Genomic DNA, 56271 nt, shown 5'->3' on the forward strand with positions numbered 1-56271 from the left:
TACATCGCGCGCCACTCCTCGGGGTCCGCGGTCGCGACCGGGTCCACGCCGAGGGTCCAATCGCCGCTGGTCCGAACGCACCATCATCGGGCTGGTCAGCGTTGACCGCCCCGGCACCACGCGGTGGGGACGGGGTTTGCGGAGCCGGGCGGGCACAAGGACCCGGTGCTGTCACGTGGGCCTGTGGCCCCCTGGCCGACGTCATGTGGTGTGTATTGACCGCTTGTTCCCGCGCCCAGGCGGGCGAAGTAGGCGATCAGTTCAGGGTTGTCGACCGCCGCGGGATTCAGGGCCTGCTTGGCGGGGGCGCCCCGAAGCAGGCGCTTGGACGGGAAGCTCAAGTTTCTTGTCGGTTCTCGCGTGCGGGAGGGCCCGTACGGCGAGGAGCTCGTCGGGGACGTGGCGGGATGAGGCGCCGGTGCGGATCGCGTCGCTGATCCGGTCGCGCAGGCGTGCCGACCCCTTCGGCGAGGAGCGGCCCTGCTAACGGGGGTGTGGGACATGGGGTCCTCCAAGCAGCACTGCACTGATGAAATCATCAACTCTGCTGTATCAATCGTCAATAGTGAGTTGGTAAATAATTGATGACCTCATCAGTAATGGCAGACTCATCGCAACGGTTGTTACACTCGCCGTATGCCGACGTCAGCCCCGTCCAACAGCCGCTTCGAGCGGCGCCGCGCCGAGACTCGTCAGGCGCTCGTCCGTGCGGCCCGGCAGATCCTCGCGGAGACCGGGGACACCAGCGCCAGCATCCAGGTGATCGCCGAGCGCGCCGACGTGGGTTTCGGCTCCTTCTACAACCACTTCGCGTCGAAGACGGAGCTGTTCGACGCCGCGGTGACGGATGCCCTGGAGGAGTTCGGCCAGGTCATCGACGAGCGCGTACAAGGGATCGAGGACCCGGCCGAGCTCGTCGCGGCGGGCTTCCGGCTCACCGCCCGAATGGCCGACTCCCACCCGGAACTCCTGCGGATCCTGCGCGATCGCGGTCTGGCCCACATTCACTCCGAACGCGGCCTGTCCCCACGAGCCCTGCGCGACCTGGAGATCGGCATCGCCTCGGGCCGCTTCACCTGCGCCGACCCGACCATGGGCCTGTCCGCTCTGGGCGGGACCCTGTTGTCCCTGGTGGCGCTGAGACTGGCCCGCCCCGACCTCGACGGCGACAAGGCCGCCTCGAACCTGGTCGAGATGGTCCTGCGCATGCTCGGGGTCCCCCCGGACGACGCCTACGAGGTCACCCGGCGCCCCCTGCCAGGCGCCATCTGATCCGGAGTTCGGCGCGCGCAGGCCAGTGGAAAGCGTGGACATGCCGGCAACTCGGCCTCAGCGAACGCACCCTGCGCCGCCGGATCACCGAGCTGACCGCCCGCCTCGGGGCAACCAGCCGATTCCAGCCGCGGAAGCGGTCCGCCGCGGCTGGCTCTGAATCGAGCGAGCAGGCCACCGAACGGAGCCCGGCTGTAAGCCCGACGATGGCGCGTTCGATGCTGCAGCGGCGCCGGGCCGAGCCGCTGCCTGAAGTCCGTGCCCATGGGGCGCGAATCACCCCGCGGGGAACAAGGAAGACAGACGTGCCTCTGACCGAGGCCGGGATCTATGCCGCCGCCTTGGGCTCATCGACGCAGACGCCGTCGAGGCACTCACCATGCGCAAACTCGCGACCGTGTTGGATGCGAACCCGATGTCGCTGGTGGCCTGGGGCAGGCCCGTGGTCGGCAAGCTCGTGCGGCGGTGCATAGAGAGGCACCAGTCGCTGCCGTCGGCACCCAGACACTGCCAGCGCCAAACCGCCCATCGACGACGCCGGCTCCCTCTTCCGCCAGGCCTCACTCCAGGCGGACCAGGCGAGCGCCCTGGACCGCGGCGGTCTGGACGGCGAGTTGGGGGCTGAACTAAGCCTGATTACCCGGGCGCCGGAGGAAGTCGACGAGATAGCGGGCAACGGTGAGCGGCGCGGTGTCCCTGCCGTGGTCCTCCTCGACCAGGGCGAGCGCGAGATCGATGCCTGCGGTGACTCCGGCGGAGGCGGCGATGCTCGTGATCACGATGCCCGCCTCCAATGCGGGCAGGCACTCCGGAAGTCCCCGGACCTGCACGAACCGGTCAGTGCTCAAGAACTACCGCTGCCTGAGAGGGGTTTTCCGTGACAGCGGATTTGCTGTCGTCGGGAGAGTAGAACGTCGGAGCGAACCTTGCTGCCGACCCGTCGGATGTGTACTGCGAGCTACAGACCGTGACGCTCACCGGCAGTAAGCGTCACCGCGAAGGTACCGCCGTGGCGAAGAAGATCGAACATACGGGTGCTCAGCCGGTGGCGTCGGCCGAGGCGACGTCGGGTGGGCTGTCCATCTGGGTCACCTGACGGAAGGCGACCGTCGGATAGCTGCATGACCGCGTCGGTGGTCGATGGTCGCTGTGGGGCGGGCGGCAGATCGGAAGGAGTCTGCCCATGCGGATCGCCGTGAACCTGAATCGATGCCAGGGGTACGCACAATTCGTGTATTTGGCGCACGAGGTCTTCAGATTGACTGGCCAGGAGGCGCTCACCTACGAGCCGAACCCCGATGACGAGCGGCGCCTGCAGGTCTAGCGAGCCGCTGCGGCGTGTCCGGTGCAGGCGATCGTGATCGACCGCTTGGACGGCGCGAAGGGGAGCGCGACGTCATGACCGTGCGGGCAACGGTCGCAGAGCTTGTGCGGGAGTTCAGAGCCGACGGCCGGATCGTCATCGTCGGTGCGTCCCTGGCCGGACTGCGGGCCGCCGAAGCCCTGCGTGAGGAGGGCTTCGCCGAATCGACTCCAGGGTGGCCCGGAAGCAGATCAGCCCCAGCAGGATGGAGAGCGCACCCGTGATGAAATGCAGCACCCGAAGATGCCGGGGGACGTGTGTGCCAAAGGCAGCGGCCAGCTGCAAGACGCCGGTAACCAGCAGGTAGATACCGAAGAGTACGCCGACGACCCGCAGCGTCTCGCCCGGCCAGGCAAGGACCACAACACCCAGGGCGATCGTCACCAGGCCCGTGGTGAGCAGAATCTGCCAGCCCATGTTCGACAAGGCTCCCAGGCCTTCTGTCAGGGGGGCGTCTTGCGGCTCAGTGCCGCGCGAAGGGCCGGTGCCTGAGGAATCAGCGGGATATGTCATGACCTCTGTCTCCTCCTGGGACAGTACGGTCCGGCCAGTACACCGTCACTCACCGGGCCCTGATTCACCCGGCGGAGGCCTTCGCAAGCCTGATCGGGACCGACCGTGGCGGCGCAGCAGCCCCCGCAGGCGCGCAGGTGGCGAAGGACCGTCCCTGCGCGGGTAACGCTGGCCGCCCTCCGCCCGCAGATCGTCCGCCACGTCGTACCGCTTCCCATATGCACCGAGGAATGCCTGCAACGTGGCCACCACGGGAATGGCGATGAGGGTGCCGGCCGCACCGAGCAGCGCGGTGCCCGCGACCACGGAACCGAAGGCCACCGCCGGATGGATGTCCACGGTCTTGGACGTGAGCTTCGGCTGGAGCAGGTAGTTCTCGAACTGCTGATAGACCACGATGAACACCAGCACCCACACCGCGTACCAGGGATTGACGATGAACGCGACCAGCATGGGCACGGCACCGGCCAGATAGGTGCCGATGACCGGGATGAACTGCGACACCACGCCCACCCATAGGGCGAGCACGGGGGCGTACGGCACGCCCAGCACCGCCAGCATGATGTAGTGGGCGACCGCGGAGATCAGGGCCATCAGCCCCCGGGAGTAGAGGTAGCCGGCCGTCTTGTCGACCGCGATCTCGAAGGCCCTGAGCACCTTCGTCTGTTTGGCCGGTGGCAGCAGCGAGCACAGCGCGCGGCGCAGCCGGGGGCCGTCCGCAGCGAAGTAGAACATGAACAGGAAGATCATCAGCAGCCGGAACAAACCGCCCAGCACGGAAGCCGAGAAATCGAACACCCCGCCCGCATGCTTTTGTACGTACGTCCGGAGCCAGTCGGAGCGCAACAGTCGGCCCGGGACGTCGACCCGCGACAGATGCGTGTGGAACGTTCTGTTGATCCAGCCGATGACGGAGTCGAAGTACCCCGGGAAGTTCTTGACGATGCCGCTGATCTGGCCCGCCAGCATCGAACCGAACAGCACGAAGAACCCCGCCGCCCCCAGGATCACGGCGAGACACACCAGAAAGGCGGCCAGGCCCCGGCGCATCCTTCGGGCCGTCATCCGGTCGACGCCCGGCTCGATCCCCAGCGCCAGGAAGAACGCGATCAGAATGCTGACCAGCAGACCGGTGAGCCTCTGGAACGCCCAGCTGCCAAGCTGGAAGACGGCCACCATGGCGAGCGCGAGCGCCATGGCACGCGGCAGCCACCTGGGCATCCGGGCGGCACCCCCCGCTCCAGCGGCCTCCGCTTCGCGAGGCGGCGGGGATTCGGGCTGCTGTGGCTCCTGGCCAGGGTCCGGCAGCGTCATCGGCGGTCGTAGCGGATGCCAAGCGCCGCGTACATGGCCCGCCGGACATCCTTGATCGTACCGAGCATAGGGGATACCGCCTGAACCAACTGCTTGACCAGCTCGTACACATGCTCGCGGGAGAACGCAACGACTACCTGCCTGCCGTCGTGCCCCGGCTCACGAGCGCGCATGGATGACGCCTCCGGCCCAAGCGCGCGAGGATCCGACCGGTCACGGATCACCGTTCCACACAGATCAAACAGTTCCGGCGGAATCCCGATATCGTCCGGTCTGTCAACCATCACGCTTCTTATCTACCCTCTGTCACGCCCCTCCGCATGTCCGCGGCGTCACCGACCAGGTCCGGCAGCGCGCAACGGCCTGCGAGGGCGTTCCAGGAGCCAGTGCGGGAAGTTGCTGCCAAGGCCGAGCGTGATGTGAAGCGCGCCGAACGGAACGCGGAGGATGCGGAGTTCTACGCGGTGGATGCGATCGACTCCGCCGCTGCCGCGATCCAGGAGGCGGAGTCCGCCTCCTGGTTGCGTTGCCGGCCCGCGCGGAGCCCCGAACTCCTGTGCGCAAGATCCATCCCGTGGTAGAACGCCGGAACCATGATCAATCTCAGCGCCGACCACCGTTCCCTTGATCCCCGGGGCCTGCCTCCGGCCCGCACAGGGCGCGAGTCAAGCGGCTGGGCGCTGGAGCCGCTGCTTGAGCGCCTTGCCGCGCGCCTCCATCGTGGCGTCCAGCCGGGCCTTCCTCTGCTCCCGGCGCGCCTTGGCGGCCGCCCGCTCCGCCGCCTCCTGCGCCTCACGGACCGCCTTGACCTCGGCGCGCACCCGCTCGGCCGGCCTGCGCTCCAGTACCGCGTCGAACCGCATGGCGAACAGGTCGACCGCCGCCGTGTCGCGCTCGGCGACCTCGGCGACCAGCACCGTGCTACCCGCACTGACCTCGTCGGCCACCAGGGCCACCAGGCCGGACCCCTCCGTCGCCCGCCGCCAGTCGGCGCCGCTGCCCACCAGGGCGCCGGCGCCCCAGCCCAGCACCACACCGAGCGGTCCGCCCAGAAGGCCCACCACGGAACCGACCAGCCCGCCGACCAGCGTGCCCTCTCCCGCCCTGGCGTCGACGCCCTCGGGAACCCGCACTGTCCCTTCCGGTCGGCGCTCGACGAGCATCGCGCCCGTGACCTCCACGGTCGGGCCGCCGAGCTGCTTCAGCTCACTGAGCGCCTGGTATGCGGAAACCTGCTCGGTGAAACGGAAGACGACGATGTTCTCGGTCCTGTCCATGGTCACTCCTACTGTTCATAGGGCCTTGTGCTCGGTGGAGACCCTCCACCTGTGAGACAGTTTGTATCGAAGTACTTCTGTAAGTCAAGTTGTCTCATAAACTGGCGAGCGAAGCCGCCGACGGTCCCGCGCCGGCGCGGAGAAGCCGGGAAGCAGGCATCGGATGAGCTCATCAAAGACGGATCCTCGTGCGCAGCGGAGTCGCGTGGCAGCCCTGGCAGCCGCGGCAGAGCTCCTGGAGGAGGGCGGGCCCGGGGCGATCACCCATGCCGCGGTCGCCGAACGCTCCGGTGTCGGCCGGGCCACGGTCTACCGTCACTGGCCGCAGCAGCAGCACCTGCTGCTGGACACTTTGGACGGCTTGACCGAACCGCTGCTCAGCGTGGGTGAAGGCGCCGTGCGCGACGAGCTGATGCGGCAGCTGACAGGGCGTTTGGACTGGTTCAACCAGCCTGTCTCGGCCTCGGCCACCGCTGCACTGATCGACCAGGCCGAGCGGGATCCGCACATGCGGGAGTTGCGGCAACGCCTCTACGGGGCTGCCGTCGAAGACCTCCGCGCGGCCTTGCGGACCGCGGTGGAGCGCGGCGAACTGCGCGCCGGCGCCGACGACCACGCGGCCATCCTTCTCACCCGGATCATGGGGCCGTTGTTCTTCCGGCGCTATCTGCTCGGCCAGACATTGGACGAGGAGTTCCTGGTGCGGAGCGTGGACAACGCGCTCGCCCCGTGGATGCCGTACACCTAGGAAAGCATCCGAGACAGAGTGTCTCACACGCTATGGAGTGGGCGTTGGCACAGCCAGGGGTCAGGGCCGGATTCCGCTCACGAGGAGGCGCGGAGCGTCACAGTTCACCGCCCATCCCGGCTTCCGGATGCCGGAAGGTGCCGGATCCTCTAGCGACTCGTGCCGGTGTCACCGTCGTCCGTGGAAGAGTCCCGCTGCTCGCCCGGAGCGGAAGCGTCCCCTTGCTCGTTCAACAGCTCCAGGAGCGCAGCGTCTGCCCTTTTCCGATCTTCCTTGGTCAGTTCGACTGGTGCGTTGTTGTAGACGGTGTAGCGATCGGGAGCGACGATGTTGGCGGCCCTCAAGGTGAACGTCAGCAGGGGGCGCCACCCCTTGCGGTGGCCAACCCTCACGTGTATCTGGGCCTTGTAATCACGGGCGTCCGGGGGGAATCCCGAGAACGGTGCCTCGAACTCGATGAAGAGTTGTTGCGCCTCCCTGCCGGCCACAACGAATCCGGCCGGCAGCTTCGCTTCCTCGTCCGGTCCCGGCTGGAGACGAGACGGTGAGGAAACCCACAGAAGCGGCAGATGGTAGGCGGGCTCATCAGGGAAGGTCAGTATGAGGTCCTGCACGACTATCGGCTTGGCACCGGTGTTGTGAAGGACGAGCGGAAGCCGCAGGCGTGGCGTGAAACAGTGGACGATCGCTGCAAACGAATGAGGCTCCCACGCCTTCAGGCGCCCCTGTCTGGCGTTGAGCCACCAGAATGACGCGACGGTGAAGACCAATGCGCAGGTGGAAACAACACTGGCGCCTGTAAGTGATGAGAACGCATTCTGATCGGCCGCGAACATCAGCGGAACCACAGATTCAGTGTGCCAGTCCCAGCATGGGCTCGCTAACAGGACTCAGTGACGTCGCTGTGCCCGCACCCGTCGGCGGCGCGAGGAGGATGCGCAAGCCACAGCGGTCAAGCGACGTCCGCGCGCTCGGCGATGGCCTGAATGCTGACGCTGGCGTACCCGGTCTCCGCGAGTCCGGCCTCACCTGAGCCGCGGAGTCGGCGTGTGCCCGATCAGCGGATGTTGGAAGGCCGTGGGCGCCGGTGCTCCCTCACGCACCGGCGCCCACTCACCCCTGCCCAGGGTGGCTTGTCGTCCTGCTGACGGGCGTCAGGGGACGAGGATGAGGCGGATCGGGTCGCCGATCTTGTTCTCCAGTCGGTGGACGGCGTCGGCGGCCTCGATGAGCGGGATGTGGTCGGTGATGGAGGGGGCCAGGTCGAGGCGGCCGGCCGCGGTCAGCTGCACCAGCTCGGAGACGGACTCGGGGAAGCCGCCGTAGTGGCCGCGCACCTGCTTCTGCAGGTAGTTGAAGGTCAGGCCCTCCGTGATGGTGAGCGGCCTGGGCGTGATGCCCACCAGGATGAGGGAGCCGCCCAGGCCGAGCACGGAGGCGGCCTGGTCGCGGACGGCGGGGACGCCGGCGCAGTCGAAGGCGAAGTCGAGGCCGCGTCCGCCGGTGGCTGCGCGGACCTGGTCGGCGAAGTCGGGGGCTGCCGGGTCGAGCGCGAGGTCCGCGCCGAAGGCCAGGGCGCGCTCGCGGGCGCTGGGCAGCGGGTCGACGGCGATGATCGGTGCGGCGCCGACCAGGCGGGCGAGGCGTACGTTGTGCGCGCCGACTCCGCCCACGCCCCAGACGCCGACGGACTGGGCGGCACGGACGCCCGCGGTGGCGACGACGGCGGCGTAGGGGGTGGAGACCGCGTCTGGGATGATCGCGGCCTGGTCGAAGGGGAGGCTGTCGGGGATGGGGATGAGGGTGTCCTCGCGGGCGATGACGTACTGGGCCCAGCCGCCGTCGTAGTCGATGCCGGCGGTGAGCATCTGGGTGCAGGGGCGGTGGCGCACGCATCCGGCGCACGTGCCGCAGGTCTTGCCGGCCTCCAGGGTGACGCGGGTGCCGACGGGCAGGCTGCGCTTGAGGTCGGGGCCGTGCGTGTGGATGACGCCCGAGACCTCGTGGCCGACGGTGATGGTGTCGGAGGTGGCGAAGAGGGGGACGAGGGAGCCGTCGAGGAGGTGGACGTCGGAGAGGCAGACGCCGGCGGCCTTGACCTCGATGAGGACCTCGCCCGGGCCCGGCACGGGGATCGGGACCTCTTCCACGGCGAACTTCTTGCTGTCCAGGTGGAAGCGTCCGGCGAGCATGGTGTCCATGGTGATCTGCTTTCTGTGAGCGGCACGACCCGGTGGTTCGGGCCATGGGTGCCATGGGGTGTCTGAGTGGCTGGTGGGGCCGGCAGGCGTGCGGGGTAGGCAGGACGTCCGCACGCCTCCCGGCGGCTGGGGGTCGGCGCGCCTGACGGCGTGCAACGGTCAGGCGAAGACGTCCTGCTGGTAGCGCTCGTCCGCTTCGAGCTGGGCGAGCCACTGCTGGGCGGTCTCGTCGTCGCTGCCGGTCTTCTGGCGGTGGATGGCGGCGAGTGCCTCGCGGACGGCGGGGGCCATGCGGCGGCCGTCACCGCAGACGTAGACGTACGCGCCGTCCTGGATGGCCTGCCACACGGTGTCGGCGGCATGGGCGATGGCGTTCTGCACGAACCGGGCCGGGTGGCCGGTCACCGCAGAGAAGGCGGTGTGGATCTGGGCGATCCCGGACAGCTCCCACATCTCCATCTCGCCCCGGTAGAAGTAGTCGTGCTCCGGGTGGCGGCAGCCGACGAAGACCTGGGACAGGCCCACCTTGGTGCCGCTGGCGTGCTGTGTCGCCCGCTCCTCCAGGAAGCCGCGCAGCGGTGCGATGCCGGTGCCGGGGCCGATGAGGATCAGCGGGGTAGCGGGGTCGGCGGGCGGTGCGAACGTCGGGGAGGGCACGCGGACGTAGCCGTAGATAACATCCCCGGGTTCCAGGCTCGCGATGTAGGAGGAGCAGGTGCCGCGGTACTGGCCGTCGCCGGACAGGGCCGGGCCTTCCAGCAGGCCGACGGTCAGGCGCACGTGGCGCGGGTTGGCCGACGGGGCGGAGGAGATGGAGTAGAAGCGGGGACGGATGGGGCCCATCATCTCCAGGAAGACCGCCAGCGGCAGCTCCACCGCCTCAAAGCGCTCCAGCAGGGCCAGCACCGAGATGCGCTTGCCGAGGATCTCCTTGCTGTAGCGCTCCTCGGCCTCCTCCGTTTCGGCGGTGTACGCCTGGAGCTGCGGCCGGGTCCACGGGCACTCGGTGTACTCGGCGAGCGTCTGGATCTGGGACCGGGTGGCCACGTCCTGCAGCTCCAGGAACTCGGTGAGCAGGATGCCGGCGGTGACCGGGGTGCCGACCGGCAGATGCGTGCGGCCACCGGCCGGCTGGTCGAGCCGGAGCACCTGGTCGTAGTCGACGCCGAGCCGCCTCAGCGCGCGCTCCACCAGGGCGGGTTCGTTCTTGGCGAAGACGGCCAGGTGGTTGCCGGTGTCGTAGGTGACGCCCTCGGGCAGCTCGAAGGTGATGGACTTCGCGGACGGGCGCGGCGGCTCGATGGCGAAGTCCCACAGGCCGGTCGCGTCGGCCACGAGTTCGTCGTTGGTCACCACGGTGAGCGGGTACGCCTGCTCGGAGACGATGGCGGGGCGCACGTCGGACTCGGTGAGCAGCTGGACCTGGTAGCGGGGGCCGCTGGCCTGGGAGGTGTCGGCGGCGTACTCCTCGGCCAGGGTGGCCCACAGGGTGTTCATCCAGCGGGTGGCCATGCCGTCGAAGTCACCGGCGGCGTCCGCGATGCCGCGCTCGACGATGGGGGTGGCGCCGGCGGCCAGCAGACCTTCCTCGATCCGCTTGGGGAAGGCCTGGTAGGTGGCCACCCACTGGGTGTTGCCGGCGCCCAGCAGCGCGTACCGCACGTTCGCCAGTGAGCCCTCGGGCAGTCCGGCGGCGAGCAGGTCGTCGAAGCGCTGGGCGTTGTCGGGGGCCTTGCCGTTGTAGCTGGCGGCGACGACGGCGAGCAGGCCCTCGGTGGGCAGGTTGTCGCCCAGCTCGTCCAGGCTGACCAGGGTGGTGCCGAAGCCGGAGCGCTCGCCGCGGTCGGCGATGGTGCGGGCCAGGTCCTCGCAGGAGCCGAGGCTGGAGCCGTAGGCGACGGTCAGGTTCACCCCGACACCGCTGACCGCTGCCTGCGCCTGCGTGTCGCCGGTCTGCACGTCCGCGGCGCCGAAGACGGTCCGCTCGTGCTCCTGACGACGGCGGACGATCAGCTCGAAGTTGCCGGGCTTGCGCGTCAGCGCCTCCCGTACGTCCATCTTGTAGTCGCCGGTGTCGGAGAACTTGAACTTCTGAAGCACCAGCGCCAGGGCCAGGCGGGCCTCGGTGAGCGCGAACTGCCGGCCGATGCAGGCACGCAGGCCGTTGCCGAACGGCTTGTAGGCGTGCGGGTGCTGCTGGACGCGGTTCTCCGGCAGCCACCGGTCGATGTCGAACTCATTGGGACGGTCCCACGCCTTGGGGTGTGTGTGCAGCGGGCCCTCCAGGATGAGGACCTTCGCGCCCTTCTTCAGCTCGTAGCGGCCGCCGATGACGGTGTCCTCCCGCGCCGTCTTGCCGAACGCCGGGATGGGAGCCCACAGGCGCAGGGTCTCGTCCAGGATCCGCGGGATGACGTCCAGCTGCATGATCGTGTCGTAGTCCGGGACCGTGTCACCTGGCATCAGCCGGTCCACCTCGGCGTAGGCCTGGGCCAGGACGTGCGGGTTGCGCATCAGCGAGTACGTCGCGAACGACAGCAGGCCGCTGGTGGTCTCGTGACCGGCGATCAGGAACGTCAGCACCTGGTCGCGGACGTTGTCGTCGGTCAGCAGCCTTCCGGTCTCCGGGTCGGTGGCCTCCAGCATCAGGCCCAGCAGGTCCTCCTCACCGCCGCCCTTTCCCTCGCGGCGCTCCTTGATCACGCTCTCGACCAGGTCCCGCATCTGCTGGATGTTCTCGCCGTACTTCTTGGCGTCGGCCTTGCGGAGCTTGGTCATCATCGGCAGCTCCTGCGAGCGCCGCAGCGACTCCACCAGCGCACCCAGCAGCGCGTTGAGGAAGGGGTGCAGTTCCTCCCTGTCGAAGGACCGGAACCGGTAGCCGAACCCCGACAGGGCGATCGTGTCCAGCGTCAGCCGGGTGTAGTCGTCGGTGATGTTGACCGGATGACCCGCCTTGCGCTCCCACTTACCCACCAGGTTCTGGGCGATCTCCAGCATCTGCCCGTAGTAGGCCCTCATGGCCCGCTGGCTGAACGCCGGCAGGAGGATCCGGTGCGCCATGCCCCATTCCTCCTCGTGCTGGTGGGCCGTGAACAGCCCCGCGCCCGCGAAGTCCCGGACATGCTGCAGCGGCGTCTTCTCGATCTGCTTGAAGAACCGCGTCTCGTCGGAGACCTCGGCCACCAGGTCCGGGTCGTAGACGAAGATCTGCTCGACACCGGCGATGTCCAAGCCGTAGAGGCCCTCGGGGAACTGCTTGGACAGCTCGCCGAAGTACTCCACCGGGTTGGTGCCGGGGATCTGCGGCGTGTTGCCGAGGAAGGGAATCCCGCGCGGGGACCGGATGGGGCGAAGGTCGTTCGCGGAGTGCGTGGTCATGACTTGCTCCTCTGCGTGAAGGGGAACGGGCAAGGGCGCGCTGCTCAGGTCGATGCCGTGGCGCCGTACGGAAACATACGCCGTATGGAATTAGTACCGTACGACGTATGGAAATGTGAAGCAAGCTCGGTTGCCCTGGTGAGCGCTGTGATTCAGGTCATTTCCATACGGCGTACGAACTGATACCGTACGAAGTATGGAAAAGAAGGTGAGGCGTCCCCCGCGGGGAACGAGGAAGAGGGACGTGCCTCTGACCGAGGCCGGGATCTATGCCGCCGCCCTGCGGCTGATCGACGAGGACGGGGTCGAGGCGCTCACCATGCGCAAACTCGCCACCGTGCTCGACGCGAACCCGATGTCGCTGTACCACCACGTGCCGAACAAGGAGGCGGTGCTGCGCGGCGTGACGAGAATGGTCGGCGCCCAGTTCCGCACCGTGACCCTTGAGGACGCTCCCTGGCAGGAGCGCATCCGCCTGCTCGCAACGGACTTCCGGACCCTGGCGCATCGTCACCCCGAACTGATGGCCTACTCGTTCAGCCACCAGCCGGACTTCATCCAGCCCGACGACCCGTTCTGGACCGCGCTCACCGCGATCGTGGAGGCTGCCGGGGTTCCGCAGTCAGAGGTCTCGGAGATCGCGGCGCTGATGGTCGCCGTCGTCATCGGTGTCCTCGCCGCCGAACTCAACGGCTCGCTCCACCAGTGGTCGACCCTCAAGCCCCCCGGCTCTGACGATGGTGAAGACGGTGACGGGGACGCGGACCCTGACTCTGCGGACGTAGCCCCTGAAGGCCCTGACCAGGACCACATGTTCCGCCTCGTGATGGACACGCTGATCACGGGTCTGGAAAGCCGGCTCAGCGCCGCTCGTGACGGCCAGGGCGCCGGCCATTGAGTCCGTGGTCCTGAGGCCTGGCGACTTGGGGTGCGCCGCCCGCGGCCGGGCGAACTCAGGCTGCGACGCACAGGGAGCCACGCATCACCGGATTCCTGCGGAGCAGGACAGGGAAAGCCGAATCGCCGTCAGGGCGATTCGGCGTCTGCAACGGCAGTGCGGAGCGAGAACCAAGCACGCACTACCTCTCTCAGAACGTACCCACGCCTGCACCGCGTGCGGAGTCGTATCCCCCGGGGACAAGAACTCCGCACAGGTGATGCCGGTCGGGCTGGTCTCAACCCGGCCAGTGCTGATCGTGGAAGACCTGACCAGGTGCCGCCTGGCCGGGCAGCGTGAGCCGGAAATCCCCACATCAGCCCTGGAGGGGTGACGAATCCCCTCCCCTCAGGGAGGGGAGGGTCAATTGTCGCAGGCCGACTGTCCTGTCAACGCAAGGGCGAGTCTGCGATGGGCGTCAGCACGGACTCGTCGACGTCGACGATCTGACTGATGTCGAAACCCTCCATGTCGGCGCGGAATTCGGGGCTCGACAGGTACGCCTCCAGCCGCTCCTGGATGTCGTCGGCGTCCCTGTAGGAAACGAGGGCGTACAGCTGGGGCGCCTCGCTTCCGGGCGCCGCGGGCACCGTCCAGACGCCGTGTGTGGTGATGCGGTGCTTGGCCAAACCGGGAATGTGGTCGGCCCAGATGTTCTCGTAGGCGGCAAGCGCCTCGGGGCTGCGCAGTGTGTAGACACGAAGCTGGTACTGGGACATGAATACTCGTTCCTCTTCTTCTGAGCGTGGATGGTCAGCGGTCAGCCCTCCGCGAGCAGGTACGCCAGTTCGACCTCCCAGTCGATGTGTTCGTGCTCGGTGCCTCGTGGCACCAGAGCCTCCGTGTTCTCCAGGAAGGTCCTGACGTCCTGCACGGGAACCTCGAGCAAGGCGGTGCCTTCTGAAGACCCGAGGGCGATGTGCATCGCCTGGTCACCGGGGCATACGGCCGGCCAGATCCGGACGTCCGCGTAGCCCGCGGAACCCTTCAGGCCGTCAGCCAGAAGATCTCGCCCCAGGACCCATTCGACCGGCTCATCACTGTCGGCGAAGAAGGCGGCACGGACGACATAGGGATCAGTGGGCTCGTACTGCAGACGCATGCACATGCACAGGGAGTAGTCGCGCGAGACGACAAGCTGCACGGCCACCCCCCGCTCCACGGTCCTCAAAGACTCCATCGACTTTCACTCCTAGACGCGCCTCGGCCGCACCCCGCCACCTGGCCGGCAGCGAAGAGGCGACGAAGGGAGAGGCGTTACAGCAGGGCCCGGGCGCCGGACGGCATTGGCGGACCGCACGATGTGTGGCGTCGCACAGTCGGGCGACGCGAGCCTGCGGCACACGGTGGGTGTCCGCGGGCAGGTGTGAGGGGGGACGGGCCCTCACTCAGCGGGCCCACCCGGGCGGCGGTCAGGGACCGCTGATCCTGGACCAGCGGTGGCGTTCCTGCCGCCGACGGGCATCAGGACGAGGGGAAGAGCCTGGGCCCAGGGCCACGGGCAGCGCCCGTCTCAACGGTTGCCGTGGTTCTGGTCGTGGTGGTCCCGGTCCTGGCCGTCGTGCTCGGAGCGGTTCCAGTCGTGCCGGTACGAGTTGTCGGACTTCCAGCCGCGTCCCTCGTCGTCCCAGCGGTAGGAGTGACCATCCCGGTCGTGCCGGGCCGAGTCGGTGCGGCCGTCGTGGTGCCAGCCGCGGATCTCGTCCCAGGAGTAGCCCTGCTCGAGCAGGTAGCCGACACCGTGGTCCCAGCGGTCGTAGTCGGCCTTGACGCTGACGGCCGGGCGCTGGACGTGGGCGGATCCAGGAGTAGCGGCCGAAGCGGTGCCCTCGGCAACAAGAACGGTGACGCCCGCGACCGCCACGGAGGAAACAGTGGCAGCGATGCGCTTCATGATCTTCTTCATGATCTTTCCTTCCCGCCGGGCGCGACCTGCACCAACGGCTGCTTCTGCCGGCGACGTGAGGCGCCTGGCGTTGTCCGGGCAAACTTTCCATACGATGTATGGAAGTGCTCTTCCAGTTTTACCATACGTCGTATGGAAAGGTCGAGGCAGAGAAGGCGCCCAGACGACCGGCGCAGCGCGTCTGGACGCGAACTGGGCGGCCCCCTAAGGGAGTTGGCCGACCTTCCCGGATTGGCGCGCCGGAGTTCCCGTCCCCGCAGCCGGGGCGTGCGATCCCGCGCCTCCCAGTCCATGCCGGAAACGAGGGGGGTGGCGAGCGCATCCCGCTCGCCGACAACGACATCGCCGGCACCACGATCGCCCAGGGCACGTCCGCCGTCCTGGTACTGGCCTGGGGCAACCGCGACCTGATGCACTTCCACGAGCCCGACAGGTTCGACCCCACCCGCCCGGACAACCAGCACCTCGGCTTCGGCAGCGACATCCACCTGCGCTACGGGGCACGCCTCGCGCGCATCGAAGCCCAGGCCGCGCTCGGCGCGCCGCTTCCGCACCTCGGCACGGCGGGCCCGGTCGAGGACCCGCCGCCTACCGGCAGAACGCCGTGCTCCGCGAACCCCGCCACCTGCCCGTCCAACTGTGACGCCAGACAACCCCGGGCGCCCTCTTCCCGCTACAGCGGGAAGAGGGCGCCCGGGAGCATCTCAGCGATGCTGCCCGAGGCCTGGCCGTAGTCCGCCTCGGGCCGGGTGAACCCCCAGCTCCGGAGCGCCGGCAGGGCGCCCCTTCTATGCGCGCGGAACGACGGCGTCGCGGTGAAGCAACCTCCACAAGCCGCTTCCGCCTCTGATCGATCAATCAGTCCTGATGGCCTTGACTTCTCAGCCCTGCCATCTGATGATTTCATCAGAAGTATGCATAAAGTCCCTATTTAGACATATGCCGCACCGTGTGCCGCTCACCCGGACATCACCGTTCACCACGGCTGCACACAGGGGGCGCCGCGCCACATACCGACGCTCTCTCACCTCCGTACCGATGGATGGACCGCGATGACGATCACCGACCACACGCCCCTCGTCGAGCCGGTGAACCCCCGTGAGCTGCCCGACGCCGCGATAGCGATGATCGATGCCGAGGGCACCGTGGTGGGGTGGACGCAGGCAGCTCGGCAGCTTGTCGGTTACTCGGCCGGGGAGGTGGTGGGCCGGTCCGCCACACACGTGCTGCCGCTCCGCGAGGAGGCCCCGCCGGCTACGGCGTACGCCGAGCAGTGCCGGCCCCGGGGCGGCTGGTCCGGAACCGTGGTGATCCACGTCCCCACGGCCTCGTCATTCGCCACCGCCCTGCGCACCGGCAGGTCTCACCTGGAACCGGTGCTGGACACCCGCGGCGGCCCCTGGGTCGACCACGATCCGACGCGGGCGCAGAAGTTCCGTGACAGCGGGGTCCACTCGTTGATGGTCGTCCCCATCCGTGCGAGGCGTTGCGTGCTGGGACTGGCGCTGTCCGGCCGCTCCGTGGAACAGACGCCGTTCCAGGAGGACGACCTGCTCCTCGCCGAGGAGCTGGTCATCCGGGCCGCGCTCTGCCTGGACAACGCGCTTCAGTACGCGCGTGAACGCACCGCGGCCCTCACGCTGCAACGCGACCTGCTCCCCCACCGTGTGCAAGGTGGCACCGCCATCGAGGTCGCCTCGCGTTACGTGCCGGCCGACCCGGCCCACGGCGTGGGGGGTGACTGGTTCGACGTGATCGAGCTGTCCGGCGCCCGGGTCGCTCTCGTCGTCGGCGATGTGATCGGACACGGCATCAACGCCGCGGTGACCATGCGCAGGCTGCGCACCGCCGTGCGCACGCTCGCGGACCTCGACCTGCCCCCCGACGAACTGCTGGCGCACCTCGACGACACGGTCCGGCGGCTGAACGACGAGGACGCCGACGTTCCTGACCAGGTCGCCGCGGTGGTGGGTGCCACCTGTCTGTATGCCGTCTACGACCCGGTCACCAGGCGGTGCACGATGGCGCGGGCCGGGCATCCCCCGCCCCTGATCGTCGACCCGCAGGGCGGGGTCACCATGCCGGACCTGCCCGCCGGAGCCCCGCTCGGCCTCGGCCTCGGCCTGGTTCCTTTCGAGTCCGTGGAACTGGAACCGTCCGAGGGAAGTGTGCTCGCCTTCTACTCCGACGGGCTGGTCGAGTCCCGGGACGAGGACATCGACGTCGGGCTGCGCCGCCTGGGCACCGCCCTGGCGCAGCGGGGTTCATCCCTGGAGGACCTGTGCTCAAGGGTGATGGAGACCTTGCCGACTCAGGCACCGGCCGACGATGTCACGTTGCTCCTTGCGCGGACCCGTGCACTCCATCTCGCCCAGGTCGCCTCCTGGGACCTGCCGAATGGACTGGTCACCGTCCCGGCAGCCCGGCACCTGGCCGCCCGTCAGCTAAGGGAATGGGGTCTGGAACGCCTCGTGCCCGCGGTGGAACTCATCGTCAGTGAACTGGTCACCAACGCCATCTGCCACGGCGACGGCCCACGCCGCCTACGGCTCATCCAGCACCACGTGCTGACGTGCGAAGTCTCCGACTTCAACACCGGCCGGCCACGCTCCCGCCATCCCCACGCTCTCGACGAGCACGGCCGCGGCCTCTACCTGGTCGCCCAGTTGTCGCGCAGATGGGGCTCCCGCTCCGCGGCGGACGGCAAGGTCGTCTGGGCCGAACAGGACCTGCCCTCCACAGCCGGCGCCCCCGCCGGCGAGCCAGGCGGCCGACAGCCGCCACACCGATGGCCATCTCTCGTAGCCGCAGGCTCGTAAAGGAAGCCAGGGACATGGATACAGCGAATATCGACAACGCCGACTCGGCAGGCGCCTCCCAGGGCACGACGGGGATCTCCCGTGCCGGGCCCGCCGGTAGGATGTCCGCGTTCGACGGCCTGGCAGCCGCCGTGCTCGATGATCGAGGCGCGGTGGCGGGGTGGACCGGGACGGCAGAGGACCTGACGGGTTTCCGCGCCGAGGAGGTCCACGGCCGCCCCGTACGGGAACTGGTGGCCGACCTCCCGGACGACCTGCGCAAGGCCACGCCCATGCCGACGTCCGGCCGGGCGAGGCTGCGGCACCGGTGCGGCAACACAATCGACGTCACTTTCCGTACCACCATGCTGGGCAGCTCGGCGGAGTTCCTCGTGCTGGCGGCCCCTACCCACCACGTCGCCTACCACCAGCACGGCGCGGCGCTGCTGCGCGCACTGTCCGCACAGAACCGGATCACGATCGCTCTGCACGACACGGATCTCACCACCGTGCAGACGAACGCCACGCCGGGCACTCTCAACGGCCGTCCAGTACAGCCCGGCACTCGGCTGGGCGACGTGCTGTGCGCCCAGGACGCCGAGAGCCTCGAGGCGGTACTGCGCCAGGTGCTCGAGACGGGCGTCCCGGTGGTCCACAGGAACCAGCAAGTGAGCTGGCGGCAGCCGGCGCGGCGGCACGCGCTGTCGCTGTCCGCCTTCCGTCTGGAGGACGCGAGAGGACGTCCCACGGGGGTCGCAGCCCTGTACATCGACAGCACCGACCAGCTGCGCGCCCGCCGACAGCTCGATCTCACCCGCGAGGTTGCCGAGCGGGTGGGAGGCTCCCTTGATGTCGTGCGCACCGCGCAGGACCTTGCGGACGTACTCGTACCCGCCTTCGGAGATCTCGCCGCCGTCGACCTTGCGCAGTCCGTCTTCGACGGGGACGAACCCGCCGAGCGGCTGGGCGGCGGAGATCTGCATCTGCGCAACGCGGCCCTGGCGCCGACCACCGCGGAGTGGCCGGTCGGCATCAAGCACGGCAACCCCGTCCCACCGCTGTCCGACCACCCCCTCCTGCGCAGCTTCCAGCACGGCGAGACAGTCGTCTACGGCCGGGAAGACTTCGCCGCCCTGCTCGGCGGCCCGCGGCTGGTCGAAGAGCTCCTCCCGCAAGACACCCATGCGGTGATGGTGGCACCGCTGTACGCCCGCGGCCTCACCCTCGGCGCGATCGTGGTCTGGCGCACCGGCCTGTCCGACCCGTTCACCGAGGACGAGGCGGATCTGATGAGGCAGATAGCCTCACGAGGGGCGCTCGCCATCGACAACGCCCGCCGCTGCGCGCGCGAGCACCGGGCGGCCGTGGCTCTGCAGCAGAGCCTCCTCCCCCCGGCCACGACCGACACTCCGGCAGCCGAGACCGCCGGCGTCTATCTCCCCACAGGCCGCGGAGCGGGCACCAGCGGCGACTGGTACGACGCCATCACCCTGCCCTCTCTCCGGCTGGCCCTTGTCGCCGGAGACGTGGTCGGCCGTGGCATACCCGCAAGCGCCACCATGGGCCGCCTGCGCGCCGCCATCCAGACGCTCGCGGACCTGGAACTGGAGCCGGACGAGTTGCTCACCCGGATCGCGGACCTGGTCCACCGCCTCGCGGCCGAAGCACCGCTCGAGGACCACGACGCCGTCGGCGCCACCTGCCTGTACGCGGTCTACGACCCGGTCACCCGACGCTGCGCCATGGCCAGTGCCGGGCACCCCCAGCCCGTCCTGGTGCGGCCCGACGGGACCGCCGAAGCCGTCGAGCTCTCCCCAGGACCCCCACTCGCCGTCTGCGGCATGCCGTACGAGACCACCACCATCGACCTCGAGCCGGGCAGTGTCCTCGCCCTGTACACCGACGGCCTGATCGAGGGGGGCGACCGCGACATCGGCCAAGGCCTCCGGCGCCTGACGGACGCCCTCGCCGTGTCCTGCCGTCCGGACCGCGCTCTGGACGACATCGGCCGGGCTGTCCTTGCCGGCCTGACGGACCATGCGCCGCGCGACGACGCGACCCTGCTGCTGGCACGCACCCGCGCCATCCCTGCGGAGGACACCGCTCACTGGGAGATCCCGCCCGATCCCGCCGCCGTCTCCAGGGCTCGGGAATGGGCAGCCCGCCAGCTCACCACGTGGGGGCTGGACGAGCTGCTTTTCGCCACCGAACTCATCGTCAGCGAGCTGGTCACCAACGCGATTCGCTACGGTCGGGCACCGGCGGAGCTGCGGCTCATCCGCCACAACGTTCTGGTCTGCGAGGTCACCGACTCCAGCAGCACCCAGCCTCGCCTGCGGCGCGCCCGAACCACCGACGAGGGAGGGCGCGGCCTGTTCCTCGTCGCCCAACTCGCCGCGCGCTGGGGGTGCCGCCCCGGCGAGGGCCGCAAGACGATCTGGGCCGAACAAGTCATCGAGCGTCGTCAGCCGGTACGGCGGCCGTGAACAGCTCGCCGCGCGGCTGAGGTCACCCGCCGGATGGTGCCCCAGCCCGGCTGCCGCCCGGCGGGCGCGGCGGCCGGCCGATGGCGGGGAACCCGTACCCGCAGCATCTGGGGATTGATCCGGCACCGCACGGGAACGGGCAGAGTCACGGCTTCGCCGTCCAGCCCGACGGGGACGAGCGGGACGTCGGCGTGGACGACGACGTCGTCAGGGGTGGCGAGGTGGGTCAGGCCGTGCGGCTGCCCGCTTCGCAGCCGGGTGGCCGTCTCGGCGGGCGTCTCCGCCCTGGCGGCGAGGACACCCAGGAGCCCGGAATCCAGCTGCGCCCGCCTGCCGAGCCCGGCCGGGTCATCGTCCCGGTACGGGTTGTTGCTCACCAGCACGGCATCAGGCCGGTCCACGGTGAGCAGCCCGGCGCGTACCACCAGCTCCGGGCCCTCGTGGCGGGCCAGGAATTCCGGGAGGATCCGCACCGTGGTGCCGATCTTGTCCTCCCGATAGGCCGGGTCCTGTACCAGGGCGGCATACGCACCGAACGACACGTTGTTGACGAACACCCGCTCGCCGGCGAACCCGAGATCCACGCGCAGCTCGACGCCGTCCGTGAGGGCCTCCAGCGCGGCCGAAGGGTCCTCGCGGTCCAGGCCGAGGTCCATCGCGAAGTGGTTGCGGGTACCGGCCGGGATGACCAGGAAAGGAAGACCGCTCTCCGCGGCAACCCCGGCGACAGGTGCCTGCGTGCCGTCTCCGCCGGCCACCCCCAGCAGATCCGCTCCGTCATCCACCGCGCGCCGCGCGACAGCCGCCAGATCCTGGGGCCGGGAAGGATCGAGCAACAGCACCTGCGCCCCCAACGCACGGGCCCTTTCCGCGATCCGGAACCGGCTCGCCTTCCCTCCCCCCGAACGCGGATTCACGATCAGAAACGGCCGCCGCGGCGCGGCCACCGGTCGGGGCGCGCTCCCGGTCACGGCAAGAGCCGACGGGCCGCGTTCATCAGCCCTGCGCAGGGCACAGGCAGAGCTGCCGTCACCACGCCCGCTGCTGACCACGCCGGTCACCACCGGGGCGGTCCAGCGATCGCATCGGCGGACACCGCCTCCATGACATTCCCTCCGACAGCCACGGCCTGCACCACCAGCTTGCAGCTCAGCCTGGGCATACGCACGCCGGGACCACATGCGGTCGACTCGCCAGTGCTGTTACCCCCCGTCGTCTCAGGGGGTGATCCAGAGTTAGGCCGGAGCGTCAAGTTGCCGCTCGGCCTTGTCGCACTGGAGGAGCGGCCCCAGCCCCATGCGACGGAGAAGTCCTCACCCGGTCGCAGGGCCGCCGCCGCACAGCAGGGGCGCCCAGGCCGCTGCCGCGGCCACCAGGTCGTCTCCGCATGTTTTGCCGCGGCGGGGACGGGCCGCGGTGGCGAGCACGACCCGGTCGGGGCGGAGCAGGACGGCACCGGCGGTGCCCATCCAGTGGAGCAGGGCGCCGGTGCCCGGTTCGGCACCCAGGTGGGTGCCGCCCGTGCCGGGCTCTTGTCGCCGGGGGTCGTGCAGTGGGACGACGCGGGCGTTCAGTGCTCGCACCAGCGCGTGCAGGGCCGGGCTGAGCGGCGCGGTGGCCAGGAGCGTGAAGCCTTCGCCGAGCAGGTCGTCCAGCAGACGGGAAGTGCCGTCGGCGCCGGCGATCAGGGGCTGGGGGCACAGCGTCCCGGGGCCCGGATGGCCGAGCCGGTAGCGGGAGCCGACCAGGGGGCCCGGTCTCAGCGGCGGGCTGACGGCGGACAGTACGAGCTGGGAGGCGCCCGGCAGGCGGGAGATGGCGGGCAGGAGGGCCTTGCGGGCCAGCGCGGTGCCCGTTCCGCCCCCGGTCATGACAGCGCCGACAGCCACCGCGGTGCGGATCAACTGCTGTGCGTGGCGCTGGCGTTCGGCCTGGTAGGTGTCGAGCAGGGCCTCGCTCGCGCGGCCGGTGAGGACACGGGCGAGCTTCCAGGCGAGGTTCTGGGCGTCGCGCATGCCGGCGCCCATTCCCTGCCCGATGAAGGGAGGCGTGAGGTGGGCGGCGTCACCGAGCAGGAAGACGCGGCCCTTTTGCCAGCGGTCGGCGACCTGGGCGCGGAAAGTGTAAGTGGCGGTGCGCAGGACGTGCAGTTCGTCCTCGGGTATGCCCGGCGTCCAGGGGGCGATCAGCTTGAGCAGACGCCTGCGGTCGGTGAGCTCCTTCGACTGCTCGCCGGTGCGCAGCCGGAACTCCCAGCGGTAGCGGTCCTCGCCGACGCGCGTGTAGGTGGCCGCCCGCCGCGGGTCGCAGATCTGGTGGACGCCGTCCCAGGCGGGCAAGGGAAGGCGGCAGCGGACGTCGACGACCAGCCACTGCTGGGGGGTGGCGAGGTCCCGCATCCGGGCGCCGATGGAGGCACGGACCATGCTGCCGGCACCGTCGCACCCCAGGACGGCCTCGGCCAGCAGCGTGTGCGAGACGCCTGTGTCCACCTCCCGGAAGGAGACCTCCACCGGGGCTCCGTTGTGCGGGGGCGCAGTCACGGAGGTGACCTCGATGCCGCCGCGGAGCGTCACCAGGAGGTGTCGGGTGAGGTTGTCCCGCAGCAGTTGCTCGAGTTCGGGCTGGTCGAACATGTTGGCCTGGGGAAACCCGTGCCGCCCGCACGGGTTGTCACGCAGGAACTCGGCCAGCACCCGGTGGGAGCCGTCCAGCAGCCGCATGCCGCGGGCGGGGCGGGTGATCTCGCTGAACGTCTCATGGATGCCCACGGCCTGGAGGATGCGGTGCACCTCGTCGTCCAGGTGGACCGCGCGCGGCAGTGGATACGGGGCGCAGTGGCGCTCCACAACCAGCGTGGGCACGCCGTGGCGGGCGAGGAGGGTGGCGGCGGTCAGCCCGGTGGGGCCGGCTCCGATCACCACGACGGGCACACGCTCGGGGGTGGTGGCGGTCACTTGCCCAGGGCTTTCATCAGGCCCAGCAGACGGGCGCGGTCGATCTCGTTGTCCTCGCGCAGCGCGGAGATCGCCTTGAGGAGCGCCCCCGGCGAGGGGGTGGTGCCGAGGAAGTCCCGGGTGGCAGGCGGGCCCCACTGGGCCAGGCCGGAGGCGGACATGGCGGCCCAGCCGGGTTCCAGCGTGTCGTCGAAGACGTCGCCGTCGGCGAAGTGCTCCATCATGAAGCGGTCGGGATCGCGCCAGTAGTCGAAGATCTGGCTGCCCTGGATGTGTCGGCCGATACCCCAGGAGTGGCGGTATCCGCGCTTGCGCAGGTACTCACCGCCGGCGGCCAGCGCGTCGAGGTCGGCGACCTGATAGGCGGAGTGGACATAGCCCGTGTCGGGGCCCAGGTGCATCGCCAGGGTGTGGTGGTCGGCGGGTTCGTTGCCGCGGTCGCAGCGGATGAAGGCCATGGTGGGGCCGCGGTCGCGTTGCCCGTCCAGGTAGAGGAAGTCGCTGACGATCATGCCGAGGTGCTGCAGGTACCAGTCCAGGGCGCCCCGGAAGAACCGGGTGGACAGCACGACGTGGCCCAGACGCTGCACCTGGGAGGGTTCGCGGGGCGGGCGCTGGGGGGCGTTGACCCGGGCCGCTGCGGCACTGGTGCCGCTGTTGAGGACCAGGGGCTGGTGCAGCGGCTGTGCGGGCTGTTCGGCGACGCCGTGGACGACGCGGACCGGGATGCCGGACGGGTCGAGCAGGTCCACGGCGCGGCCCGCGCCGTATTCGGTGAGGGTGCGGACCTTGTGGCCGGTGGCGCGGGCCAGCCGGTCGAGGTCGGCGGCGTCGGCGGCCTGGAAGGCGGGGCCGATGAACCGGGAGGCGGGGCCGCGGCGGATCACCAGACAGTGGGTGCCGGCCCTGGCGCCGCGCAGATACACGGCGTCATCGGTGCGGGCGGCGGTGGTCAGGCCGAAGTCGTGGGCGAAGGTCTCGGCGCGGTCCAGGTCGGGCTTGGTGAACTCCAGCCAGGCCAGGTCGACCACCTTGATGACGGGCCGGGCCGCGCGGCCGGGATGCTCCCCTCGCAGGGCGCCCTGTTCGCCGTGCAGGCCCTGGTGGGCGTCGGCGGCGGGGGTGGTGCCGGTCGGATCGTTCACGGGGATTCCCTTCCTGCGGCTTCCACGACCCGTGGCGAGGTGGGCGGGTGCCGCGGTGCCCTGGAGACGGGTGGGGGTTGGGGGGAGGGGGTGGCCCGCCGACCGCGGCGGCGATCGGCGGGCCGGGTGGCACGGCAGGTGAGCGGTCCCTACCGTGCGAGCAGGGTGTCCAGCGCGGTGGTGAGTGCGGCGACCGGGTCGGTGGCCGCGCCCTGGGCGCGCCAGCCGATGAAGCGGTCCGGGCGCACCAGGACGGCACCCTGCGGGCTGTGCCCGCGCGCGGCGGTCCAGGTGGAGCGCAGGTCCCGGTAGTCGCCGTCGAGGTGGCCGACACGGATGACGTCAAGCGGCAGCCCGCTTTCGGCGGCGATCTTCTCGGCGGCCTCGCACCAGGCCCGGCCGTCCTCCCCGGCGATCAGCAGGAAACGGCCGGGACGGACCAGGGGGGCCAGGGCCACACGATGGCCGTCCAGGTCCTCCAGCCAGGCGTGGGGCAGCGGGTGTCCGGGGCGGGCGGCGGGCTGGTAGACGCGGACGGGATCGGGGTTCTCGGGTGCGGGAGTGCCGTCGGCGACGATCGCCGCGGAGTCGTAGATGTAGCCGAACTCGACGCCCAGTTCGTTGAACTCCATGGACTGGGCCGCCACGGTGGCCAGGAAGGTGCGGCTGAACTCGGTGTCGGCGGGGTCCCCGCTCCACAGACGGCGGGCCTGCCGCCAGTTCTCCTCCGCGCCGGCCTGCGGCCCCCCGCCGAAGAGGGCGTTTATCGCGATCTGATTCAGGGCGTTCTCCAGCGAGCGCTGGACGTTGGTGGCGTCCACCGGGCGCCGCTCGGCCTCATAGGTGTCCAGCAGGGCGTCGCCGGCATGGCCGTTCAGCACGGCGGCGAGTTTCCAGGTGAGGTTCTGGACATCGTGCATGGCCGAGGTCAGGCCGAGGCCGCCGGTGGGCGGGTGGCGGTGGGCGGCGTCGCCGGCGATCAGGACGCGGCCGGAGCGGTAGCGGTCGGCGACCACTCCCTCCAGGGACCAGCGGGAGATCATGTGGACCGTCAGGTGCTCCTCGGTCAACCCGAGTGCCGTGCGCAGGTCGGCCAGTACGGACTCGTCGTCCAGTGCGCGGCCGTCCTCGGGCCCGTAGTTCAGGTGGAAGACCCACTCCTCGGACTCGGGTCCCCAGTGGTCGGGGCCCATGGGCACGAGCACGCCGGGGATGCCGAGATCGGGCAGCCACAGCCAGCGGATCAGCACCTGCGCATCGCGCGCCCAGCGGGACAGGTCGGCGGAGATGTGGAAGGAGACCACGCGGGCGAGGTTGCGCACGCCCTCCTGGACGATGCCCACGGTGGGGCCGACGGTGCGGCCGCCGTCGCAGCCCAGGAGGTACCGGGCCCGTACCCGGTAGGTCTCGCCGGTGTCGCGGTCGGTGACGGTGGCGGTGACGCCCTCGTCGTCCTGGGCGAGTTCGGTCAGCTCGTGGTGGAAGCGGACCCGGCCGGGGGCGAGTTCCTCGGCGCGGGCGCGCAGGACGGGCTCCAGTCGGATCTGGGGCAGGTTGGCCTGCCGCTCGGGGCTGGCCGCGAGCCACTCGGGTGAGCGGCCGCCGGCTCCCCAGGCCTCCATCATGGCGACGCGGCGGCCGTAGTCCTCGTGGTCGCCGGCCAGACCGACGTACCAGGCGGTGTGGGACATCTGCTCGGCCGGGGTGGAGGCGGCGTAGATGGTGTCGGCCACGCCGGCGTCGCGCATGACCTCCATGGCGCGCTGGTTCAGGACATGGGCCTTGGGCAGGACGGAGGTGCTGGGCCAGGCGGTCACCAGCAGGGACTCGATGCCGATGCGGCTGAGCAGCATGGATGCGGTGAGTCCCGCACCGCCGCCGCCGACGATGAGGACGGGCACGTCGATGTCGTTCATGGGTACTCCGGGGTGTCGCGGCTCGGGGCCAGGGGCAGGGGACGGCTCAGGCCAGGCGGGGAAACAGCGCGAGGGCGCTGCCCCGGTCGATGGCGTGGTGGCCGGCGTCTCGAGGCCGGGGTAGCGGTCGTATTCGCCGGTGAAGTGGGCGACGGCGAGTTCGAATGCGAACGGCCGGTCGGCTCCGAAGAGCACCCGGTCGGGGCGGGCGAAGGCCGGCAGGCTGGGCAGTGCCGAGGGGCTGCCGGACAGGGCGGTGTCGAACCGGAAGCCGCGCAGGTCCTCGAGGATCGCTTCGTAGCCGCGGCCGGTCTCGGCGACCAGGGCGGCAGTGATCCGGTGGGCGGCGTAGGGGAGGAAACCGCCCGCGTGGGACAGGATGATCTTCAGGTTGGGGTAGCGGCGTGCCCAGTTGGCGGCTGGGCGGTCACCGCCGCGCGTGCTGACGGCGCCGGCCACGGGGTGTGGGCCTGCTAGCCGCCGACCAGCAGGACGAGATGAACTGCGGCCAGGGCGCCCACGACGGCGGCCGGCAGGCAGCGGGCGGCCGGGTCGCCGCTGCGCAGGTGTACGACCACGGCTCCGGCCATGAGCAGGATCAGACCCACTGAGGCGGCGGCACCGAGCGCAGTGACCCGCAGGCCGACCAGCAGCCCGGCCGCGGCCGCCACCTCCAAGGCGCCCAGCAGGCGGTAGTGGGTGGGGGTCATGCCGACATGGGCCGCGGCCTGCCGCATCGCGGGGACTGCCGCGAGCTTGGCCGACCCCAGCAGGAGGAAGAGCGCGGCAAGAACGGCGGCCAGGACGGTGGTAGTGGTAGTCATGGAGGTTTCCTAAGAATGTGAGGCGGACCGGGAGGACCGGGTGTGGCTGATGGCGGTTTGCCGTTGATGGCTCCGGGAGAATGGCCGCCCGGTCCTCCCGGACGCTCCGACCACTGATTGAGAACTGCGGTCATCGCTGGTTAGGGACCTGTTGGCGGGTGTTCTTCGGGCCATGGGACATGGGGCACGAGGGACTCGGAGCGAAGCGGTGAGCAGGTCTCACGGACGGATATGGTCTGTATCGACGCCGACAGGGGTCATCCCTGGGCGGTGGCCGTCGATGCCGATGGCGAGACGCTGCTCCACAAAGGTGATCAACGACGAAGCGCAGATCCTCACGCTGATCGACACCGCCCGCAACGGGCCGGTGAGGTGCGTTGGGCGGTCGGCATCACCGCCTGGGCCTCCAGGCTGCTGCCGGCCTTGGTTGCTGCGGCCCAGGTCAGGTCAGGTCAGGTGCCAGGGGCGTACCGCCAGTTGAGGACGTACCGGTCCAGGGCGGCGGTGACCCTGTGCCGCACCGCCTCGTCGGCAGGGGCAGGCAGCATGACGCGGACCCCTCCGTCGTGCGGCCGGCACACGATCCGTTCCGGGTCGCAGTCCGCACTCTGGGCGGCCAGTTCGGCCAGGACCGCGCGGCGGGTGGCGTCCAGGCGAAGGCCGAGCTTGTAGGGCTTGCCGACGGCGGTGAGCGGGATGGCGTCGATCACGAGCACCTCCCGCGGCGCGGCGGCGCGCTCGGGGACCCGTTCGGTGGCCCAGGTGAGCAACTCGGCGGGATCCACGCGGGCGCCGGGGGTGAGGGTGACGTAGGCGACGGGCACCTCGCCGGCGTGCGGGTCGGGGCGGCCGACGGCCGCGGCGGCGGTGACCTCGGGGTGGGCGAGGAGGGTGTCCTCGACAGCGGCGGGGTCGATGTTGTGGCCCCCGCGGATGATCAGGTCCTTGGCGCGGCCGGCGAGATGTATGAAGCCGTCGGCGTCGATGCGGGCCAGGTCGCCCGTGTCCAGCCAGCCGTCGCGGATCTTCCCGGCGGTCTCCAGGCGGGGCCCGTGGGCGGTGTGCTCGGCGACGTAGCCGGCGAAGACCGCGGGGCCGCTGATGGCGAGCACTCCGGTGGCGCCGGGCGGCAGGTCGTGCCATTCGCCGGTGTCCGGGTCGATCTGCACGGTCTTGACCTGCTGGTAGGGCAGGCGCCGGCCGACACTGCCCGGCCGGGTGTGGCCGGGGAAACCGAGGGCGGAGGCGCAGGTCGCCTCGGTCAGGCCGTAGCCCTCGCACAGCGGGATGCCGGTGTGCTCCTGGAAGGACTCCCGTACGGCGGGTGGCAGTGGGGAGGCGCCGACGGCGGCGAACCGCATGCTGGAGATGTCCGCGTCGACGGGGACGCCGGCGAGGACGGAGTACACGGTGGGCACTGCCGACATGGCGGCGATGCGGTAGTGCTCCACCAGCCTCCAGAACACCCCGTACAGCTCGGGATCGCGGTAGCCCAGCGGCCCGGCCCACACCACCTGCCGGCCACGCAGCAGCGGGCCGAGCAGGGTGACGATCAGGGCGTTGACGTGGAACAGCGGCAGCGCCGCGAACATCACCGAGTTCGTGTCCAGTGGGATGCTCGAGGCCACCATCCAGGCATCGATGACCTCGTTGGCGTGCGTGTGCGCGGCGAGCTTGGGGGTGCCGGTGGTGCCGCCGGTGTGGAAGTAGGCGGCCAGGTCGTCGGGGGCCGGGGGCTCGATGTCCACCAGCCGGTCGGCGGGATGGGACGCGGCCAGTTCCGCGAGGTAGCCCACACGTACGCCCTCGATGGGTTCCAGAGCGGGGGTGGAGCCGTCGGCCATGGTGGGCGCCAGGGCCAGTAGCGCGTCCAGGCGCAGGGCGGCTGCGGCTTCCCGGGCCCTGGCCCACACCTGCGGGTCCAGCTGCGGACCGGCGGCGATGAGTACCCGCGCGCCGCCGCGCCGCAGCAGCTGCTCGACGTGCTCGGCCGCCAGGCCCGGGTTCACCGGGGCGGCGATGCCCGCGGCCTGCGCGGCCAGCAGGGCGGTCGGCAGCTCAGCGGTGTTCGGCGCGAGCAGGCCCACGGCGGCGCGGCGGGTGACGCCGAGCGAGCGCAGCAGGTTGGCGGTGCGATGCACCTGGTCGTGCAGTTGCGTGAAGGTCGCGGTGGTGGGGCGCTGGAAGCGTGCGGCATCGGGGAGCACCGCCGTAGCCGGGCGGTCGGGCCACAGGCGGGCGGCGCGGAGCAGGGCGTCGTAGGTGGTGGCGGGCAGACCGCGTTCGTGCAGCGGGACGGCCTCGATGGCGGGCAGGTCCGCGGGGCTGTCGCAGGCGGGCCACAGCAGGTCGGTGGGTGTGAGTGTCACCGGTGCGCCTTTGCAGGGTGAGGGGTGGGGTCAAGTGGCCGGCCCGGTACGGGGATGCCGGGCCGGCCGGTCCCGGGCGGGGGGTCCCGGGAGTCGTCAGCGGGCGCGCACCACCGTGCGCTGCTCGCCGAGATCGAGGACGCCGTCGTCGGTCGCGATCCGGGCCGTGACGACGTCACCGTCCTTGAGGTAGTCCGGGTTCTGCTGCTGGCGGGCGAAGAACTTCTGCCAGCGCTTGTGCGGAGGCAGCAGGGCGCCGAGCGTGGCCAGGAGCCTGCCCGGAGATTTCAGCGCGGTGCCACCGGGTGTTCCGGTGAGCAGGACGTCACCGGGCTTCAGGGTCTGGAAACGGGCCAGCAGGCTGAGTGCCCTCGCGGGCCGGACGATCATGTCCGTGGTGGTGCGGTCCTGCCGGGTGGCCCCGTTGACCTTCAGCGTGAGCCGCAGCTCCGGCAGGCGGGCCAGGTCGTCGGCGTCGACCAGGAGCAGCCGCGGTCCGAGCGGGGTGAAGGTGGGATAGGACTTGGACTCGTAGAACTGCGTCTTGGGCAGCTGCAGGTCCCGGGCGCTGACGTCGTCGGCGACGACCAGCGCGGCGACGTATTTCGGCAGGGTGGAGTCGGTGACCTCGGTGCCGACCGGCAGGTCCGCGCCCATTACGAGGCCGAGCTCGACCTCGTAGTCCAGGAACCGCACATCCGGCGGACGCACGATGTCCTGGCAGGGGCCGCTGACGGAACCCGAGGCCTTGCGGAAGAACGCGGGCGGGACGGTGTCCGGGTCGAACCCGGAGTCCACCGCATGGGAGCGGTAGTTGACCATCTGCGCCACCACCCGGCAGGGCGTGGTGACGGGCGAGAGCAACGCCGCTTCCCGGGCGCTCTGTCCGGCATCGTGGTCGGCCGCGGCGCGGGCGGCCGCCTCTTCCACGGCCGAGCGGTCGGCGAGCAGGGCGGCGGTGGTGTCCGCATCGGTGTCGACGCGGTGCAGCCGTCCTGTGCCGCTCTCCACCCACCAGCCTTCTGGTGTGCGGACGACCTGGATACTCATCGGCTCTCCTGAGTCCTGGACAACGTCGACCGAGGTCAACAGAGGAACATCTGGTCACTCTTGACGAAAGAATCAGGCCAGATGAATCCATCGTCAAGAGGCGTCAACACTGATGTAATAATCAGGAGTGACCCACTGGATAGAGGAGTGTTCGCCATGAGCACCGACCGACATGGCAGGGCCGACGGCCAGGCGCCCAACCGGCTGGACAGGCGCAAGGCGCGCACCCGGGCCGCACTGGTCGCCGCCGCGCAGAGGCTTCTCGCCGAGCAGGGACGGGCCGAGGTGAGCGTCCAGGAGATCACCGAGGCGGCGGACGTCGGCTTCGGCTCCTTCTACAACCACTTCACCAGCAAGGACGAGCTGTTCGACGCCGCCGTCGCGCTCACGCTGGACGAACACGGCGCCCTCCTGGACTCCGTCGTAGGAGACCTCGAGGATCCGGCGGAGGTCTTCGCCGCCAGCGTCCGCCTGACCGGACGGCTGCAGCGCACCCACCGGCAAATGGCCGGGATCCTGGTGCGCACCGGCACGTCCTACCTGACCTCCGAAAGCGGCCTGGCCCCGCAGGCGATGCGCGACCTGCAGGCAGCCGCTGACGACGGACGGCTGGACATCGACGACCCGCAATCCGCTGTGGCCATGGCCGGCGGCGCCCTGCTCGGAGTACTGCACCTCCTGGAGACCCGCCCCGATCTCGACGCCGAGCACATCACCGACCAACTGGCCGCCCGCCTGCTGCGCATGTTCGGCCTACCCCGCGCTGAGGCGCAGGAGATCGCCACCCGGCCGCTGCCCGCCCTGCCCGCGTCCTGACCTGCGCGGCCGGGGTAACCCTGCGCCTACCGGGTCCCGGCCTCCCGCACTCCCCCTCCCCCGTTGCGGCCGAGACCCACGTCCACCCGATCCGGGAGGCTCACGACAACCCGCCCAGGAGGTTGTCAGATGCGCGACAGCCGGCCTCGCGTCCGATGGGGAACCGCAGGGACGTCCACGACGGGAAACGATCTCCACCACTCTGAGTAGCCGCCTGATTCCGGTCCGGCGCCCACGGCGCTTCACCAGTCGCCCAAAGCGTGTTGCACAAAGCTGCGATCAGGACATTTCCCTATGCGTGCGTGGGGTGTTGAGGGCTGAGTGGGCGTGGGTTGAGACGTTCACGAAGCTGCGGATGCGGCAGCTCGCACCGCTCTTCGGATGCTCGCCCGCGATGGCGTGCCGCGCCATCCAACGGCTGCGGCCGCTCCTGGTCATCGAACCCGCCCACCGGCCCGCTGACGCCATACAACGGCTGTGGATCGTGGAATGCACCCTGGTTCCCGTCCGTGTCCGCACGGTCGGAGCCTCCTCGCGCAGTCATCGCCCGCCGCCGCGTCCCGCACGGACAGCGGCGGCCGCAGATTCCCCCCTCGCCGACATCCGACACTGGGGTGAAAAATGAGGATAAGGAGAATGAATCATCCGCTGCGCGACTGCCAGGGGACAAGGAGCATGCCCATTCCGAATTCTGGCGGCCGGCCGTACACCGTCGACGGCCTGGCAACCGCGGTACTCGACAGCCGGGGCACAGTGCTGCAGTGGACCGGGGCGGCGGCGGACCTTACGGGGCTCACGGCCGGGGAGGTCTGCGGCCGCCCTGTGCAGGAACTGCTGGCCGACCTCCCGGGCGACCCGGACACGATCGCGGAGATCCTCGCATCCGGCCAGGTGCGGTTGCGCCACCAGTCCGGAGACCTCATCCGTGTCACCTTCCGGGCGACGCAGATCGCGGGGTCCGCCGATATCCTCGTCGTGGCGGCTCCTGCACGTTCCGTGTCAGATCAGGAACAGGGGGTAGCACTCCTGCGCGCATTGTCCTCCCAGGACCGGATCGGGATCGTCCTGCATGATCGGGACCTGGTCGTCGTGCACAGCAACAACCTGTCACGCGTGTTTGGCTGTCCCCCCTTGCCGCCCGGCGGCCGGCTGCGCAGCGTGTTGTCGGATGGGGATGCCGAGAACACCGAGGCGTTCCTGCGTCAGGTCCTCGATACAGGTGCGTCGTTGGTCCGCAGGGACCAGCCAGTGAGCTGGCGGCACGATCCGGCACGGCAGCGGGTCATGTCACTGTCCGCCTTCCGCCTCGAGGACGAGCGGGGACGCCCGACCGGAGTTGCTGCGCTGTACAGCGATACCACTGATCAATGGCGGTCTCGTCGGAACCTGGACCTGGCTCGTAAGACGGCCGAGCGCGTCGGAGGGTCCCTCGACGTCGTGCGCACGGCGCATGAACTGGCGGACATACTGGCGCCGGCCTTTGGAGACTTCGCCGCAGTCGATCTCGCGCAGGCCGTATTCGACGGCGATGAACCCGTGAAGCGGCTGGGCGGTGGAGATCTTCATCTCCGCAACGCCGCGATGGCACCGGCCGCCGGGGGGTGGCCGGCCGGCATCAAGCCCGGCGACCTTGTTCCACCGTTGCCCGACCACCCCGTCCTGCGCGGCCTTCAACACGGTGAGACCGTCATCCTCAGCCGCGACGAGTACAAAGCCGTGATCGGCGGTCAGCAGCTGGTCGAGTTCCTCCTGCCGAAGGGCTGTCATTCGGTGATGTTCGCACCGCTGCACGCTCGTGGCCTCACGCTCGGCGACATATCGGTCTGGCGCGTCGGCTCATCCGCGCCGTTCACCGGGGACGAGGCGGATCTCATGGCTCAGATAGCCTCGAGGGGCGCGCTCGCCATCGACAATGCCCGCCGTTACACGCGCGAGCACCGGGCGGCTGTCGCGTTGCAGCAACGGCTTCTTCCTCCGGCCACGACCGACACTCCGGCAGCCGAGACCGCCGGCGTCTACCTGCCCGCAGGTGGCGGAGCGGAGATCGGCGGCGACTGGTTCGACGCCATTGCTCTGCCCTCCCTTCGGTTGGCCCTCGTCGCCGGGGACGTGGTCGGCCATGGCATGCCCGCGACCGCCGCCATGGGCCGCCTGCGCGCCGCCATTCAGACCCTCGCCGACCTCGAACTCGAGCCCGACGAGCTGCTCACCCGGATCGCGGACTTGGTCCAGCGCCTCGCGGCCGAAGCCCCACCGGCCCACCAGGACACCGTCAGTGCCACGTGCCTGTACGCGGTCTACGACCCAGTCGCCCAACGCTGCACCCTGGCCAGTGCCGGGCATCCGCCGCCCCTCCTGGTCCGGCCCGACGGGACGGCCGAGGTCGTCGAGGTGTCCCCGGGACCGCCACTCGCCATCGGCGGCATGCCGTACGAAACGACCACGATCGACCTTGATCCCGGCAGCGTACTCGCCCTCTACACGGACGGGATGATCAAACAGGACGGCGCCGATTTCGACCGAGGGCTGCGGCGTCTGACGGACACCCTCGCCGCCTCCTGCCGCCCGGACCGTCCTCTGGACGACATCGGCGGTGCTCTCCTCGCCGACCTGGTCGACCAACCGCTGCGCGACGACGCGGCGCTGCTTCTGGCCCGCACCCGCGCCGTCTCGGCACAGGACAGCGCTTGCTGGGAGGTCCCGCCCGACCCGGCCGCCGTCCACGAGGCCCGCAAGTCGACGGCCCGGCAACTCACCGAGTGGGGCCTGCAGGATCTCCTGTTCACCACCGAACTCATCGTCAGCGAACTGGTGACCAACGCCATCCGCCACGCGAGTCCACCGGTAGGCCTGCGCCTGATCCGCAACGACGTTCTGATCTGTGAGGTCACCGACTCCAGTCCCACCCAGCCTCGCCTGCGGCGTGCCCACACCACCGACGAGGGGGGACGCGGCCTGTTCCTCGTCGCCCAACTCGCCGTGCGCTGGGGCTGCCGCTACTGCCAAGGCGGCAAGACGATCTGGGCAGAGCAGCTCATCGAGCATCCGCACTGAACGGCGGCCTCCTCGCCATGCCGCCGACGGCGACGAGGTGCGCACAGCTGCTGCACAGCCGGATCGGCGACCACACGCTCACGTGATTCCCCAGGACCCGGCCTCCGCGGGCGATCCCCGCACTCGCACGGGGTGACCCGGGCCCGGGAAACGATCTTGGTACGTACAGGTGCCGTTCTGGCCGTACGTCCGGCAGTAGCTGATCAGGACGTCCTGGTTGTCGGCCCACCCGACGACCACGCAAGCCGTGCTGGAGCCGCTGCCCATGTCGGCGCTGACGCCCGCAGGCGAACCCGCCGGTGGCGGCTGTCAGAAACCGGACGGCCGTGCGACGTGGGTGATGTCGATGGTGTCCGCCCTGTACACCACAACGTCCGGGCGGCGATTGGTCAGCGGGACATCCTGAAGACGGACATCGAATCGATATGGGCATTCCATTCGGGAGCAGCAGCGGCATTCAGGGCATTCGCCAGGAGCCGAGCCAGGCGATTGTGCCGCTGGGACCCACTCGGGCTCACCACGACCATCCCGTCCACGATCTCGATGCCCCTGCACTGCTCCGCAGACCAGGAGTCGTCCTGTGCCGCAGTGATCGGCGTGTGCATCCACTCGGGCGCGATCGTGTCGGCGGTCACGGTGTACCTGCCTTGAAGCGGTGATGGCGCTGCGGGTAAGGCGCCCTCAGTCTACGAGACCAGCAAGCGCGCCTGTCTATCAGTGATCATTGCCCGGCAGGTAACGGGTGCGCGGCGGCGGTGTGCCGGGCAGCGCGTCCTTGCGCCGTGGCGCGAGGGCCGCTTCGGCGAGGTGCCGGGTGACCACCTGGGCCAGCACCTGGAACGCGGCTTGCACCTCCAGGTGGTCGAGGACGTCCACATCCTCGCCGACCAGCGCGCTGGCACTGGACATGGCGGTCCAGCCGGTCCCGTCGTCGCCGAGGTCCACCGTGACGGTCTCGCCCGTCGGCACGGTCACCGTCAATGTCACGGCGTCGGCAACGGCGTTCCGGCCGGTGTGCAGGAGCGCTCGGCGTCGGAGGCCGACGGAAGCGGCGAGTTCTTCCCGCTCGGCGATCGCGGCCAGCGCCCGGTGGGCCTGGTGGGACACCATCTGTCCCCGCTCCGCGAGGTGGGGCAGGGTGCCCTTGGGCTCCCAACCCGGCCCCTGGTCCGCCGGCGGGTCCAGCACGTCGGCGGCGGCACCCAGGGCCCCGGATGCGGCATGGGCGGCATGCGTGAGGGGATCGGCGGGATCGTGTGCGTAGGCGGGCCGCGTGACGGCGTCCGCGATCCGCGCAATCACGCGTACGGATTCCGCGTTGAGGGGTGCGCCGCCCCGGCCGGTCAGAGGTCCGGCGCTGCCCTTGCCCCGTTTGCTCACCTCGATGCCGCGTGCGGCGAGATCGGCATAGACGGTGTCGCGTGAGACGCGGGCCAGTCTGGCCAGCTCAGCGACGCTCTGGGAGCCCGCACGCCACGCGCGGGCCACGAAATCAGCCCGGTCGGAAGTCATGCGTTCCCTGCGCTCGGCCCAGTCGATGAGTGCCGACAGTGCGGTGATGCGCTCGGCTTCGGATGACTCGGTCACCCCATCCACACTATGTCGACTGACTCGACATGTCGAGTCAGTCGACATAGTGTGGATGGGGGCGTAGCCGCTTCGTTCCGCGATCACCGTGGGGAGCAACCGCCTGCCGGCTTGTGACGTGACCGGAGTTGTCGCACGGCCGGTAGCAGGGAGGGGTGGGATGCTCTCGAAGCATCGACCGTCTCCTAGAAGGTGCCCGCAGGACGCTGGCGGCAGCGCGCAAGAGCGATGACGGCCCGTTTGTGGGTCTTCTTCTCGGGGCGGGACCGCACCCCCGGGATGCACTTCCGTCGAGGTCAGCGCAGGGTGGGCACGCGAGTGGAGTGGTCTCGGAGCCGCCCTCGACGAGCGACAGCAGGCGTGTGAGCCTGGATCTGGGGGGTCTGAGGCCTCTCGGAGTCACCGCGGCACACCGGCCCCTGTTTGCCCGTCGCGCACGACGGGCAGCCCTCTTGACCAGGCCCCGGAAGGGAAGCCTGGCGGGACTCGCGCCTCCAGGATGCACCGGCGATCCATGCGAGACACGCTGAGCGTATGGCCGCCAATGAGCCGCCCGTCATCGTCAACCCGCCCGTCGCCGGCAGCAGGGTAACGATCAACGGGACGTACTTCGGGACTGCCCGCGGCATGAAGGAGCTGGAGCAGTTCCTGTGGCTTTCTGGCTTCGACCCCGCATTGTTCGCCTTCGCCGATCCCGACGCGATCGGATGGCGCGGCGGCGGACCAGAAGTGTGGTGACCAACCCGCCTGACCGGGCGCGGCACCAATGGATGTCAGGGACCACGTGGGCGAACCGGCCAGGCGGGCACTTCCCACGTTACGCCGCCCCGTCCGGCCCAATTTCATACGCAAGGCGCTGGAGGCCGGCATGCCCGTCCATGACCTCACGGGGCGCGTCCCGGCGCTTCCGGCGACGACTTCGCAGGGTTGTCATGGGGAGCGTGCTCCGCCGGCGCCGACGCCGCGCTGATCGCCGCGCTCGAGCTTGCCCTACCCGATGCGCAGACGAGGTGGTGCGCAGCCGCTGACAGTAGCTGGACCCGTCCTGGTCCTACGAGCTGGAGATCACCCTGCCGGCCCTGGGATCAGTCCGTGGGCCAGTGCTGGACCGCGGCCGCGGTCTTTTGGCCTTCCCGCGGCGTGGCCGCACGGAAGACGACCCTCTCCAGCAGCACGAGCTGACCCGAGCGCCCCCGCGCGCTTGCCGGGCGAGCGCGCTTCGGTGCCGGGCCGCCGGCGTCAGGGTTCGGTCGTCGCCGGTGACGCCCCGGTGAGGAATAGCCTCGACCGGATCGCCCCGATGGCGGTTGCGGAGTGTGCCTGTGGATGCGCTCGTACACGCAGCGTGTTCCGATCGGAGTCGCGGGGGGCCTGTTCGTCAGAAAGGCTGGATTCCCATGTCAAGGTCGACCGATCGCATGGCGGCGCTCTCGGAGAAGGCGCACGAAGCGCAGGACAAGGTGCAGCACGCGATCTCCGAGGACAGGAAGCAACTGTCGGACTCGGTCACCAAGGCCAAGCAGGACTCGATACAGAGGGCGGACAAGCTCCAGCGCGAGGTGTCGGCGAAGAAGGCCGAGGCCTCCGCCTCGCTGGCGGATGTGGGCACCAAGTGGCGGGAGCACGTTCAGTCCGTGAAGTCCCGCGTCGAGGAACGGAAGGCGGAAGTCGACATGAAGCGTGCCGACCGTGCGGCGGACGATGCGGAGTCCTACGCGTTGGACGCGATCGACTTCGCCGCCGCCGCGATCGAGGAGGCCGAGTACGCCACGCTCGATGCGGTGCTGGCCCGTACGGATGCCGACGCCAAACACACGAGGTAATCCGAAGCATCAAAAACGCCCCCTCCGAGAATCCTCGGCGGGGGCGTTTTCCCTTTTCAGGGGCTGTGGCTGGCCCTGGGGTCGAGCCGGCGACCCACCGCTTTCCGAGTCCATCGTGTGGAGTGGATCACGATCCGCCCCGGCAAGGAGCGGCGTCGACAGCCCGTGACCGCTGCGTGAAGTCGCCGATCCGGCGGGGACAGCGCGTGGAGGCCGACCGCTATGCCCGTATGAGGTGCGGGGAAGCTGACACTGGGCGACACGGGTGGCTGTCACTGGATGTTCGGAACCATGTCGTCGTGATCACTCACGAGAACGCGCCTTGAGCTGTACGAACTTGCTCCGCCTTCGGTGACGCACGTAACCGAACACCCCAGTGACATCTACGCCGAACCTCACAGGGCTGGGTCCAGACGTCGTTGCGTGGTGTCCCGTGCCAGCGCACCTCGACCGCGCGCCGACGAGGTCTGAGCGGCTCTGGTCGAGCGCCTGCGCGCTGGTTCTCTCCGGTTGCCGTTGGGGTGTGCTCAGCGCTTTCTGGAAGAGCGGGTGGAACGGCCCGCGCTTCCACGAGGAGTACACCATGGCGCAACCGGTAAGTCGGCAAACGATCAGCGCTGAGCAGTTCAGCCGAGTGTGTGACGAGATCAGGAGCACGGCGGCGCCCGAGAAGCACGCTCAGGCCATCCGGGACTGTGCTTTGCGTATCCTGCAGACCCTGGACCTGGCGCTCTCCACGGATGACCTGAGCAGGCTCCTCGCCGAACTCATGGCCCCGAGGGTGGCCCCACCCCCAGGGAGCCCTCGGTACACCCGGGAGGCCATCCTGGACATGCCTGACGAACAGCCAGGAGAAGATGAAGGCCCGGTCAGGTAGACCGGGCCGTCACGCCTGACTCCATCCTCAGCTCGCCGGAGCGCGCCTGGAGGTGCTGACGGCGGTGAGCAAGCGGTAACGCGAAAGGTCCCTCGCCGAGGCCAGGTAGTCAGACCATGCCGTAGACGGTGAGGCGAACGAACCACCGCCCGGGTCTCAACCGGTGTGCGGGCGCGTTGGTCATGCCGTCCATCGCAGCCGCCTTCACCGGCGCGATCCTGCCGGGCGCCACCGAGCGGGCAGTGCGGCCTCGTCGCAGGCCGATGCGCCGACCGCTCGGTGGCCATCGGGTTCACCAGCGGGGGGCGTCGTCGGCGAGCTGGAGTTCGCCCCTGCCGAAGGAGAAGTTCTCGTTCGGGGCGGGGATCATCGCGATGAAGATGTCGTCGGGCGAGATGCCGAGCGCCTCGACCACCAGCTTGTTGATGGTCGCCGCCAGGGCCCGCTTGTCCTCCAGGGGGCGGTGGGCACCCAGGAGAACGGTGATGATCATGGCGTCGCCGCTGCGTTGCATGCCCATGAACGTCGGGTCCAGGAACAGCTCGTTCTCGCCGTGCTCACTGATCATGATGAAGCGGTCGCCCTCGGGGATTCCGAGGCCTTGGACCAGCGACTGGTTGAGCGCGTCGGCGAGCGCGCGCTTTTGCTGCGGGGTGTAGCGGTTGGCGGGGATGTGGGCGTTGAAGACGGGCATCGATCCTCCTCGAGGAGTGTGGTGCGGTGCTTGTGCGGCGGGGTGGATGATCGGCGCCGGTAGCGCGTCGGTGCCGCCCTGGGCCGGTGTTGTCGTGCCGTCAGGCCTTGGTGGCTCCGGAGGGGGACCAGTCGGCGGCGTCCACCGGCGACCATCCGTCCGGGTGTTCGTCGAGGCGGCGCATGCGCTTGCTCTGGCGTGCGCCGAGTACGCCCTGCGGCAAAGGCGGGACGAACGCGTTGTCGGCGAGGGTGTACTCGGCGGCAAGCCGGCCGACGGTCGGAATCGCTCCGGTGTCGATCCGTCCGTTCTCGATGTAGATGTCGTCCCTGAGGTGGAACCGTACGACCCTGCCCCAGACCACGTGGTCCAGGACGTCGCCGACCGGAATGATGCGGTCGAGGACGCATTCCATGGCGATCGGGGCGTCCTTCACCCGGGGCACCCGGACCACCTCGCAGGCCTCCTTGGCCAGGCCCACCTCGTCGAACTCGTCCTGGTCGCTGTCGAATTCGACGGCACTGCGATGCATCTGGTGGGCCTGGGGAAGCGTGACCAGGTTGGTGACGAACTCACCGTTGTCCCGGATGTTGACGAGGGTGTCCTTGATGGTCTTCCCGTCCGACCGGGGCTGGATGGTCAGTGACACCATCGGGGGTATGCGGCTCACTACGGTGAAGAACGAGATCGGCGCCAGGTTCGCGACACCGGACGACGACAGCGTGCTCACCCAGCCGATCGCGCGCGGCGTGACCGACCCGATGAGGAGCTTGTACGACGACTTCGCATCCAGTTCGTCGGCATTGATGATCATGTTGATGGCCTCTCGGAACGTCCGCGGCGGTGGCCTGGGGAAAGGGGATGGAGGGGCAGGTGCTCGTCAGCCGCCCGTCGTTCCGGCCTCCCTCAGGAAGTGCTCCTCGATCACCGAGACGGTGCGGGCGGGGGTTTCCATGGGAGGCAGGTGGGCGGCGCCGTCGAGAACGAGACTGCGTACGTCGGTGTACTGGGGAACGATCTGCTCCTCGGCCACAGCGGCGGTCAGCACGGCGTCGTACTGGCCGGTGATGACCAGGACGGGGCCCTGGTAGCCCTTGACCTCTCCGGAGACGTCGTCCTGCGTCCAGGTCCGCAGGTAGGCGCGCATCGCCGTGGGATCGACGGTCGTACGGGACTGCTCGTTCACACGGCGGACGAAGCCCGCGCCCAGCCGTCCGCCGGTCACGGCGGTGATGACCTCGGCCCGGGCGTCGAGGCTGTCGGTGGCCGACTCGAAGAACCTCCGGCCGTCGGCGTCGAGGGGGAAGGCACGGCTGGGAACGGCGCACAGCAGCGCGAGACCGTTCAGGCGCCCCTGGACTTCCGGCTGCCCGGAGACCCACTGCGCGGCCTGGCCGCCCATGGAGTGGCCGACCAGATGGAACTCGTCCCATCCCAGGGCGTCGGCGACGCCGATGAGGTCCCGCCCCATCTCGGAGACCGAGAAGTCTCCCGTCAGTTCCCTGGACGCCCCGTAGCCGCGGAAGTCCGGAAAGACCCAGGTGAACCGCTCGGTGTCGAGAAAGGGAATCATGCCGTCATAGGCTTCGTGGCCGGCGAGCCAGGAGTGCGCCCAGAGCACCTTGATCGGCCCACTGCCCGCGGTGCTGTACGCAAGGGTCATTCGTTTTCCTTCGGTCGGCGAGAGATCCGGAAAGGATTTCCGGCACGGAGGGGGTGAATTCTTCGTGAGCGCAGGTGGCGGTCCGGGGCTCAGGAGGCCGCCGAGGGGAAGACCTGGAGGCCTTCGATCACGTCACGCCCCTTGGCGGTGTCCGCGTACAGCCGCGCCTCGGTGATCAACCCGTCGGTCACGGTGAACAGCAGGCAGTGCTCGTTCTCCATGGTCCGGCCGTTCTTCGCCTTCGCCCTGGCCCGGACGGGAACCACCACGTGCGAACCGGCGTCGAGCACCGCGTGCGCGTCGTAGTTGAAGTATTCGTAGTAGTGATCGAAGAGGTCCTGGTAAAAGGCGGTGAAACCCTCCCGGCCACGGAATGTCCCGCCGTAGGGCAGGGAAGTGGGGAAGTGGAAAATCACCTCGGGCGACATCAGGGCCACCAGGTCGGACGAATCGTTCTTCTCGAATCCGGAATACGCTCGCCGGCAGGCATCCACGATCGCCTGGTTGCGGGACATGCTTCCTCCATGCTCAGAGCCGAAGCGGCAAGGGGTGGGGAATCGCACCGGCCCGCGCCGGCTCTTGACCGGCGCTGCGCGCAACGACCGGAAGGCACGGCGGCGGACCGCCTGGCCGGTGATGCCCACACGGCCGATCACCGAGCCGGTCACGCTCTAACCACGGCCGGACGATGCCTTCGGGTCAGCGCTGACCACCTAAGTCTCCAACTGGAACCCAGGAGTGTCAAGGCTGAGTTCCACATGAGAACCCTGAGGTATCCTGTCCGCATGGAGTGGCGGGAACTCGATCTGAACAACTGCAGCGTCGCTGCGACCCTGAGCCTGGTCGGCGAGCGATGGACACTGCTCATCCTGCGAGAGGTCTTCGCGGGACTTCACCGCTTCGACGAGATCGCCGACCACCTCGGCGTCTCCCGCCGGGCCCTGACCGAACGCCTGGGGCAGCTGGTCGACGCCGGCCTGCTGGAACGCCGCAGCTACCAGGAGGCCGGGCAGCGCTCGCGCCACGAGTACCACCTGACGCCGTCCGCCCACGACCTGCAGTGGGTGCTGGCCGCACTGCTCCAGTACGGCGACACCCACCTCGGCGACCCGGCGGGCGCACCGGTACTGCTGCACCACTCCGGCTGCGGCGGCGAAGTCCACGTCGAGTTGCGCTGTTCCTGCGGCCACGAGGTCGCCACTGCCGACGTCGAGCCGGCCCTGGGCCCGGGCGCCGTCAGGGTGTCTTCCTGAACCTTGCGGATCCAGGCCGGCTGACGCGAGAGGCAAAAGGCGTATGCTTCTGTTGCAGATCAGTAACGCCTACTGCGGGGAGTGATCCGGATGAGCTGGCCGGCCACGGTTCGCTACGAAACGGAGCCGGCCCCCGAGGGGCTTGCCTTCGTCCAGGACCTCATGAACACCATCTCCGCCGGCAAGCCCCGCAGGACGGACCTGCTGGCCGATCCCGGCGACGCCCAAGCCTGGCTCGACGCGGCACTGACACAGTGGAGTCAGTCCACCGGCACCTCCTTGGCCGAGATCACGCTCGAACCGCAGGACCAGGAGGCGCTTCGCGCTTTCCGTGACGACCTGCGCCGGGCGGCGGGAGGGGGCCGCGACCACACGCTGCCCCCGCTGCACACCGCGGCCATCGCCATGCAGCTCGGCGCGGACGGGCAGGTGCGCCCCGAGGTCCGCGGCACCGGATGGCGCCGGGTGGCGGCGCTGGCCCTGATCGAGATCTTCCAGGCTCAGCAGGCCGGCACCTGGCAGCGGCTGAAGATGTGCCGCAACGACCGGTGCGGGACGATGTTCTTCGACCGTTCGCGCAACAACAGCGGCGTCTGGCACAACGTCAAGGTCTGCGGCAACGCGGCGAACCTGCGGGCCTACCGGGCGAGGCAACGCGCCCACAGCGCGTCGTAGGCCCGGCACCGGACACCTCGCGCGCCCCGGCGCGGGCGGTGGGACGCACGCGTCGACCACGACCTCGGCGGGAGCGATCCGGTCGAGGGCGGCCGCGATCACCACGTCCGACCGGCCCGGTGGGGCACCGCGCCTTGTTCGACACTACCCGCGACGGCAAGACGGCGATCACCCCCACGATGCCGCTGCGGGACAGCGACGACCTCCCCCGGCCTACACGCCGGGCGTCGCCGAGGTGTGCACCGCCATCGCAGCGGACCCCGATCTCGTGCACGACCACACCTGGGTTTCGCGCACCGCCGGCTCCAGGAACGCCGCGTCATCCCGGTCTTCCACGACGACCAGCACATCCCTCTTGACCGCACGCCGCCCACCCCAGGGCGGAATTCGCCGTTCACATTTCCTTGCACGACATAATCAACCGCTCTACGCTTATGTCATCTAGGGACTCGGTCCCCCGCGCCGGCACTGGTCTTCGGTCAGCGCCGCCGCACGAGTCGCTCCTCCGGCAACGGCCGTACCGCGCGCGGCGCGGTCCACGGGCCGCGCCGCAATCAACGGAGGATCTCCGATGATCATTGACACTGCGGAACTCGACGCCGCTCACGCCTACAAACTGCTGATCGGAAGCATCATTCCGCGCGCCGTGGCCTGGGTCAGCACGGTGTCCGGCGAGGGCGTGGCCAACCTGGCGCCCATCTCCTTCTTCACCGCGGTCGGGCGGAAGCCGCCCATGGTCTCCCTGACCCTGCAGCCGCAGGCCGACGGCGTCACCTTGAAGGACACCTTCGTCAACATCCGTGACACCGGCGAGTTCGTCACCAACCTGGCGACCCTGCCGCAGGCTCAGTCCCTGCACGATTCGGCGTTCGCCTTCGCCCCGGACGTGGACGAGTTCGAGGCGCTCGGCCTGGGCAAGGAACCGTCGGAGGTGGTCCGTCCACCGCGGGTCAAGGAAGCGCCGATCTCCTTCGAGTGCGTCGTCGACCGCATCATTCCGGTCGGCGACGACGGAGTCGATCACGTCGTGTGGGGCAGGGTGGTGCGGATCCACGTCAGGGACGACCTCTACCTGGAACGCGGGCGGATCGACACCGCCGCACTCCCGGCCGTCGGCCGCCTCGCCGCCGAGTACACCCTGGTCGACAACGTCTTCACCACCCCTTTGGACCAGGAACTGCTCGCGACCCGGCGCGGTCGGCGGATGCAGCGCCTGGACGCACGGGCGGCCGACTGGTCCCCCATCGACACCCAGGACTGGTCCGCCTCCGGGGCGACGTCCGCCCCCGGAAAGTGAGCACGCCGATGACGACAGAGCGGATCGGGACCACCGACGTGCGCTTCCGCCGCCGGGGCAGGGGTGACCGCGCCCTGGTGTTCGTCCACGGCTTCCTGGACGACCAGTACGTCTGGGAACCCCTGACCGCCGAACTCACCACCGCCGGCGTCGAGTACGTCACGCTCGACCTGGCCGGCTGCGGCGACCGCACCGCGGCAAGCGGGCCGTTCGGCTACGACCGGTTCGCCGACGACGTGGGCGCCGTCGTCGACACCCTCGGCAAGCCCTTCGTCATCGTCGGTCAGAGCATGGGGGCTGCTGTGGCCGAACTCGTGGCCGCCGAACGGCCCGAGCGTGCTAGGGGTCTGGTGCTGCTGACTCCGGTTCCGCTGGCCGGCACACGGCTGCCCGAGGCGGAACTCGACCGTTTGGTGGTGAGCGCGGGACGCATGCGTCCTGCGGTCGTCCACGACTTCGCCGACTGCTGGAACACCGGTCACCCGGCGGGCGAGCAGCCGAGCCGCTTTTCCGGGCCGGTGCTCATCCTGCGCGGCGAGGAGGACGGGTTCGTCACCGAGGAGGTGGTCAGCGGCAAGGTTGCGCCCCGGTTCCCCTCGGTGGAGTCGGTGTCGGTCGGCGGGGGCGGGCACTGGATCCACCTCGAGCAGCCGGCCGAGGTCGCCGGCCACCTCGACCGCTTCCTGGCCACGACGCTTCCGTCCGGGGGGAGCGCCCCGCCGGGGACCGTGACCCCGCAGGGCTGGACCAGCGCGTTCGCCGAGAAGTCGTCCGCGGCGTTCGGCCAGGCATTCGCCCCGGACGTGGTGCTGGAGGCGAGCGTGCTCACCCGCCCCATCGAGGGCCGGGACCAGGTCAAGAGCGTGATGGGTGCCGCGAGCGGCATCTACGAGTCCCTCGCCTTCACCCAACAGGCCATCAACGGGTCCCGGACCTACCTGGAATGGGAGGCCACCGCCTTCGGGGGTATGCGGCTCGACGGCGTGACCATCCTGACGAAGGACGAAAGCGGGCGGATCGTCCGGGCCGCCATCCATCACCGGCCGCTGGGCGCGGTGCACCGGTTCTCCGCGGAACTGCGGACACGGCTGCACGGCGTCGTCGAAGCCGATCATTTCCACCAGGGCTGAGCCCCGGTTTCACCAAGGAGGTTGTTGTTCATGGTCCAGCGCACGAACGTCGAGTTCACCGCAGACGGCGGAGTCACGCTGCGCGGCTGGCTCTTCCTGCCGGACGGGCCCGGCCCGCATCCGGCGATCACGATGGCCCACGGCTACGCGGGGGTCAAGGAACACGGCCTCGAGCCGTTCGCGCGGACCTTCGCCGAGGACGGATTCGTCGTGCTGCTGCACGACCACCGCACCTTCGGGGCCAGCGACGGCGAGCCCCGGCAGGACGTCGATCCCTGGCAGCAGATCGCCGACTGGCGGCGGGCCATCTCCTACCTGGAAAACCGGCCCGAGGTCGACGCCGCCCGCATCGGCCTGTGGGGCACCAGCTACGCCGGCGGCCACGCCATCGTGCTGGGCGCGACCGACCGCCGGCTGCGCGCCGTGGTCTCACAGGTGCCCACCATCAGCGGTTTCGAACAGGGGCAGCGGCGCGTCGCACCGGACGCCGTCGCGGGCCTGGAGGAGTCCTTCGCCCAGGACGAGCGGGCACGGTTCCGCGGCGAGGCGCCGCACACCGTGACCATCGTCAGCGGCGACCCGGCCGTGCCCGCGTCCTACCGCACGCAGGAGGCCATCGACTTCTACCTCCAGCCCAAGCCCGCCGGCGTGTGGGAGAACGAGGTCACCGTCCGCTCCACCCGCGCGGCCCGCATGTACGAGCCCGGAACCTGGATCACCCGGGTCTCCCCCACGCCGCTGCTGATGGTGGTCGCCCTGGGCGACACGGTCACCGTGACCGACCTGGCCCTGGCCGCCTACGAACGCGCCCTCGAACCCAAGCGGCTGCAACTCATCCCCGGCGGCCACTTCGACCCCTACGTCGCCCAGTTCGACCAGGCGAGCACCGCCGCCCTCGCCTGGTTCCGCGAACACCTCGCCTGAGCAACCCGAAGGAAGCCCCATGCCGCACCTGACCTACTCCATCGACGACAACCTGGCCACCCTGGTCCTGAGCCATCCGCCGCAGAACCGCATCGACCCGCAGATGGCCGGCGATCTCGCCGAGGCTCTGGAGGCCATCGGCCACAGCGGCGCCCGGGCAGTCCTGGTCCGCGCCGAAGGGCCGGATTTCAGCTTCGGCGGTGACATCGTCGACTGGCCGGACGCGGACACCCGGGAACTGCGCACCCTCTTCGAGAGGTACATGCAGGTCTTCAACCAGCTCGAGCGGCTGCCGATGCCGGTGATCGCCGCCGTGCACGGACTGTGTTTCGGCGGCGGCCTCGAACTCGCCCTCCGCGCCGATGTGATCTTCGCCGCCGAGTCGGCCCGCTTCGGCCACCCCGAGCAGACCCTGGGCGTCGTCACACTGCTCGGCGGCATCTACCGCGTCGCCGAACGGGCCGGACGCGCCCGCGCCTCCGAATGGGCCCTCACCTCCGAACAGGTACCCGCCGCCGTCATGGCCGACGCCGGCGTGGTCAACCGGGTCATCGCCGACGACGCCCTGCTGGAGGAGGCAACGGCCTTCGCCCGCAAGGCCGCCAAGGGCCCCACCCGCGCCTACGCCGCGCACAAGGCCCTGCTGCGCGCCTGGGCCGTCGGCGGAGTCGCCGCGGCCGACGAGGCCATGTTCGACATCGCGATGCCGCTCTTCGAGACCGAGGACGTCAAGGCCGGTCTGGCCTCGGCGGTCAAGGCCTTCAAGGCCGGACAGCCGCGACCCGCCCTGGACTTCGAGGGCCGCTGACACCGCCTTGGTCCACCGGCCCGGGCGCAGCACCTCGACGAGGTCGTCCTCGGGGTCGGCGAGACAGACGAAGCGGACTCCGGGTCGCCGTGCCGAAGCCGGTGCGGAGACGGTGCCTCCGCCGTGGGCGGCTGCGGTGGCAAGGGCGGTGTCCAGGTCGTCGGCGGTCAGGGCCCAGTGGAAGAAGGAGGGCAGGCCATCCGTGCCGCACTGGCACCGCGGCCGCATGGTCCTCGTCGGCGGCCAACGCCACGGTGCCTGACGGAGGCCGGTCCACGAACGGTACCCCGGCCTCCATCACGAAGGCCCCGCTCCCGGAGACCTGCCACCGCTCCCCCGGGCAGCTCCATTCAACGCGGCGCGGGTCGCGTCACCGTCGGTGCGGTCATAGTGCTCGCGGTACCTCGTTACTGTGCCGTACACGCAGTCGTTCGACCATCGCGGCGGCTTCGGCTTCGCCTCCGCGAGGAGCATCCGGCCATTCGTCGACTCTTTGCCACCAGTAGTCACGGGGAGTCCCGGGGTATCGGGGCAGGAGGTGGACATGCAGATGGGGCACGTTGTCTCCGATGACGGCGGCGTACACGTGCTCGGCGCCGCCGGCCTCACGTAAGGCGCCGGCGGCTCGGGCGCACCACAAGCCGACACGCTGAGCTTCCGCATCGCTGAGATCACCGAGACCGCCGGCATGCCTGCGGGGTTCCACCAGGAGATGGCCGAGATAGACCGAGCGTGCACCACCGGGAGCTCGCGGGGACAGATGTGAGACGACCACCAGGTCGTCCATCCATACAGCCCCTCCAGGCATCAGCGAGTCATCACAGTGCTTCCGGCAGACGAAACAGTCGCTCGCTGTGACTTCATCCGTCATGGAACCCTCCCCCATCTCCCCCGCGCCGGCTGACCTGCCGTCAGGATAGTGTGAAAGGCTTTTGGCATGTCCCGGCCTTCCCGCACCACGGTTACCGGCGTGGGGGGACGTCCCCGGCCAGCAGCACGGTGGCCACCCGCCGGAGCCTGTCGTACCACGAAGCAGTCCTGCACCGGCTCGACGACGCGGGCCTGGTCGACGTGACCCGCGTCGTCCTGGACTCTCCCCCTGACTGCGCCAGGGGTACCCCCACCCACGTCCGGGCCAAAGGGGGCGAACACACAAGTCCGAGCCCCGTGGACCGGGGCGTCCGGCCCGCCGCGCCAGGGAACCTGCGGCTCCCCTGCGCTGACCTGGTGTCAGACGGATTGCCCGGCGGCTCGGCCCGCCTGCCAGGCCTCATGAGCGGCGCGTACCTTCTCCCACAAGGCGGTACGCTCCGCAGGGTCTATCTCGACCAGGGTCATGCCGAAGGTACCGGCCAGGACGCGGAACCACTCGTCGGCGGTGGACAGCTCCCGCTGCGTGCGGCCGGTGCCGTCGGTGCTGCTCAGCACGCACCCCCGGAGGTGGTCGAAGCCGTTTGCGCGGCGGCGCATCACCGAGGCGACGCGCACGAGCCGCGAGTCGTCCGGCGAGGTGAACGTCGCCGCGTGGGACTCGGCGAAGTCGGCCGGTGCAGCGGGCGCCAAAGTGAAGTCCATCCCCGCGAAAGCGCCGCGCTCGTCGTGGTCAAACCGCCAGCCGCCCGGCTCAACCTGCGACGGCCGCAGCCGGTAGGTGAAGGGCCCCTGCCGGTAGCTGCCGGCGCGCAGAGGCATCGGCTCGTACAGCGCGTCACCGAAGCCGACGTCCACGACCCAGGTCTGGCCTTCGCAGTCCACGGTGAGCACGAGGTGTCCGCTGGTGGCGCCGGGCGACTGTGAGCCGGCGTCCGATTGCACCCCGCCCCGGTGCAAGGTGACGTCGTAGCCCAGCGCGGTCAGCAGAGTGGCGAAGGCGCCGTTGAGCTGGTGGCAGCACCCGCCGCGCCCGAGCAGGATCCTGGCTATCGACTCGTGAGGGTCCACGGTCGTCGGCCGACCCAAGTGGACCTCCAGGGTCTCCCAGGGCACTCGCTCGACGTGGGCCCTGTGCAGGGCCTGCAGACCCGCGACCGAGGGCTTGCGGTGCTCGTCGAGAGAAAGGCCGAGACGCAGCAAATAAGATCCGACGAAAGGCTCAAAAGGCATGATCGGAATATGACCTCAGCTAATTGAATCAACATTATTACGGGCGCCCCGAAGGCCGCTGCAGGCACGTTCGTACAGCCAGGCGGCACCCCAGCCGGGTTCGCGCGTCTGCCGACAACGTCCGCCTGGCCGAAGGCTTGCGATCACGCGCGGCGACATTCGGTCCAGCTGACGACAGTCGTGACAGAGGGAACCCACCCCCGTTGCGAGCATATGCTCTCATTCGGAGGGTGGCAAGGTTTCAGCGACTTGACCACTGCCGCCCGGGGTCCCATCCGAAAGAGCCGTGTGCCGTGCGAACCGGCAGTGGACAGCAGCGACGAATCCGGCTCTGAAGATCTGCCCGGCAGCAGGCCGACCCCGCCACCGGGAGTGGCGGAGGTGCGAGCCACCTGCGAGCAGGAATGTGACCCATCGCCGGCACTGGCCTCTTCCGGCCTTGCCCCCAGAATGGGACCACTGCTCATAGCTGGGCCGGCCACCGTAACAAGCGGCGGCCCGTGTGGCAGGTCCCGCAACATGCGTCCCTCGTGTGGACACGCGTGCGTGTGTGCGTCAACGCATGCTTCTCCGATGCCGGATGAGGCGCTCTCCGGAAGGCAGAGCAGTCATACCCCGAAGCAGCTTCCGGCCGGACAGGGTCCCGGTGAGGATCCGCACCGCCTTCACCGCATCCGCGTACGGGGTGCCGAGGGTCACCGGTGACCGGGCGGTCTGCCGTCCCCCCAGCACCTCAAGGTCATAGCGGGTGACCAGACCGCCCGGGGAGTGGCGGACGAAGCCACCCGAGGTTCCTCCTCGTCACCCGCGGCGTGAGGCCGGGGAACTCGACGCAGTGGCGCTGGGTCTGTGCTGTGTCGCGGGTACCTACTACGGTGGAGATCGTTGCTGAGGGATGAGGGCGGGTCGCTGGTCGGGGGCATCTGATGAGGCAGGAAAACGAGAATGCGTTGGCGACGCGGCTCGCCCGCCGCGCCGTGGAGGCGACTGCGCCTGAGGAGCTGCCGCAGTTCGCCATGACGGCATCTGCGTTCCACAGGGCATCACCGCGGAATCGGCTGCTGGTCGACGAGCGTGACGAGCCGTTGGGTATCGGGCTCGAGGCGATCACGGCACTGATCAGCACCGGTGCGCTCGCAGCGGCTGTCAAGGTCCTCGACAACCTCACCGATCGGTGGACCGACCGCGCCATTGACGTCGTGCAGCGCAGGTTCGTCCCACGGCTGCGTCGAAGGGGTGCCGAGATCACGACCGCCGACGTGGCGGCGATGCGGCTGTCGGCAGAACAGTTGACTCAGGTGCGCCGGGTCGCGGTGGAAACCGCCATGCGAATGCGAGTCCCCGAGGCGCAGGCCCGGTCGATCGCGGACGGGATCGTGGCGGAATTGGTCACTCTGGCTTCGGGAACACCTTCCCCTGGGGAGGGCACGCCTTCGGACGGTGAATGACCGTTGACGACTCGGTACGCGCAGGGCAGATCCACGGGAGGTCTGGCGGATCTGCCGTCCGGCACCACGGTGCGCTTCGTCATGCTCATTGCAGTAGTGGTCGTGATTGCCGCGTTACTGGTGAGCGGGGCATCGTCCATGATCTTCACTTCAGTGCATGTGACCGATACGGTCGATTTCTACGACTGTGTCGCGCGTGCGACGTCGGAAGCGGCGCGCCGGCACGATGTTGACTCCGGCATCGGCATCCCGCCCTTGTTCGACATCGGCTGCTCCGATCCTCGCCGCCAGACAAGCTGGGTGGCGCCTGCCGCTTCCTGGACCTGCCTCCTGCTGGTCATCGGTTGTGTCTACGTATGGCTGCCGCGCTGGCGAACCCGGCGGCGCGGATACCTTCCGCTGACCGGCATGCCGGAACTCTCGCACTACCTTGACGATCTGCTGTGCGCATCAGGTGCGGTTCCCCGGGTCACATTCCTGACGAATCCCCTCAACGCGCGTATCAGCGCGCTGGCGTTCGGGCGGGTGAGAGGGCGGCGCGTGGTGTTGAGCGGCGGACTTCTCAGACTGTTCACCCTTGACCGTGACGCGTTCCGTACCGTCGTCCTGCACGAATTCGCACACATCCGCAACCGCGACTTGGACATCGCCTTTCTCACCTTGATCGTGTGGCGCATGTTCGGGCCCCCGCTACTGGCCATTTCGGCACTCGCTGCGCTGGGCAGCACCCAGGCCGGAACGATACCGGCCGCCGAACGGGCGGCCTTTCTCGTCTACGGGGTAGCCGTGGCCCTCTTGGCGGTGCTGGTCACCCTGCTCAAGAACGCGGTTCTGCGCAGCCGTGAGCTATATGCGGACGCACGCGTGCGGTCCTGGGAAGGATCTGCCGAATCCCTTCAGCGGTTGTTCGCCCGCTACAGCCGGCCGTTCGCATCCCCTGCCGGAACTCGGCTCGTCATGCTGCGGGTCCATCCGCCACTCGCTCTGCGTGTCAGGGCGCTGGACGACGCTGGACTCCTGCTCGGCTGGGGTTTCCAGGACATGTGCACCGTGGGGATCACGACGGCGTTCCTGTGGGACATGGTGCAGCTCGGACCCGTCGGTGGTGGCAGCCAGAAGGGTTTCGCCTGGGAAGCGGTCGCCTCCCTGATCGCTGCCGCTTTGCTCGTCGGTGCGGTCGGGGCGACGTTGTGGGGGGTTGCCGCCGACTCCTCAGGACACGGTCCCCCGGCCGACCGCCCCACCCGGATTCGCGTAGGACGGGCCGGCATCGGCGTCGGCCTGGGCCTGTGTCTCGGATGTCTGCTCTCGCCTACCGGAGCCTCCAGCTTCGTGATGGTGGGCGATGGAAGAGAGCTGACGATGATCGTCCCATTCGCCGGGGTGATGTGCCTGTGCGGGTGGGCCCTGTCATGGTGGCTGATGCTGCTGGCCCGCACCTGGACGCCGGTCCTGGTTCGCAACCGCCACCCGCGACTGATGTTCTATGCGCTGCTGGGGGTCTGCACCGTCGGTCTCGCCCCGTCCTTCGACTTCCTCATGCGTCTGCCGTCCATGGCAATGTACGCGGCATCCTTCATCGCTCCGTCACGTCCGCCCGCACTGGTCTTTCTCGGGGACCTCGGCTTCCTGATCGCGGGCACCTCGCAGAGCGTCCTGGCGCCACTCGTGCTCACCGCAGCGTCGATGCCGCTCGTCGGACACCACGTCACATGGCGCCGAGGCAGACAGCACACCTGGACGCAGTTCGGTCCTCCCAGGTGGACCGGCAGTCTCATCGTCCGGTTCGGTCTCCCCGCAGGCCTGGCCGCGGCCGTAGTCGGCGAGGTGCCACTGCTCCTCGGCGAGCCGATCTCCGCGTGGTCGCTGTTCGCGCTTGTCTGGGGCGCCCAGATTCTCGCTGCCCTCTGGGCCGGAAGCGGCTATGCGCCGTTCCCCCTGCCCCGTGGGCTGCTGGCGGCGTACAGCGCGGGTGTACTCGCGCTCGTCGGCTGGTTCGTTCTGAGCGAGGCGCTTTCCCCGCACTGTGTCCTCGGCACGGGCCCCTGCCACCCGTACCCCAGCGTCCCCCAGGCCCACCTGGCGGTGTGGGGGGCACTACCAGGAGCCGTGCTGGCCTGGGTGCTGCATGCGATATTCCTCGCCCTCAGGCATCGCCTGAACCGTCGGCCCCGAACGGGCACTTCCCGCACACCGGCCGACCTGAACAAGCGGGTAGACCCGGGAAATCCCCCTGGAGCGACCGACCGGTGGGGAGACGGCTGAAGGTGCAGGACACGCTCCGGCCTCACAGCACCCGGGTCGGAGCCCGCTTCAGTGGTCCCGCAGCGGGCGCAGCAGCATGGTGGTCCAGGAGCCCATCGAACAGGTCGGCGAGCCAGGCGGTGAGGCCGCCGGGAGGTCCGGGGGTGTCAGTGCCGCGGCCGCTCAGGGAGGTCGGGCAAGCCCGCGTCCAGCACAACGCACCCGATGATGACCCAGCTCGCATGGCCGCGCAGTCCCTTCCCGTACCTCAGCCTCGAGTGCCCAGCCGTGCGGCATTTGGCGTCCCACTCCTGCCCGTGCTGTTCGCCTACACCGCTCGGGACCCCATGGCTCCTGATTTATCTGCATTCCTTGCGATTCACGCCCAATGGGTGCCGCAGTGATCGCGGGCCGACCGTTGCTGTACAGTCCGCGCTTCCGCCGTGACGCAAGGAAGAGGTCCATGAGTACTCGCCGCCTGACCGCCGCACTCGTTCTCCCCCTCGCGCTGCCGCTCGCCGCCTGCGGCGCGGAGACGGGGTCTGCGCAGGCCGGCGCCGGGAGTCCTGGGGCGACGTCGTCCGTCGAGCCGTCCCCCGAAAGCCCCAAGTCGCCGGAGGACTTCCTCGACCTCGCCGAGGCGGCGATGGCTGGCGAAAGCGGATGGACCTTCTCGGTCACGGGCAGCGAGGGACTGACTCTTCAGGGACAGCGGAGCGCTGCCAGGTATCGGGCCACGGTCCACCGGGGTACGGACCCCGAGGCGTTGCACTCCGAGGGAGTCAGCACCAGTAGCAAGGGGACGAAGAAGAGCGAGGAGATCTACGTCGTCGACGGCACGGCATACGTCAAGGAGGACGGTGCGGCGTGGAAGCGGGCACCGGCTTCCGACCCCGAGATGGAGAACAAGACCGAGGACCCGGTCGCGGCCATCGAGGAGTTCAGGCGGTACGCGCAGGCCGCCGGCGGTGGCGATGTGAAGCTGACCGAGACAGGCGGTACGGTCGAACTCCGGGTGGCCGGCGGCAAGCAGAAACTGGCCGCCGTCAAGAACCGGGCGTGGGCGAAGAAGGCGCGGCGGGAGTTCGACCCCACGGCCGAGCAGTTGCGCAAGGCCGGTGTCCCAGTGAACGCGGACCAGCTGACGCTGTCCCGGCTGGAGGAGGTCCTGGTCCTGGATGCGGCGACATACCGGGTCAAGAGCCACCGCTTCGAGTTCGGGATTCTCGTCCCGTATACGGGCGGCGGGGACATCGCGTATGAGCAGGATGTCCGTGAGGACAACCAGGGCGCGTACACCGGGCGGATCGAGCTGCCCGCCGCCGTTGGTGCATGATCACTAGGTGGAGCCCGGCCGGCTTCTCATGAGGTCAGTCGGGCTGGCGGTCCCCTTGGACGTGGCGCTGAGTGCTGCAGAGGCGTAGACACGGCCCTCACCTGTGATCACGCCGCCACGATCTGCTTCTCGCTCCGGATGTGATCCTTCCGGCAGAACTCAAGCATCACGGGAAATGCGCTGGGCCTCCGCGCCGAGTGGGCAGGCCGGGCGGCAGCCATGAGCGCGCCGACCGGCGTTGTGCACGCACACGATCAGCACCGACGCCGCGGCGCATCCGAGCAGCGGGTGAGCTGTGACAGGTCGTACGGACAGGGAGTAGCAGTGGTAAGAACTGGCGAGGCATCGGCTCGATCCTGGCGCCGGCATGGCACAGCCGCCCTGACCTCAGCCGTGTTCCCTGCGGTGTTCGTGCAGGCGACGCTCATCGCGAACTGGCACGTGGAACACCCGGTGTTCGTACCCGGCGACGACTCACCTGGTATCGCCGCCAACGCAGGGAACCTTCTCGCTGTTCCGATCTTCGCCGCTGCTGCCGTCGCCTGCCTGCTCTTCCCTGCCCTCTGGGGGATCACGGTGTTCCGCACATGGAGGGGCCTGGCAGCGAAGGGTCTGCCGGTGTTCTCCACCGTGCTGCAGGGGGTCGCTTTGCTGTTGGCCCTTCCGGCCGCCACCACCCTGCCCCACAGCTGGGCCTACGTGGCAATCCTCGTCGCCGCGGAACTGGTAGCACTGTGGGCGTCGTCCGAAGGCCGCACTGCTCGTGCCGGTCAGGCCTAAGGCGTGTATCGAAAGTGCCTGATGAGGATGGTGGAGAGCCCATTTGTGATCCAGAATGATCGGATGGTCACGCTTGAGACTCCCCGTTTGATCCTGCGTCGCTGGCGCGAGGAAGACGTTGCGCCCATGGCTGCCGTCAATGCCGACCCCGAGGTCATGCGGTGGATCCGTGACGGCAGCGTCCGTGACGAACAGCAGACCCGCGACGGGATCCAGGCATGGGAGCGCGAGTGGGAGTCACAGGGCTTCGGCCTGTTCGCCGTGGAGATCCGGTCCACTGGCGAGCTGGCCGGGTTCACCGGTCATTCGGTGCCCAACTTCTTGCCGGAGGTACTGCCGGCGGTTGAGGTCGGCTGGCGGCTGGGACGTTCCCACTGGGGGCAGGGCTTGGCCACCGAGGCCGCTGCGGCCGCTGTACGGTTCGGGTTCGAAGAGCGGGGGCTGGAGCGGATCGTCAGCATCACTCAAGTGGGCAACCACGCCTCCGAACGGATCATGATCAAACTGGGGATGCATCCGGTCCGTGAGACCGTCAATCCCACCTGCGGTCGGCGAGTACGGGTGTTCGAGTTGTCGTCGGACCAGTACGTCCCAGCCACTCGTTGACGGCGGCAACGAGGACGGCGGCCTCGTAGCGGACCGCGAGTTTGTCGTACCCGGTGGCCACGGCTCGATGTCTCTTGAGGCGATTGATGCCGCACTCGACCGCGTGCCGGGCCCATGCCGCCGTTCGCATCGATGGTGGCCCGGTGCCCGGTGGCGTGGTAGTGACGGGATCCCGTCACCCGGTGGCGGCCACCCCGATCCCGGGGATCGCCGGTTGGGACCGAGTGACGGGTCTCCGACGGGCGGTGAGCCGACGGTCGGTTACCGCTGCGGCCGCTGTGCGCGGTCACCAACTGGAGGTCACGAGTAGAGTGCGACGGCTCCACCCCACAGAGCGCCCGGGTTCAGGCGCTCGGGGAACCGCTCCAACATGGCGTTGAAGAAGCTGAGAGCGCTGTCGTGCTGGAGGAGCAGCTCGTCGACGGTGTCGAGGTACTGCCTGGTCTCGTTGATGATGCGAGTGGCGTCGTCGTCGAACTCCTTGTTCTTGTGTCCGGCGACGATCCAGCGGGGCCTGAGGTCTTCGACGATTCCGATGGCTCCGCGCCACGCGTCCAGGCCACCATGCCGGGCCTCGACCAGAAACTGGTGCACGCCGTTGTAGAGCACGTCGCCCGCGACCACGAGGTCAAGTTCAGGGACATGCAGGACGCTGGTGTCGTCGGTGTCGCTGTGGCCGGCTTCGATGATCACCAA

48 protein-coding genes and 9 pseudogenes (1 of these 57 only partly in view) are annotated in these 56271 nt (G+C 69.5%); 28 read left to right on the forward strand and 29 right to left on the reverse strand.

Annotated elements, in window-relative coordinates; all coding sequences use genetic code 11:
- Positions 1-230: 230 nt before the first annotated feature.
- A pseudogene (locus ACWDAS_RS36255) lies at positions 231-450 on the reverse strand (acetoacetate--CoA ligase); the annotation flags it as partial.
- Between the two features lie 186 nt (positions 451-636).
- Between ACWDAS_RS36255 and ACWDAS_RS36260 the strand changes: the two are divergent.
- Entirely contained in the window at positions 637-1272 is a 636-nt protein-coding gene (locus ACWDAS_RS36260; RefSeq protein WP_450399415.1) for a TetR/AcrR family transcriptional regulator, read from the forward strand.
- A gap of 626 nt (positions 1273-1898) precedes the next feature.
- Here the strand turns inward: ACWDAS_RS36260 and ACWDAS_RS36265 are convergent.
- Positions 1899-2120, reverse strand: a complete 222-nt coding sequence (locus ACWDAS_RS36265) for a hypothetical protein (RefSeq protein ID WP_450399418.1) — start codon at positions 2118-2120, stop codon at positions 1899-1901.
- A 119-nt stretch (positions 2121-2239) separates the two neighbouring features.
- Between ACWDAS_RS36265 and ACWDAS_RS36270 the strand changes: the two genes are divergently transcribed.
- Both ACWDAS_RS36270 and ACWDAS_RS36275 read left to right on the forward strand, forming a co-directional pair.
- Positions 2240-2368 carry a hypothetical protein gene (locus ACWDAS_RS36270; protein WP_450399421.1) on the forward strand — a complete coding sequence of 43 codons (129 nt, stop codon included), beginning with the start codon at positions 2240-2242 and terminating at the stop codon, positions 2366-2368.
- A gap of 87 nt (positions 2369-2455) precedes the next feature.
- A complete protein-coding gene (locus tag ACWDAS_RS36275; protein WP_450399423.1) occupies positions 2456-2596 on the forward strand; it encodes a ferredoxin in 141 nt (46 codons plus the stop codon).
- Positions 2597-2797: 201 nt separating this feature from the next.
- On the opposite strand, the pseudogene ACWDAS_RS36280 reads toward ACWDAS_RS36275, so the two are convergent.
- The 4 genes and pseudogenes from ACWDAS_RS36280 to ACWDAS_RS36295 all read right to left on the reverse strand — a co-directional run.
- Positions 2798-3148 (reverse strand): annotated as a pseudogene (locus ACWDAS_RS36280) (HdeD family acid-resistance protein); the annotation flags it as partial.
- A 45-nt stretch (positions 3149-3193) separates the two neighbouring features.
- Positions 3194-4369, reverse strand: coding sequence for an AI-2E family transporter (locus tag ACWDAS_RS36285; protein WP_450399527.1), 1176 nt, complete (start codon positions 4367-4369; stop codon positions 3194-3196).
- A gap of 89 nt (positions 4370-4458) precedes the next feature.
- Positions 4459-4746, reverse strand: a complete 288-nt coding sequence (locus tag ACWDAS_RS36290) for a hypothetical protein (RefSeq protein ID WP_450399425.1) — start codon at positions 4744-4746, stop codon at positions 4459-4461.
- Between the two features lie 381 nt (positions 4747-5127).
- Entirely contained in the window at positions 5128-5739 is a 612-nt protein-coding gene (locus tag ACWDAS_RS36295) for a histidine kinase (RefSeq protein WP_450399427.1), read from the reverse strand.
- Between the two features lie 205 nt (positions 5740-5944).
- On the opposite strand from ACWDAS_RS36295, the gene ACWDAS_RS36300 reads away from it, so the two are divergent.
- Positions 5945-6487: a TetR-like C-terminal domain-containing protein gene (locus ACWDAS_RS36300; RefSeq protein ID WP_450399429.1), complete on the forward strand. Its 543-nt coding sequence runs from the start codon at positions 5945-5947 to the stop codon at positions 6485-6487.
- Between the two features lie 149 nt (positions 6488-6636).
- Here the strand turns inward: ACWDAS_RS36300 and ACWDAS_RS36305 are convergent, their stop codons facing one another.
- The 3 genes from ACWDAS_RS36305 to ACWDAS_RS36315 all read right to left on the reverse strand — a co-directional run bounded on the left by ACWDAS_RS36305 (position 6637) and on the right by ACWDAS_RS36315 (position 12069).
- Positions 6637-7335, reverse strand: coding sequence for a hypothetical protein (locus tag ACWDAS_RS36305; RefSeq protein ID WP_450399432.1), 699 nt, complete (start codon positions 7333-7335; stop codon positions 6637-6639).
- 306 nt (positions 7336-7641) lie between these two features.
- Positions 7642-8688, reverse strand: a complete 1047-nt coding sequence (locus ACWDAS_RS36310) for a zinc-binding dehydrogenase (protein ID WP_450399435.1) — start codon at positions 8686-8688, stop codon at positions 7642-7644.
- A gap of 159 nt (positions 8689-8847) precedes the next feature.
- Positions 8848-12069 carry a bifunctional cytochrome P450/NADPH--P450 reductase gene (locus ACWDAS_RS36315; RefSeq protein WP_450399436.1) on the reverse strand — a complete coding sequence of 1074 codons (3222 nt, stop codon included), beginning with the start codon at positions 12067-12069 and terminating at the stop codon, positions 8848-8850.
- 244 nt (positions 12070-12313) lie between these two features.
- Here ACWDAS_RS36315 and ACWDAS_RS36320 point away from each other — a divergent pair, with 244 nt between their 5' ends.
- Both ACWDAS_RS36320 and ACWDAS_RS36325 read left to right on the forward strand, forming a co-directional pair.
- A complete protein-coding gene (locus ACWDAS_RS36320; protein ID WP_450399437.1) occupies positions 12314-12967 on the forward strand; it encodes a TetR/AcrR family transcriptional regulator in 654 nt (217 codons plus the stop codon).
- A gap of 154 nt (positions 12968-13121) precedes the next feature.
- Positions 13122-13340: pseudogene (locus ACWDAS_RS36325) on the forward strand (RNA-guided endonuclease TnpB family protein); the annotation flags it as partial.
- Between the two features lie 55 nt (positions 13341-13395).
- On the opposite strand, the gene ACWDAS_RS36330 reads toward ACWDAS_RS36325, so the two are convergent.
- The 3 genes from ACWDAS_RS36330 to ACWDAS_RS36340 all read right to left on the reverse strand — a co-directional run bounded on the left by ACWDAS_RS36330 (position 13396) and on the right by ACWDAS_RS36340 (position 14912).
- Positions 13396-13725 (reverse strand): NIPSNAP family protein, encoded by a 330-nt coding sequence (locus ACWDAS_RS36330; protein WP_450399439.1) that lies wholly within the window; start codon positions 13723-13725, stop codon positions 13396-13398.
- Positions 13726-13766: 41 nt separating this feature from the next.
- The gene (locus ACWDAS_RS36335; RefSeq protein ID WP_450399441.1) at positions 13767-14186 is read right to left on the reverse strand and encodes an SsgA family sporulation/cell division regulator; all 420 of its coding nucleotides are present in this window, start codon (positions 14184-14186) and stop codon (positions 13767-13769) included.
- Between the two features lie 333 nt (positions 14187-14519).
- Entirely contained in the window at positions 14520-14912 is a 393-nt protein-coding gene (locus ACWDAS_RS36340; RefSeq protein WP_450399444.1) for a hypothetical protein, read from the reverse strand.
- A 98-nt stretch (positions 14913-15010) separates the two neighbouring features.
- Between ACWDAS_RS36340 and ACWDAS_RS36345 the strand changes: the two genes are divergently transcribed.
- The 3 genes from ACWDAS_RS36345 to ACWDAS_RS36355 all read left to right on the forward strand — a co-directional run bounded on the left by ACWDAS_RS36345 (position 15011) and on the right by ACWDAS_RS36355 (position 20196).
- Positions 15011-15646, forward strand: a complete 636-nt coding sequence (locus ACWDAS_RS36345) for a cytochrome P450 (RefSeq protein WP_450399446.1) — start codon at positions 15011-15013, stop codon at positions 15644-15646.
- Positions 15647-15964: 318 nt separating this feature from the next.
- Positions 15965-17731 carry an ATP-binding SpoIIE family protein phosphatase gene (locus ACWDAS_RS36350; protein WP_450399449.1) on the forward strand — a complete coding sequence of 589 codons (1767 nt, stop codon included), beginning with the start codon at positions 15965-15967 and terminating at the stop codon, positions 17729-17731.
- 14 nt (positions 17732-17745) lie between these two features.
- Entirely contained in the window at positions 17746-20196 is a 2451-nt protein-coding gene (locus ACWDAS_RS36355) for a SpoIIE family protein phosphatase (protein WP_450399451.1), read from the forward strand.
- Here ACWDAS_RS36355 and ACWDAS_RS36360 read toward each other — a convergent pair.
- The 5 genes from ACWDAS_RS36360 to ACWDAS_RS36380 form a co-directional block, all read right to left on the reverse strand.
- The gene (locus ACWDAS_RS36360) at positions 20175-21257 is read right to left on the reverse strand and encodes a diacylglycerol/lipid kinase family protein (RefSeq protein WP_450399453.1); all 1083 of its coding nucleotides are present in this window, start codon (positions 21255-21257) and stop codon (positions 20175-20177) included. The genes ACWDAS_RS36355 and ACWDAS_RS36360 overlap by 22 nt on opposite strands.
- 252 nt (positions 21258-21509) lie before the next feature.
- Positions 21510-23153, reverse strand: a complete 1644-nt coding sequence (mhpA, locus tag ACWDAS_RS36365; RefSeq protein WP_450399454.1) for a bifunctional 3-(3-hydroxy-phenyl)propionate/3-hydroxycinnamic acid hydroxylase MhpA — start codon at positions 23151-23153, stop codon at positions 21510-21512.
- Positions 23150-24298: a VOC family protein gene (locus ACWDAS_RS36370; RefSeq protein WP_450399457.1), complete on the reverse strand. Its 1149-nt coding sequence runs from the start codon at positions 24296-24298 to the stop codon at positions 23150-23152. The genes mhpA and ACWDAS_RS36370 overlap by 4 nt, the downstream gene beginning before the upstream one ends.
- A 149-nt stretch (positions 24299-24447) precedes the next feature.
- Positions 24448-26673, reverse strand: a complete 2226-nt coding sequence (locus ACWDAS_RS36375; protein WP_450399460.1) for an FAD-dependent monooxygenase — start codon at positions 26671-26673, stop codon at positions 24448-24450.
- Between the two features lie 14 nt (positions 26674-26687).
- Positions 26688-27038 carry a DoxX family protein gene (locus tag ACWDAS_RS36380; RefSeq protein WP_450399463.1) on the reverse strand — a complete coding sequence of 117 codons (351 nt, stop codon included), beginning with the start codon at positions 27036-27038 and terminating at the stop codon, positions 26688-26690.
- Positions 27039-27246: 208 nt separating this feature from the next.
- Between ACWDAS_RS36380 and ACWDAS_RS36385 the strand changes: the two are divergent.
- Positions 27247-27503 (forward strand): annotated as a pseudogene (locus ACWDAS_RS36385) (IS110 family transposase); the annotation flags it as partial.
- On the opposite strand, the gene ACWDAS_RS36390 reads toward ACWDAS_RS36385, so the two are convergent.
- Together ACWDAS_RS36390 and ACWDAS_RS36395 are read right to left on the reverse strand one after the other, a co-directional pair.
- On the reverse strand, positions 27491-29407 hold the full coding sequence (locus ACWDAS_RS36390; protein WP_450399466.1) for an acyl-CoA synthetase: 1917 nt from the start codon (positions 29405-29407) through the stop codon (positions 27491-27493). The pseudogene ACWDAS_RS36385 and the gene ACWDAS_RS36390 overlap by 13 nt on opposite strands.
- A 96-nt stretch (positions 29408-29503) precedes the next feature.
- A complete protein-coding gene (locus ACWDAS_RS36395) occupies positions 29504-30457 on the reverse strand; it encodes a fumarylacetoacetate hydrolase family protein (RefSeq protein WP_450399469.1) in 954 nt (317 codons plus the stop codon).
- Positions 30458-30613: 156 nt separating this feature from the next.
- On the opposite strand from ACWDAS_RS36395, the gene ACWDAS_RS36400 reads away from it, so the two are divergent.
- The 3 genes and pseudogenes from ACWDAS_RS36400 (at position 30614) to ACWDAS_RS36410 (ending at position 34327) form a co-directional block, all read left to right on the forward strand.
- Complete coding sequence (locus ACWDAS_RS36400) at positions 30614-31273, forward strand: TetR/AcrR family transcriptional regulator (protein WP_450399471.1); 660 nt, start codon at positions 30614-30616, stop codon at positions 31271-31273.
- Positions 31274-31628: 355 nt separating this feature from the next.
- Positions 31629-31820, forward strand: a pseudogene (locus tag ACWDAS_RS36405) (IS5/IS1182 family transposase); the annotation flags it as partial.
- An 89-nt stretch (positions 31821-31909) separates the two neighbouring features.
- The gene (locus ACWDAS_RS36410; protein ID WP_450399474.1) at positions 31910-34327 is read left to right on the forward strand and encodes a SpoIIE family protein phosphatase; all 2418 of its coding nucleotides are present in this window, start codon (positions 31910-31912) and stop codon (positions 34325-34327) included.
- 336 nt (positions 34328-34663) lie between these two features.
- Here ACWDAS_RS36410 and ACWDAS_RS36415 read toward each other — a convergent pair.
- Together ACWDAS_RS36415 and ACWDAS_RS36420 are read right to left on the reverse strand one after the other, a co-directional pair.
- Positions 34664-34962: pseudogene (locus ACWDAS_RS36415) on the reverse strand (Uma2 family endonuclease); the annotation flags it as partial.
- Between the two features lie 79 nt (positions 34963-35041).
- Positions 35042-35962, reverse strand: a complete 921-nt coding sequence (locus ACWDAS_RS36420) for a hypothetical protein (RefSeq protein ID WP_450399476.1) — start codon at positions 35960-35962, stop codon at positions 35042-35044.
- A 486-nt stretch (positions 35963-36448) separates the two neighbouring features.
- On the opposite strand from ACWDAS_RS36420, the gene ACWDAS_RS36425 reads away from it, so the two are divergent.
- Together ACWDAS_RS36425 and ACWDAS_RS36430 are read left to right on the forward strand one after the other, a co-directional pair.
- A complete protein-coding gene (locus tag ACWDAS_RS36425) occupies positions 36449-36652 on the forward strand; it encodes a hypothetical protein (protein ID WP_450399479.1) in 204 nt (67 codons plus the stop codon).
- Between the two features lie 680 nt (positions 36653-37332).
- A complete protein-coding gene (locus ACWDAS_RS36430; protein ID WP_450399481.1) occupies positions 37333-37737 on the forward strand; it encodes a hypothetical protein in 405 nt (134 codons plus the stop codon).
- Between the two features lie 1169 nt (positions 37738-38906).
- Here the strand turns inward: ACWDAS_RS36430 and ACWDAS_RS36435 are convergent.
- From ACWDAS_RS36435 to ACWDAS_RS36450, 4 genes are all read right to left on the reverse strand, one after another.
- A complete protein-coding gene (locus tag ACWDAS_RS36435; protein WP_450399482.1) occupies positions 38907-39308 on the reverse strand; it encodes a tautomerase family protein in 402 nt (133 codons plus the stop codon).
- A gap of 100 nt (positions 39309-39408) precedes the next feature.
- Complete coding sequence (locus ACWDAS_RS36440; RefSeq protein WP_450399484.1) at positions 39409-40122, reverse strand: flavin reductase family protein; 714 nt, start codon at positions 40120-40122, stop codon at positions 39409-39411.
- 66 nt (positions 40123-40188) lie between these two features.
- Positions 40189-40971: an alpha/beta fold hydrolase gene (locus ACWDAS_RS36445; RefSeq protein WP_450399486.1), complete on the reverse strand. Its 783-nt coding sequence runs from the start codon at positions 40969-40971 to the stop codon at positions 40189-40191.
- 89 nt (positions 40972-41060) lie between these two features.
- On the reverse strand, positions 41061-41639 hold the full coding sequence (locus ACWDAS_RS36450; RefSeq protein ID WP_450399489.1) for a nuclear transport factor 2 family protein: 579 nt from the start codon (positions 41637-41639) through the stop codon (positions 41061-41063).
- A 117-nt stretch (positions 41640-41756) separates the two neighbouring features.
- Between ACWDAS_RS36450 and ACWDAS_RS36455 the strand changes: the two genes are divergently transcribed.
- The 7 genes and pseudogenes from ACWDAS_RS36455 (at position 41757) to ACWDAS_RS36485 (ending at position 47058) form a co-directional block, all read left to right on the forward strand.
- Positions 41757-42224, forward strand: coding sequence for a winged helix-turn-helix transcriptional regulator (locus ACWDAS_RS36455; protein WP_450399492.1), 468 nt, complete (start codon positions 41757-41759; stop codon positions 42222-42224).
- A gap of 90 nt (positions 42225-42314) precedes the next feature.
- Positions 42315-42899: a CGNR zinc finger domain-containing protein gene (locus tag ACWDAS_RS36460; protein WP_450399495.1), complete on the forward strand. Its 585-nt coding sequence runs from the start codon at positions 42315-42317 to the stop codon at positions 42897-42899.
- A gap of 137 nt (positions 42900-43036) precedes the next feature.
- A pseudogene (locus tag ACWDAS_RS36465) lies at positions 43037-43194 on the forward strand (NAD-dependent malic enzyme); the annotation flags it as partial.
- Between the two features lie 276 nt (positions 43195-43470).
- Entirely contained in the window at positions 43471-44196 is a 726-nt protein-coding gene (locus tag ACWDAS_RS36470; RefSeq protein ID WP_450399497.1) for a flavin reductase family protein, read from the forward strand.
- Between the two features lie 8 nt (positions 44197-44204).
- Entirely contained in the window at positions 44205-45326 is a 1122-nt protein-coding gene (locus ACWDAS_RS36475; RefSeq protein WP_450399499.1) for an alpha/beta fold hydrolase, read from the forward strand.
- A 30-nt stretch (positions 45327-45356) separates the two neighbouring features.
- Positions 45357-46250 carry an alpha/beta hydrolase gene (locus ACWDAS_RS36480; RefSeq protein WP_450399500.1) on the forward strand — a complete coding sequence of 298 codons (894 nt, stop codon included), beginning with the start codon at positions 45357-45359 and terminating at the stop codon, positions 46248-46250.
- Positions 46251-46269: 19 nt separating this feature from the next.
- On the forward strand, positions 46270-47058 hold the full coding sequence (locus ACWDAS_RS36485) for an enoyl-CoA hydratase/isomerase family protein (protein WP_450399502.1): 789 nt from the start codon (positions 46270-46272) through the stop codon (positions 47056-47058).
- A 385-nt stretch (positions 47059-47443) separates the two neighbouring features.
- Here the strand turns inward: ACWDAS_RS36485 and ACWDAS_RS36490 are convergent, their stop codons facing one another.
- Positions 47444-47944, reverse strand: a complete 501-nt coding sequence (locus ACWDAS_RS36490) for an HIT family protein (RefSeq protein WP_450399503.1) — start codon at positions 47942-47944, stop codon at positions 47444-47446.
- A gap of 140 nt (positions 47945-48084) precedes the next feature.
- On the opposite strand from ACWDAS_RS36490, the pseudogene ACWDAS_RS36495 reads away from it, so the two are divergent.
- Positions 48085-48303 (forward strand): annotated as a pseudogene (locus tag ACWDAS_RS36495) (hypothetical protein); the annotation flags it as partial.
- On the opposite strand, the gene ACWDAS_RS36500 reads toward ACWDAS_RS36495, so the two are convergent.
- Positions 48289-49161, reverse strand: coding sequence for an arylamine N-acetyltransferase family protein (locus tag ACWDAS_RS36500; RefSeq protein WP_450399506.1), 873 nt, complete (start codon positions 49159-49161; stop codon positions 48289-48291). The pseudogene ACWDAS_RS36495 and the gene ACWDAS_RS36500 overlap by 15 nt on opposite strands.
- 926 nt (positions 49162-50087) lie before the next feature.
- Here ACWDAS_RS36500 and ACWDAS_RS36505 point away from each other — a divergent pair.
- The 5 genes from ACWDAS_RS36505 to ACWDAS_RS36525 all read left to right on the forward strand — a co-directional run bounded on the left by ACWDAS_RS36505 (position 50088) and on the right by ACWDAS_RS36525 (position 55575).
- The gene (locus ACWDAS_RS36505) at positions 50088-50609 is read left to right on the forward strand and encodes a hypothetical protein (protein WP_450399509.1); all 522 of its coding nucleotides are present in this window, start codon (positions 50088-50090) and stop codon (positions 50607-50609) included.
- Between the two features lie 3 nt (positions 50610-50612).
- Positions 50613-52874, forward strand: a complete 2262-nt coding sequence (locus ACWDAS_RS36510) for a M48 family metallopeptidase (protein ID WP_450399511.1) — start codon at positions 50613-50615, stop codon at positions 52872-52874.
- Positions 52875-53316: 442 nt separating this feature from the next.
- Positions 53317-54189 carry a hypothetical protein gene (locus tag ACWDAS_RS36515; RefSeq protein WP_450399513.1) on the forward strand — a complete coding sequence of 291 codons (873 nt, stop codon included), beginning with the start codon at positions 53317-53319 and terminating at the stop codon, positions 54187-54189.
- A gap of 405 nt (positions 54190-54594) precedes the next feature.
- A complete protein-coding gene (locus ACWDAS_RS36520) occupies positions 54595-54969 on the forward strand; it encodes a hypothetical protein (RefSeq protein WP_450399515.1) in 375 nt (124 codons plus the stop codon).
- 63 nt (positions 54970-55032) lie between these two features.
- On the forward strand, positions 55033-55575 hold the full coding sequence (locus ACWDAS_RS36525) for a GNAT family N-acetyltransferase (RefSeq protein ID WP_450399518.1): 543 nt from the start codon (positions 55033-55035) through the stop codon (positions 55573-55575).
- Here ACWDAS_RS36525 and ACWDAS_RS36530 read toward each other — a convergent pair.
- Positions 55562-55687 (reverse strand): annotated as a pseudogene (locus tag ACWDAS_RS36530) (IS5 family transposase); the annotation flags it as partial. The gene ACWDAS_RS36525 and the pseudogene ACWDAS_RS36530 sit on opposite strands and share 14 nt — an antisense overlap.
- 188 nt (positions 55688-55875) lie before the next feature.
- A protein-coding gene (locus tag ACWDAS_RS36535; protein ID WP_450399521.1) for an MBL fold metallo-hydrolase crosses the window boundary here: on the reverse strand, positions 55876-56271 show its end. 450 nt of this gene lie beyond the right edge of the window; the window shows 396 of its 846 coding nt (coding positions 451-846); its start codon lies beyond the right edge, outside the window — the gene reads right to left on this strand; the stop codon is at positions 55876-55878.

The sequence above is a fragment of the Streptomyces sp. NPDC001070 genome (assembly GCF_053598835.1).

Excerpts from the sequence above, each read along its gene's own strand:
- ACWDAS_RS36425 (WP_450399479.1), top strand. The coding sequence starts at position 36,449 with ATGGCCGCCAATGAGCCGCCCGTCATCGTCAACCCGCCCGTCGCCGGC.
- ACWDAS_RS36335 (WP_450399441.1), bottom strand. The coding sequence starts at position 14,186 with ATGGAGTCTTTGAGGACCGTGGAGCGGGGGGTGGCCGTGCAGCTTGTC.
- ACWDAS_RS36515 (WP_450399513.1), top strand. The coding sequence starts at position 53,317 with ATGAGTACTCGCCGCCTGACCGCCGCACTCGTTCTCCCCCTCGCGCTG.
- ACWDAS_RS36470 (WP_450399497.1), top strand. The coding sequence starts at position 43,471 with ATGATCATTGACACTGCGGAACTCGACGCCGCTCACGCCTACAAACTG.
- ACWDAS_RS36460 (WP_450399495.1), top strand. The coding sequence starts at position 42,315 with ATGAGCTGGCCGGCCACGGTTCGCTACGAAACGGAGCCGGCCCCCGAG.
- ACWDAS_RS36505 (WP_450399509.1), top strand. The coding sequence starts at position 50,088 with ATGAGGCAGGAAAACGAGAATGCGTTGGCGACGCGGCTCGCCCGCCGC.
- ACWDAS_RS36455 (WP_450399492.1), top strand. The coding sequence starts at position 41,757 with ATGGAGTGGCGGGAACTCGATCTGAACAACTGCAGCGTCGCTGCGACC.
- ACWDAS_RS36440 (WP_450399484.1), bottom strand. The coding sequence starts at position 40,122 with ATGATCATCAATGCCGACGAACTGGATGCGAAGTCGTCGTACAAGCTC.
- ACWDAS_RS36525 (WP_450399518.1), top strand. The coding sequence starts at position 55,033 with ATGGTCACGCTTGAGACTCCCCGTTTGATCCTGCGTCGCTGGCGCGAG.
- ACWDAS_RS36500 (WP_450399506.1), bottom strand. The coding sequence starts at position 49,161 with ATGCCTTTTGAGCCTTTCGTCGGATCTTATTTGCTGCGTCTCGGCCTT.
- ACWDAS_RS36380 (WP_450399463.1), bottom strand. The coding sequence starts at position 27,038 with ATGACTACCACTACCACCGTCCTGGCCGCCGTTCTTGCCGCGCTCTTC.
- ACWDAS_RS36350 (WP_450399449.1), top strand. The coding sequence starts at position 15,965 with ATGACGATCACCGACCACACGCCCCTCGTCGAGCCGGTGAACCCCCGT.
- ACWDAS_RS36395 (WP_450399469.1), bottom strand. The coding sequence starts at position 30,457 with ATGAGTATCCAGGTCGTCCGCACACCAGAAGGCTGGTGGGTGGAGAGC.
- ACWDAS_RS36275 (WP_450399423.1), top strand. The coding sequence starts at position 2,456 with ATGCGGATCGCCGTGAACCTGAATCGATGCCAGGGGTACGCACAATTC.
- ACWDAS_RS36435 (WP_450399482.1), bottom strand. The coding sequence starts at position 39,308 with ATGCCCGTCTTCAACGCCCACATCCCCGCCAACCGCTACACCCCGCAG.
- ACWDAS_RS36315 (WP_450399436.1), bottom strand. The coding sequence starts at position 12,069 with ATGACCACGCACTCCGCGAACGACCTTCGCCCCATCCGGTCCCCGCGC.
- ACWDAS_RS36295 (WP_450399427.1), bottom strand. The coding sequence starts at position 5,739 with ATGGACAGGACCGAGAACATCGTCGTCTTCCGTTTCACCGAGCAGGTT.
- ACWDAS_RS36260 (WP_450399415.1), top strand. The coding sequence starts at position 637 with ATGCCGACGTCAGCCCCGTCCAACAGCCGCTTCGAGCGGCGCCGCGCC.
- ACWDAS_RS36430 (WP_450399481.1), top strand. The coding sequence starts at position 37,333 with ATGGCGGCGCTCTCGGAGAAGGCGCACGAAGCGCAGGACAAGGTGCAG.
- ACWDAS_RS36340 (WP_450399444.1), bottom strand. The coding sequence starts at position 14,912 with ATGAAGAAGATCATGAAGCGCATCGCTGCCACTGTTTCCTCCGTGGCG.
- ACWDAS_RS36410 (WP_450399474.1), top strand. The coding sequence starts at position 31,910 with ATGAATCATCCGCTGCGCGACTGCCAGGGGACAAGGAGCATGCCCATT.
- ACWDAS_RS36310 (WP_450399435.1), bottom strand. The coding sequence starts at position 8,688 with ATGGACACCATGCTCGCCGGACGCTTCCACCTGGACAGCAAGAAGTTC.
- ACWDAS_RS36285 (WP_450399527.1), bottom strand. The coding sequence starts at position 4,369 with ATGCCCAGGTGGCTGCCGCGTGCCATGGCGCTCGCGCTCGCCATGGTG.
- ACWDAS_RS36445 (WP_450399486.1), bottom strand. The coding sequence starts at position 40,971 with ATGACCCTTGCGTACAGCACCGCGGGCAGTGGGCCGATCAAGGTGCTC.
- ACWDAS_RS36490 (WP_450399503.1), bottom strand. The coding sequence starts at position 47,944 with ATGGGGGAGGGTTCCATGACGGATGAAGTCACAGCGAGCGACTGTTTC.
- ACWDAS_RS36475 (WP_450399499.1), top strand. The coding sequence starts at position 44,205 with ATGACGACAGAGCGGATCGGGACCACCGACGTGCGCTTCCGCCGCCGG.
- ACWDAS_RS36290 (WP_450399425.1), bottom strand. The coding sequence starts at position 4,746 with ATGGTTGACAGACCGGACGATATCGGGATTCCGCCGGAACTGTTTGAT.
- ACWDAS_RS36485 (WP_450399502.1), top strand. The coding sequence starts at position 46,270 with ATGCCGCACCTGACCTACTCCATCGACGACAACCTGGCCACCCTGGTC.
- ACWDAS_RS36420 (WP_450399476.1), bottom strand. The coding sequence starts at position 35,962 with ATGTCGACTGACTCGACATGTCGAGTCAGTCGACATAGTGTGGATGGG.
- ACWDAS_RS36400 (WP_450399471.1), top strand. The coding sequence starts at position 30,614 with ATGAGCACCGACCGACATGGCAGGGCCGACGGCCAGGCGCCCAACCGG.
- ACWDAS_RS36480 (WP_450399500.1), top strand. The coding sequence starts at position 45,357 with ATGGTCCAGCGCACGAACGTCGAGTTCACCGCAGACGGCGGAGTCACG.
- ACWDAS_RS36330 (WP_450399439.1), bottom strand. The coding sequence starts at position 13,725 with ATGTCCCAGTACCAGCTTCGTGTCTACACACTGCGCAGCCCCGAGGCG.
- ACWDAS_RS36345 (WP_450399446.1), top strand. The coding sequence starts at position 15,011 with ATGGAAGTGCTCTTCCAGTTTTACCATACGTCGTATGGAAAGGTCGAG.
- ACWDAS_RS36355 (WP_450399451.1), top strand. The coding sequence starts at position 17,746 with ATGGATACAGCGAATATCGACAACGCCGACTCGGCAGGCGCCTCCCAG.